This is a genomic window from Streptomyces pinistramenti, from assembly GCF_020564935.1.
GTDB lineage: Bacteria > Actinomycetota > Actinomycetes > Streptomycetales > Streptomycetaceae > Streptomyces > Streptomyces pinistramenti.
On the sequence record NZ_JAJCXB010000009.1, the window covers coordinates 112,511 to 168,527 of the forward strand.

The following is a 56,017-nucleotide window of genomic DNA, read 5'->3' on the forward strand; positions in this document are numbered from 1 at the left end:
GTGGCGAGCCGCGGCGGCGCGTCCGCCAGCTCACCGATGGGCGTCCCTGCAAGTACCAGCGTTCCAGTCACTCCCCCATCCTCCCAGCCGCGGGCCGCGGCCCCGACCCGTCGGTACCCGCCGGGCGGCGTGCGGCGCCGTCCACAGGCCGTTTCCCTACGATGGGCCGGGTGACCAGTGACACCGCGACCGACGCCGTAGCCCGCAGCGCCGACGAGCAGGCCCGCCGGCCGCCCGCGTGGCAGCGCAGGCTGCGCCGCTTCGGGTACGCCGGGTGGCCGCAGACCGATGTGCGCACCCGGCTGGTGCCCGCGTTCCCCGAGCCGGGGACTCGGCTGTGGGAGGTGTGCGGCGCGGGGCCCGCGCTGGCCGGCCGGCTGGCCCGCTGGTCGGGCTGGGGCGGCCCGCTGCTGGTGACGCTGTTCGCCGGGCTGCTGCGCTTCTGGAACCTCGGCAGCCCGCACAAGGTGATATTCGACGAGACGTACTACCCCAAGGACGCCTGGGCGCTGCTGCAGTTCGGGTACGAGGGCACCTGGGACAAGAACGCCAACGACGCGCTGATCGGCCACCCGGCACGGATCCTGCTGAACTCCGATCCCTCGTACGTCGTGCATCCGCCGATGGGCAAGTGGCTGATCGCGGTCGGCGAGTGGGCGTTCGGGATGAACCCCTTCGGCTGGCGGTTCATGGTGGCGCTGCTCGGCACCCTGTCGGTGCTGCTGGTCTGCCGGATCGGGCGGCGGCTGCTGCGGTCGACGGCACTCGGCTGCCTGGCCGGCGGGCTGCTGGCCGTCGACGGGCTGCACTTCGTGATGAGCCGCACCGCGCTGCTGGACCTGATCGTGATGTTCTGGGCGGTGGCCGCGTTCGGGGCGCTGCTGCTGGACCGGGACCGTACCCGGGCCAGGCTCGCAGCCGCGCTGCCGGTCGACGGGGACGGCCTGGCGCGGCCCGACGGGCAGGTCGGCGACCGGCTGCGGCTCGGCCTGCGGCCGTGGCGGCTGACGGCCGGCCTCTGCCTGGGCCTGGCATCGGCCACGAAGTGGAACGGCCTGTACTTCCTCGCCGCGTTCGCCCTGATGTCGGTGCTGTGGGACGTCGGCGCGCGGCGTACGGCGGGGGCCAGGCGGCCGTTCCGGTCGGTGCTGCGGCTCGACGTGCTGCCGGCCTTCGGCTCCACCGTCGTCCTCGCCCTCGCCACGTATCTCGCGTCCTGGTCGGGCTGGATCGCCACCAAGGGCGGCTACTACCGCACCTGGGCCACCACACCGGAAGGCCGCGGCGGTTCCTGGACCTGGCTGCCGGACTGGCTGCGCAGCCTGTGGCACTACCAGACCGAGGTCTACTCCTTCCACACCGGACTGACGACCCCGCACACCTACCAGTCCAATCCGTGGAGCTGGCTGGTCCTGGGCCGCCCGGTCTCGTACTTCTACGAGGACCCCAAGGCCGGGCACGACGGCTGCACGGCGGCGGAGGGCTGCGCCCGCGAGGTGCTGGCGCTGGGCACCCCGCTGCTGTGGTGGGCGGCCTGCTTCGCGCTGCTGTACGTCCTCTACCGCTGGCTGTTCAAGCGGGACTGGCGGGCGGGCGCCATCGCCTGCGGTGTCGCGGCCGGCTATCTGCCGTGGTTCCTCTACCAGGAGCGGACCATCTTCCTCTTCTACGCCGTGGTGTTCGTGCCGTTCCTGTGCCTGGCGGTGGCGATGATGATCGGCGCGATCGTCGGCCCGCCGGGCTCGACGGAACGGCGGCGTGCCGTCGGCGCGGTGGGCGCGGGTGTCCTGGTGCTGCTGATCGTCTGGAACTTCATCTACTTCTATCCGCTCTATACGGGGCTGCCGCTGCCCAAGTCGGCGTGGCATCAGCGGATGTGGTTCGACAGCTGGGTGTAGGAGACGTCAACACCCGCTGTGTCACAGGCTGTCGACTGCGCGTCACCCGACCGTGCCCTGATCGAGACACTCCGGTCTCTCGCGTCCCATAGAGTGCGAAGCACGTTCTTGTGTGCGTATTCAGGAACGAGGATCTGGGAGGGGAACGGACGCATGCGCCGTGAGGTGAAGTACGGACTGATCGGCGGATCGGCGGCGCTGGTCGCGGGGGTGGTCGGCGGGTTCGTCCTGTTCGACGGCTCCGACGGGTCGTCGTCCCAGGGGGTGCGGGCCGCGGGCGCCGGGGAGAACCGGCCGCCGGTGAAGACGGGGCCGCTGGACGCCAAGGAAGTCCGCACCACGGCCCAGGAGTTCCTCACCGCCTGGCAGTCGGCCGACGCCGCGAAGGCCGCCGAGCTGACCGACGACCCGGGCTCCGCGAAGAGCGCGCTGGGCACCTTCGCCCAGCAGGCGCACTTCTCGAAGGTCACGCTCACACCAGGCGCCCCGGCCGGCGAGAAGGTGCCGTACACGGTCACCGCGCAGATCGCCTACAAGGGTCACCAGGCGCCGTTCTCGTACACCGGGACGCTCCGCCTCAAGCGCGACACCACGACGGGCAAGCCGCAGGTCGGCTGGGCGCCCGACGTGCTCTACCCGGGCCTGGGCAAGGGCGATTCGCTGCGTACCGGCGAGGCCGAGGCGCCGCCGATCAAGGCCGTGGACCGCAACGGCAAGGAGCTGACGGCCAAGGAGTACCCGGAGCTGACCGGCATCCTGGCGAGCCTGCGGGAGAAGTACGGCGACAAGGCGGGCGGCAAGCCAGGACTGGAGCTGGCCGTCCACCACGGCGACGGATCCCCGAAGGCCAAGCAGCCCGGCAAGACGCTCAAGGAGCTGACCAAGGGCACGCCCGGCACCCTGAAGACCACGCTGGACGCCACGCTCCAGGCGACGGCGCAGAAGTCGGTCGACGCCAAGAAGGGCGCGGCTGCGGTGGCCGTCAAGCCCAGCACCGGTGAGATCCTGGCCATCGCGCACTCCCCCGCGACGGGCTTCAACGTCGCCATCGGCGGCGCGCTCGCCCCCGGTTCGACGATGAAGATCGTCACGGCCGCGATGCTCATCGACAAGGGCATGACCTCGCCGGACAAGCCGCACCCGTGCCCCAAGTACGTGACGGTCGGCGGCTTCAAGTTCCACAACGACGCCATGAGTTCCCTCCCGCACGGCACGTTCCGGCAGTCCTTCGCCGCGTCCTGCAACAACGCCTTCATCGGGCAGGCCAAGGACCTCGGCGACGACGACCTGACGAAGGAAGCGCGGGACGTCTTCGGCATCGGCCTGAACTGGCAGACCGGCATCCCCACCTTCGACGGCGCCGTGCCGGTGCAGAGCGACGCCCAGATGGGGGCCTCGCTGATCGGCCAGGGCGGGGTGCGGATGAACCCGCTCAACGTCGCCTCGCTCGCCGCGACCGCCCAGTCCGGCAGCTTCCGGCAGCCGTACCTCGTCTCGCCCGACCTGGACCACCGGACGCTGGCCACCGCGCCGCGGAAGATGAAGCCGGACACCGCGGCCGCGATCAAGTCGCTGATGAACACGACCGCGACATCCGGCACCGCCGTCGAGCCGATGGCCGGGCTCAGCGGAGACATCGGCGCCAAGACGGGGTCGGCCGAGGTCGACAACCAGAAGAAGCCGAACGCCTGGTTCACCGCCTACCGCAACGACCTCGCGGCGGCGGCGCTCGTCCCGGCGAGCGGTCACGGAGGCTCCAACGCGGGCCCGGTGGTCCGCGCGCTGCTCTCCGCGGGCTGATCGCTGTGCTGCCGGGCGGCGCACTGCCGTCCGGCGGCCGTGTCACAACTCACTCGCGTGGCCCGTACAGCTTTCGCTAGCGTGCGGGGCATGAGCGATTCCGCGTCAGCGCCCGTCCCCGAAACCGCCGCCGACCAGGCCCACCCCCGCTTCGCCGAAGCACTGCGGGAGTTGGGCCTGAGCGTCGAGGTCCGCCGCTTCCCCGACGCCACCCGCACCGCCGCCCAGGCTGCCGCCGCCGTTGGCTGCGAGCTCGCCCAGATCGTCAAGTCCCTGGTCTTCTCGGCCGACGGCGAGCCGGTGCTCGTCCTGATGGACGGCGCCTCCCGCGTCGACGTGGAGCGGGTGCGCGCCGAGCTGGGCGCGGCGAAGGTCGGCCGCGCCGACGCCGACCTCGTACGCGAGACCACCGGATACGCCATCGGCGGCGTCCCGCCCTTCGGTCACCGCACCCGCACCCGCGTGCTGGCCGACCGCGGCCTGCTCGTCCACGGCACGGTCTGGGCCGCGGCCGGCACCCCGCACACCGTCTTCCCGCTGGATCCCAAGTCCCTTGTGGAGTACGCCCGGGGCCGCATCGTGGACGTGCGCGAGCGCACCGCATGACGCCGCTCGTCGTCGTGGCCGTGCTGATCGCCGCGGTCACCCACGCCAGTTGGAACGCCATCGCCCACGGCATACGCGACCAGCTCATCGCCTTCACGCTCGTCGGAGGCGGCGGCGCGCTCTGCGGCCTGGTCATGGCCGTCTTCACGCCGCTGCCCGCCGCGGCCGCCTGGCCGTTCCTCCTCGGGTCGGCCGTGCTGCACGTCGTCTACCAGGCGCTGCTGATGCAGTCGTTCCGGCTGGGCGAGTTCGGGCAGATGTATCCGATCGCGCGCGGCACCGCGCCGCTGGTCGTCACCGTCCTCGCCGCCGTCTTCGTCGGGGAGATCCCGGACCGCTGGGCGCTGGCCGGGGTCGCGCTGGCCTCGGCAGGTCTGGTCGGCGTCGCCCTCTGGGGCATCCGCGGCTCCGGCAGCCGGCCGCACTGGCCGGCGATCCTGGCGGCGCTCGCCACCGGCCTGGCCATCGCCTCGTACACCACCGTCGACGGCCTCGGCGTCCGCGCGTCCGGCACCTCGCTCGGCTACATCGCCTGGCTGATGCTCCTCGAAGGTCTGGCCATCCCCGCCTACGCGCTGGCCACCCGCCGCCGCGAACTCCTCGTCCAGCTCCGCCCGATCGCCCTGCGCGGGCTGGCCGGCGGCATCCTGTCGGTGTTCGCCTACGGCCTGGTCCTGTGGGCCCAGACGCGCGCACCGCTCGCCCCCATCGCGGCCCTGCGGGAATCGTCGATCATCGTCGGGGCGGCCATCGGGGCGCTGTTCTTCAAGGAACGCTTCGGCGCGCCGCGGATCGCCGCGGCCGGTCTGATGGTGGTGGGGATCGGGCTGATGCTGCATGCGGGCTGAGCTTGTTCTTCATGGCGCGCCGTCCATCGCTCCGCGCCCGCGCCGGTGCCCAGCCGTCAGCGTGTGAGGTCCACCGGTGTGGTCACCGGGCCGTCCGCGCACAGCAGCACGTCGGTCAGCTCGGACAGCGCGTCCCGCGCACGGTCAGGCAGTCGAAGAGGTCGTCCCGGAAGTGGGGCGCCACCGCGAACGCTTCCGGCCGGCCGCCAGGTTGCCGCAGATTCCCCCACGGCCTTCGTGCTGGTCACGTGCCTCTTCGGTCGGGGCACAGGATCAGACGAAGGCCGTGTTCACGTACCCGGAATCCTCGTACGAGCGATCACGTTCGGGAATCGTTCGAGGTCAGGCCGTGAGGAACAGGCTCAGCGCATCCACTCCGAGTAGAAGTTGGGGAGGCCGGGCTGGGGGTCGCTGACGCAGGTGGCCTCGTGGTACTGGGGGCTCAGCGGCAGGTCACTCTGCATCTGGTCGTAGCAGGCCTGCCAGGAGTCGAACGACTCGCCACCGACCGGCTGCCAGCCGTCACCGGGCGGAGGGCCGGCGGCGAAAGCGGCCGAGGCGGTCAGCGGCACGGTGACCACGGCGGCACCCACGGCGAGACCGAGAGCGATACGAGTGCGCCAGGACTTCATGAACTCCTCCATCGGATATCTTCACGTCTTTCTCCGCACAGCTCTCCTGGAGAGGCGCCGCGGCCAAAAGCCGCCAACTCTGTGCGTCGTTCACCAGGTTGGACGCGCGCACCGGGCCGGATAGTTCTACCGGGTGGCGAGTTCTTCGGGCCGGTCTGCCCGGGGCCGGGGAGGAGGCGCCGGCAGACTCATTCCCCCGGCCTTCGTGCTGGTCAAGCGCCTCTTCGGCCGGAGCACAGGATCAGACGGAAGCCGTTTTCACGTTCGGGGAATCGTTCGAGGTCAGATCGTGAAGAACGAGCTGAGAGCCGGTGCCGGATCCCGGACACCGGCTCCGAGGCGTCGGGCCCGTGGGTGGGGTGGGTCGGAGCGGCCGTCGGCGGGCCGTCCTCAATTCCTCAACTGCCTTGCGCCTGCGGCCCGTTGGCCTCGCCCGTTGTGCGACATGGACGTGCGGGGCCGATCGCCGGTGGGGGTGAGGGTCGAAGTGCGAGGCCGGTGTCAGGTTCCGGGGGGTCAGGGCGTCGGAAGGGACTTCACCAGGGACTGGGCTCGGGGGTCGGCGGTGATGCCGCGTTGCATGCCGTTGGTGATGTAGGCGAAGGCCAGGCCGGATTCGGGGTCGGCGAAGGCCAGGGCGCCGCCGCGGCCGGGGTGTCCGAAGGAGCCGGGGGCCAGGAGGGGGGAGGCGGCGCTGTGCAGCATGAAGCCCAGGCCGAAGCGGGTGTTGACGACGAGGGTGCGGTCGGGGCCTGCGGATTCCTCGGTGCGGGCGAGGGTGAGGGTGGCGGGGGCGAAGAGGCGGGGGTGGCCGTCGACCGGGCCGGTGAGGGCGGCGTAGCAGCGGGCCAGGGAGCGGGCGGTGGCGATGCCCGCCGAGGCCGGGAGTGGGGCGGCGCGGTAGGCGGGGGCGTTCTCGTCCGGGGGCGGGGTGATGGCCCCGAAGGCGCGGCTGGTGAGGGATTCCGGGTCGCCGTACGCGTCGGCGACCGAGCGCTTGGGGCGTACCCGCAGGCCGCCGGATGCGGGCTGGGGCGGCGTTTCCACGGCGCTCAGGCGGCCTGCGCGGGACTGCTGGTCCTGCGGGAGGCCGAGCCACAGGTCGAGGTCCAGGGGGGTGGCGATTTCCTCGGCGATCCAGTCGCCGATGGTGCGGCCGGTGACCCGCAGGACGAGTTCGGCGAGCAGCCAGCTGTAGGTCTGGGCGTGGTAGCCGTGGTCGGTGCCGGGGGTCCAGGCGGGGGCCTGGGCGGCGAGTGCGGCCGGGCCGCTGACGCCGTCGATGGCCTGGGCGGGGGTGAGCGGGGTGTCCAGGACGGGCAGGCCCGCGCGGTGCGACAGGAGGTGGCGGACCAGGACGCGGTCCTTGCCCGCGGCCTTGAACTCCGGCCAGTACGTGCCGACCGGCGCGTCCAGGTCGAGCAGTCCGCGCTGGTGGAGGAGGAGCGGGACGAGCGCGGCGATGCCCTTGGTGGCGGAGCGGATGACCTGCGCGGTGTCCGCCTGCCAGGGGGTGTCGGGGCGGCCTGCGTCGCGGGGGCCGAGGTCGTCGCCGCCGTCGCCGTGCTTGGTGCCGGCCCACAGGTCGACGACCTTGCGGCCGTGGCGGTAGACGGCTACGGCGGCGCCGCGCTCGCCGCGGCGGGTGAAGTTGGCCGTGAATGCGTCCCGGACCGGCTCGAAGCCGTCCTCGACCGTGCCCTGGACGTCCACCACTGTTTCCCGCTTCCCACTGTTCCGTCGCTTTGGTGACCCATCAATGGTGCAACGCGCAGATCAGTGCTGATGACCAGGGCGGCATCCCGTGGGCTTCGTCACAACGGATTCAGCGGGCCGGTTCGGTCGCCGAACGGGGGTCGGATCCGAAGGGCGGTTCGAGGCGGTGGGTGTGCGTCAGGACCGTGTCGCGGAGCAGGTCGTGCGGCCCGCCCGTGCGGTGCCTCCCGCGAAGCGGCCGCGAGGGCGCCCGTGACGTGGAACGGGGCGGCGGCCGTCGCGGTGGCGGGCCGCGCGGGGACCGCGGCCGGAAGCGTGCGGCGGGGTGCGGGCCGAGTTGCCGCGCCCCGCCCGCGCCGAAACGATGGGTGGGTGAGCGACGCACGCGAGGCCGTCGGGCCGCACTCGGAGCCGAATCCCGCGAGACCTCCCGGACGGCTGCGCAGAATGCCCGCGCCACCGGGCCCGCCGCCCCCGTCGTATCTGCGGTATCCGCATCTGCACGGCGACATGGTCTGTTTCGCCGCCGAGGACGACCTGTGGGTGGCGCCGGTCGCGGCGGACGGCGCGCGGCCGGAGCGGGCCTGGCGGCTGACCGTGGACCGTACCCGGGTCGGCCACCCGCGCTTCTCGCCCGACGGCCGGCACATCGCGTTCACCACCTGGCGCAGCCTCGACCCCGAGGTGCATCTGGCGCCGGTCGACGGCGGTCCTGCGCGGCGGCTGACGTACTGGGGCAGCACGGACACCAGGGTGTGCGGCTGGACGCCGCCCGACGAGGACGGCAATGCACAGATCCTGGCGGTCTCCTCGCACGGTCAGCCGTTCTCGTACTACTCGTGGGCGTACAGCCTGCCGCCGGACGGCAGTCCTGGCGGGCGGCTGCCGTGGGGCCCGGTGTCCGACATCGCCGTCGCGGACTTCGACGGGGAGCGGCGCACGCTGCTGCTGAGCGGCAAGCCGCCGCACGAGCCGGCCGCATGGAAGCGATACCGGGGCGGCGCGATGGGCCGGATGTGGCTGCACGGCACCCGGCTGATGCCGGATCTGCGGGGGCATCTCGACGCGGTGATGTTCGTCGGCGGCCGGATCGCCTTCCTCTCCGACCACGAGGGTGTCGGCAACGTCTACTCCTGCCTGCCGGACAGCACGGACCTGCGGCGGCACACCGACCACGGCGACTTCTACGCCCGGCACGCCTCGACCGACGGCGCGCGCATCGTCTACCAGTGCGCGGGCGACCTCTGGCTGATCGACGACCTGGGCCCGCAGGCGCTGCCGCGGAAGCTGGCGGTGCGGCTCGGCGGCCCGCGCGCCGGGCGCCGTACATACCAGGTGCCGGCCGCCTCGCACGTCACCTCGCTCGCGGTGGACACGACCGGGCGGGCCAGCGCGGTCGGGGTCCGCGGCAGCCTGTACTGGCTCACGCACCGCGACGGCCCGGCCCGCGCCCTGTACGACGTGCCCGGTGTCCGGGTCAGGCTGCCGGAGATGCTGGGGTCCAGCGGCCGGATCGCGTACGTCACCGACGCGGAGGGCGACGACGCGATCGAGATCGCCGGGCTGCCCCGGGCCAGCGGGGTGGGTGAGCCGCGCAGGCTGGCGGCCGGGGAGCTGGGCCGGGTCCAGGAGATGGTCGCGTCGCCGGACGGCGAGCGGGTCGCGGTGGCCTCGCACGACGGCAGGCTGCTGCTGGTGGACGTGACGCGGCCGGAGGACCGGGAGGAGGGCGCCGGGGCGGGCGCTGCGGAGGAGGCCGGTGCGGGTGTCGGTGAGGAGGCGGGCGAGGAGGTCGGCGAGCTGGTCCGGTCCACGAACGGGCCGGTGCGCGATCTGGCGTTCTCGCCGGACTCGCGGTGGCTGACCTGGTCGCATCCGGGCATCGGCAGGTCGCTGCGGCAGATCAGGATGGCGAAGCTGTCGGACCGGACGATCGTGGACGTCACCAACGGGCGCTTCGAGGACGAGCAGCCGGTCTTCACCCGCGACGGCCGCTATCTGGCGTTCCTGTCCTGGCGGGGGTTCGACCCGGTCTACGACGTGCACACCGGCGACCTGTCGTTCCCGCTGGGCTGCCGCCCGTACCTGGTGCCGCTGTCGTCGGCGACGCCCTCGCCGTTCGCGCTGTCGCCGGAGGGCCGGCCTGCCGCCGGCGGCCTGGATCCGGCGGAGAACCCGCCGGTGGGTGAGGGGCAGGTGCTGGTCGAGGTGGAGGGGCTGCCCGAGCGGGTCACGCCCTTTCCGGTCGCCGCGTCCAAGTACTCCTCGCTCTGCCCGGTCAGCGGCGGCGGCCTGGTGTGGCTGCGCTGGCCGATCTCCGGGGCGCTGGGCGAGACGTTCGCCAACCCGGACAACACCTCGGGCCAGCCGACCCTGGAGCACTTCGACCTGACGAAGGCCCGGCGCACCGAACTCACCAGCTCCCTGGACTCGTTCGCGCTCAGCGGCGACGGTTCCCGGCTGGTCGTCAACGACGAGGGCGAGCTGCGTGCGGTGCCCGCGACCGAGCCGCCGGACAGTGACACGACGGTCTACCTGGACCCGCGGCGGATCCTGCACGAGGTGCATCCCGAGGCGGAGTGGCGGCAGGCGTTCGAGGAGGCGGGCCGGATCGTCCGGGCGTACTTCTGGGATCCGAAGATGTGCGGGATCGACTGGGACGCGGTGCTGACGCAGTACCGTCCGCTGCTCGAACGGGTCGCGTCGCCGGACGAGTTCGCGGATCTGCTGCGGGAGGTCCTGGGCGAGCTGGGCACCTCGCACGCGTACGTGGTCGGCGCCCGGCGCAACGAGGGGCCGCCGCACTACCAGCGCGCCATGGGCCTGCTCGGCGCCAACCTCGTGCCACGGGACGGGCGTTGGGTGGTCAAGCGGATCCTGCCCGGTGACTCGTCGGACTCCAAGGCCCGTTCGCCGCTGGCCGGTACCGGCATCCGCGAGGGCGCCGCGCTCACGCATGTGGACGGCCGCCGGGTCGACCCGGTGAGCGGCCCGTATCCGCTGCTGGCGGCGACCGGCGGCACCACCGTCGAGCTGACCTTCACCCCCGCCGAGGGCTCGGGCCCGCCGCGCCGGGTCGCGGTGGTGCCGCTGGTCGACGAGCGGCCGCTGCGCTACCAGGACTGGGTGGCCAAACGGCGGGAAGTGGTACGGGAGTTGAGCGGCGGAAAATGCGGCTATCTGCACATCCCCGACATGGGCGGCTCGGGCTGGGCGCAGTTCAACCGCGACCTGCGGATGGAGATGTCGCGGCCCGCGCTGATCGTGGACGTACGGGGCAACGCGGGCGGCAACATCTCCGAGCTGGTCATCGAGAAGCTGACCCGGACCATCATGGGCTGGGATCTGACCCGCGACGCCCAGCCGGTGTCGTACACCAGCAACGCGCCGCGCGGCCCGGTCGTCGCGGTCGCCGACGAAATGACCTCGTCCGACGGTGACATGATCACCGCGGCGTTCAAGCTCCAGGGCATCGGCCCGGTGGTCGGGATGCGCACCTGGGGCGGGGTGGTCGGGATGACCGGCAGGCACCGGCTCGGGGACGGCACCGCGATCACGGTGCCGATGAACGCCGCCTGGTTCAAGGTGTTCGGCTGGGGCGTGGAGAACCACGGTGTCGAGGTGGACATCGAGGCGCTGCGCTCGCCGCTGCACTGGGCCGAGGGCCGGCACCCGCAGCTCGGCGTCGCGGTCCGCACCGCGCTCGACCTGCTGGAGCGGCATCCCGCCGCGTCCCCGCCCGACCTCGCGGACGTGCCCGACCTGCGGCGGCCCGAACTCCCGCCGCGCCGTGCCGACATGACGTAGGACGCGCCGGGAAGGGCGCGCCCGGTTGCGCTCGGGCACGCCCTTCCGTCCCCCCTTACCGGTCCGCGCGTGCCTTCTCGTCGGCCTCGCCGCCCGCGCCGACCAGGCCGATCCGCATCCCGTCGACCCGGTCGCCGAAGCGCCGCATCTCGCGCTGCCCGGCCGTCCCGATGACCGTCGGCAGATACCCGCGGACCGACTGCATCCCGCGCAGCCACCACTGCCCGTAGACGTGCGCGGAGCGCCGCGCGATGCCGTCCACGATCCGGTCGACGGCCGGGCCCAGCGGGTACGTCTTGTTGGAGGGCCAGGGCAGCCGGGAGCGCAGTTCGCGCATGACGTCGTCCTGGTCGGCGCCGCGCACCATGTCGGTGTCGGTCCAGCTCAGGTAGCCGACGCCGACCCGTACACCCTTGTGGCCGACCTCGGCGCGCAGGCTGTGCGCGAAGGCTTCGACTCCCGACTTGGACGCGCAGTACGCGGTCATCATCGGGGCCGGGGTGATCGCGGCGAGCGAGGCGATCTGGAGGAAGTAGCCGCGGGACTCCATCAGGACGGGCAGGAAGGCCCGCCCGGTGACCGCGCCGCCGATGAGGTTGACCTCGATGACCCGCCTCCAGGCGACCGGGTCGGAGTCCACGAACGGTCCGCCGGTGGCCACTCCGGCGTTGGCGACGACCGCGTCAACCTTCCCGAAGCGCGCCTTGACCTGGCTCGCGACCTGCGCCATCGCCTCGTGGTCGGTGACGTCGGCGTACCAGTGGTGGGCCGGGCCGTGCAGCGAGGCGGCGACCTCGCGCAGCGCGTCCGGCTCCAGGCCGACCAGCGCCAGGGTGGCGCCGCGCGCGGACAGTTTGCGGGCCAGCAGTTCGCCGACCCCGCGCGCGGCTCCGGTGACGACGACGACCTGGCCTTCCAGGTTCCTGCGTGCGCTCATGCCGCCTTCTCCTTCTTCTGACGCTTCTGCTGCGACGGTGGCCGGTCGGCGGCGGACTGTGCCGTCAGGTGGCCCGCGACGAGTTCCCGCAGCCGCCCGGACACCGCTCCGGCGTCCTCCAGGGGCACCATGTGGCCGAGCCCCGGCAGCTCGGTCACGCCGCGGCAGTCGGGCAGCACGGAGGCGAGCCGGCGGGCGTGCACGAGCGGGGTGAGCCGGTCGGCGGTGCCGATGACGACGGCGGTGGGCAGCTCCAACCGGGCGGCGCCGCCGGTCAGTTCGAGGCCGTACAGGACGCGGCCCCAGCGGGAGCGCACGGCGGGCGGGCAGGCGTGCACGATGCGGGCGCACGCCTCGATCTGCTCGGCTGACGCGCCGGCGCCCATCGTGGCGTAGCGCAGGGTCCGCCTGGTGAGCGCGCTGACGGGCCCGAGAGGGGCGCGGGAGGCCAGCATCAGCTTGTGGGCGCGGCGGCGGCCCGCGGGGGTGCGCAGCGGGATCACCCGGGACTCGGCGGGCAGGTCGGCGCTGCCGGTGCTGCACAGCAGGGCGGCGGCGGCCCGCTCGCGGAACACGGACCGGTCGGCGGCGGCCATGATCGTCATGCCGCCCATGGAGTGCCCGCCGACGACGGCGCGTTCGCCTGGCTCCAGCGTGGCGTCGAGGACGGCGGCGAGGTCGTCGGCGAGCGCGCGGGTGCCGTAGCCGCCGGGGCCGACGGCGGGGGTGCGGCCGTGGCCGCGCAGGTCGTACAGGATCACCTTGTGGTCGTCGGCGAGGTCACGGACGACCGGTGCCCAGAAGGCGGTGGAGCAGGTCCAGCCGTGTACGAGGACGACGGCGGGGGCGTCGTCGGGCCCGTGGATCTCGGTGTGCAGCCGGGCTCCGTCGGAGGAGGGCACGGTCAGCGTGCGGCGCGGGGCGGGCGGGGCGTACGGTCCGCCGGTGGCGTGTCCGGGGCGGCTCATGCGGCGACCTCCTCGGTCGTTGCGGGGGTGCGCCGCCCGGCCGGGGGACGCAGCAGTTCGTACTCGGCGAGGTCGACCTGCCGGGTGACCTTCTTGAACTCGGCCGTGGTGCCGGGCCAGGCGGTGGTGTTGCGTCCGTTGGCGTCGAGGTACCAGCTGTCGCAGCCGCCGGTGTTCCACACCGTGCGCTCCATCCGCTTCTGTATGCGGCGGGTCCAGTCGGCGACGGCTTCGGGGCGGGCGTCGAGCGCGATCCGGCCGCCGAGTACGTCGAGTTGGCGGAGGTAGTCGGCCATGTAGGTCAGCTGGGCCTCGATCATGAGGATCATCGAGCTGTTCCCGAGGCCGGTGTTGGGGCCGATGATGGTGAGGAAGTTGGGGAAGCCGGCCGCGCTGGCACCGCGCAGCGCCTCCATGCCGTCCTTCCACTCCTCGGCGAGTGTGGTGCCGCGGGCGCCGGTGACGCGGTGTCCGATCGGCATGTCCGTGACGTGGAAGCCGGTGCCGAAGATGATCGCGTCGGCCTCCGTCCGGCTCCCGTCCGAGCCGATCAGGGTGTTGCCCCGCACCTCCTTCAGACCGGCCGCGATCACGTCCACATTCGGCTGGGCGAGCGCCGGGTAGTACGTGTTGGAGAGCAGGATGCGCTTGCAGCCGATGCGGTAGTCCGGGCTGAGCTTGGCGCGCAGCTCGGGGTCCTTGACGGCCTTCTTCATGTGGGCGCGGCCCAGCACTTCGATCAGGCCCAGTTCGTCGGGCCGCTTGGTGAAGGCGCTGACCTGGAGTTCCCTGATGCCCCAGAGCAGGCCGCGGCGGGCCGCGCGGGTGGCGGGGATCCTGGTGTGCAGCCACTGCTCGGCCGCGGTGATCTTGCGGTCGGCGCGCGGCAGGACCCAGGCGGGGGTGCGCTGGAAGAGGCTGAGGCGGCCCACGTCGGGCTGGATGGCGGGCACGATCTGGATGGCCGACGCGCCGGTGCCGATCATCGCGACCCGCTTGCCGCGCAGGTCGTGGTCGTGGTCCCAGCGCGCGGAGTGGAAGACCTTGCCGGGGAACGTGTCGATGCCGGGGATGTCCGGGATCTTCGGGTCGGACAGCGGCCCGGTCGCCGAGACGACCACATCGGCCACCAGCGGCCCGCTCGCCGTCCCGATCTCCCACCACAGGTCCTCGTTGCTCCACCGCAGGCTCTGCACCTCGGAGTGGAAGCGCAGGTGCGGGCGGAGCCCGAAGGTGTCGGTGACGTGCTCCAGGTACGCGCGGATGTGCGGCTGCCCGGAGAAGTTCCGTGGCCACCGGGGGTTGGGCGCGAAGGAGAACGAGTACAGATGCGAGGGCACGTCGCAGGCGCACCCCGGATAGCTGTTGTCCCGCCAGGTTCCGCCCACCGATCCGGCCCGTTCCAGGACCACGAAGTCGGTGATTCCCTGGCGCCGCAGCCGGACGGCCGCCCCCAGACCGCCGAATCCCGATCCGATCACCGCCACACGCACATGCTCCCGCTCGCGCTCGGCCATGCCGCCGCCTCCCGAGGTCGCTCCGTGTCCGTCCCCATCGCGCCAGCAATCACTGGCACGATTGGAGAGTAGGGCAGCGCCGTACTGAGCGGTAGGGGTCGCGGGGTGGGAAGTTACCGCCGGTTGCACTCGGATCGGCCGAACGTCACCCGCATAGGGTGAACGCGTGGCTGCGAACGAGAACCCGCACGAAGTGCCCAAGGACCGCGAATTCCGGATGGCCGAACTGGCCGACGAAGCCGGCATCACCGTCCGTACGCTGCGCTTCTACCGCGAGCGCAAGCTCATCCCCGCCCCGCGCCGCGAGGGCCGCATCGCCTGGTACAACGAGCACCACCTCGCCCGCCTGCGCACCATCGCCGCCCTCCTCGACCGCGGCCACACCCTCGGCGGCATCGCCGAACTCCTCTCCGCCTTCGAGAGCGGCCGGGACGTCGGCGAACTCCTCGGCCTGGAGCAGACCTTCGTCTCCCCCTGGTCCGACGAGACCCCGGTCCGCCTCACCCCCGAGGCCCTGGCCGACCACTTCCGCGACGACGTCACCGCCGAAAACCTCGCCGCCTCCCTCGACATCGGCTACATAGCCGTCGACGGCGACGAGTTCGTCCACATCAGCCGCCGCCTGCTGGACGCCTCCACCGCCCTCGTCGCCAAGGGCGTCCCCCTGGCCGACGTCCTGGAAGCGGGCCGCGCCGTCCGCACCCATGCCGACGCCATCGCCGGCATCTTCACCACCCTCATCCGCACCTACCTCCTCACCGACCCCCCGAACCCCACCGCCCAAGCCCCCCTCACCCCCCACGACACCGACCGCATCACCCACACCATCGAAGAACTCCGCCCCGTCTCCGAGGCCGTGGTCGACGCAGAACTCGCCATGGCCATGGACCGTCGCATCCGCGCAGAACTGGAGGCTTGGGTAGGCGGCGACGGCGGGCGGGAGGGAGCGCCGTAGGCCGGGCCTCACAACGGCCACGCACGGCCCGGATCGTCCAGCCACGCCGCCTCGCCACCGCCGGACACCGTCAGCCCGAACCGGTCGTGCCCAGGCCGCCCGTTCTCCGTCCACCAGCGGAACGCGGCCTCCGCCTCGTCCCACAGCCGCCGCGGCCCGTGCTGCCAGACCCGGGCGGTGCCGCCGTCCCGGAACATGCAGCATGCCCAGGAGCGGTCGGCAAGGCCGTAGAACCACACCGGCCGGGCGCCCTCGCGCTTCTCGGCCAGGACGCGCAGGCAATCCGGTACGCGCAGGCCCAGCGCGAACTGCTGGGGGCCGGACCGCTCCCCGATGAACTCCGCTTCCGTGAGGCGCGCGGAGGTCTCGGCACCGTCGGCCACGCTGCCGGTGACGTACGCGGAATGCACCACGGGCGGCAGGCGCTGAGCACGCAGCTTCATGAATTCCACCGGCCCGGTGAACCGCCCCGAAGCGCTCAGCCCGTCCTCCGCGACCCGCAGCCGGGCCACCGCGTCACCGTTGCCGAAGTGCGTCCCCCACGGAGCGACGACGAGCCCGCCCGGACGGCACTGCTCGATCCAGGCCCACGGGACGCGCCGGATGCCGCACGTGGCCACGACGCGATGGAAGGGCGCGCCCGGCGGATACCCCTCGGCCCCGTCACCGTGCACGACCGACGCACCACAGCCGAACGCCGCCAGCCTCGCCCGCGCCGCCCCGGCCACCGCCCCGTCCACCTCCACCGTGACGACCCGGCCCCGCCCGGCCCTGCGGCTCAGGAGGGCGGCGTTCCACCCCGTGCCCGTACCGATCTCCAGCACCTTGTGCCCCGGCCGCAGGTCCAGGTCCTGAAGCATCCGGAAGACCACGCTGGGCATGGACGCGGAACTGGTGGGCACCTCGCCCGGCCCCGGGCCGTCATGCGCGCCGTCGTCCCACTGAACGGTGACGGGGCAGTCGGAATCCACGTACGCCTGCCACACCTCCGGGTCGTCCGTACGGGAGACGGCCACGCTGCGGCCGCCCGCCATGTCGTAGGGCCAGATGCGATCGGGCAGAAACGCACCCCGCGGCACCGCCGCGTACGCACCCGCCCAGTCAGGAGACAGCGCGCCGCCCGCCATCAGCGCACGCCCCCACTCCGTACGCCCGAAGGCGCCTTCCCTGCACACGCTGCCACTCATGGCGAAACGCCCTCCTCCACCGGCCCCTGTCGGCCTTGACCGGCCTTCGCCAGCCTTCTCCGCTCTTCGCGTTCTTACGTGCCCGGCCGCCCCGCTGTCCGCCCGCGATCCCCCAACTCCCCCTAATGAGCTACCAGTTCCACCACTCCGAACCCCCTCTACGGCCCACCCGGCACCGGCATGTGCGGCGGCCAGACATTGACGGCGTTGGTGATCAGCCGGGCGGTCGCCGCGCTGAAGGGCCGGTGGATGCGGACGCACGGCATCCGCCCGTCCGGCTCGGCTGCCCAGACGTTGACCGCATACCCGTGCGCCGCCAGCGCGCCCGCCAACTCCCGCGCCGCAAAGGCACCTTGCCGGTAGCCGGGCGATCCGGACCCCCGCACGTCCGGGGCTGCGGCGCGGCACATCCGGCGCGAATGACCGCGGCGAGACGACGAGCGGCAGCGGCATGCACCGCCCCCAGCGGCAGCCAGCCGGTGGGCAGCGGCATCACGACGGCACCGATGCCCGGCCAGTCCAGACGCGCATCATCGGCCGCCTGAAGCAGTTCACGAAGGGCGTCGGATGCGGGGACCTGATCCACCGAATCAGCCATGGGCAGCATCACGCTCCCGCCACACTCCGGCACCCGGTACCACCCCGTGATCACACCGGGCGATCTCGACATTCCTGTCCACGGCCGCCGACAGATCGCCCCGCCCGCGCGCCTCGTCCCGTAACCGAACGCGAGCCAGGCAAGGGCCACAACTCCCGTCCACCACCGGGTCCTTGAGCGGAAACGGATCACCGGTCGGCTCGAAAGGCAACCCCTGCCTCCGCTCCCCCGCGCCCGTCACGCCACCACCCCGCCCGTCGCCTCCGCACCCCGGACACCGGCCGCTTCCCTCTCGGCCCGCGTCGCCAGCCGCAGCGCGACGGGATCGGCCTCCCACTCCGTACCGCCACCCGGCCCCCGCAGTGCGACCCGTTGACCGAATTCGCCCATCACCTGACCGAGCCGCCCGCTGACGCTGTCGATCACCCATGTGCCTTCGCGATAGGTCATCGCACCTCCCTCGCTCCCTGTGCTGCACCTGCTTGTGCACAAGTAACGAGACGAACCCGGGCACCGGAAAGGGGAATCGGCACCCGACCTGCGCTTTGGGTGTTCTGGCATATGCGTACACATGTGACCGTGCGAAACATTTCCACCACAGTGAGTGACCAGTTCGATGGTCAGGGGGCAAAATGAGTGACCAGCACGACGCGCCGGGGAGCGCGGAGGCCGTGGAGGACCCGCGCCGGGTGTTCGCCGAAGAGTGCCGCAACGACCGGGAGTTGTACCCGGAGCGGCGCCTGAACCAGACCCAGCTGGCAAAGATGGCGCGAGTCTCCAAGAGCACGATCTCCCGAGTGGAAGCAGGCACCAGCCCGATCCCACCGGAACTGCCCGCACTCCTGGACCAGGTGTTCAAGACGGATGGGAAGTACAAGCGGCTGTACGCGGACATCACGGCGCAATCGTTCGCGATGCACTCACGGAGGCGGATCGAGCTGGAGCCGAAGGCCCTGAGCATCACGGAGTGGTCGCCGACGGTCGTGCCCGGACTCTTGCAGACCCCCGGCTACGCGCGAGCCGTTCTCCGCGGTGGTAATCCCCGGGCCAGCGAGAAGGAGCTGGCAGAGAAGGTGAACAGCCGAATCGCCCGGCAGAGGATCCTGGAGGGAAGCGCGCCGCCCGACTTCTCCGTCGTCCTGTGCGAGTCGGTCATCCGGCGGACGGTCGGAGGCAATGAGGTGATGCGGGAGCAGTTGGCAGCCCTCCTGGCCCAAGGCTCTCGCCCGACGATAGTGCTCCAGGTGCTTCCCCTCGACGCGGGCGCACACGGTCTGGTGGACGGCTCCATGTCGATCCTGACCACCACGGAAGGCCCGCCCATCGCGTACGCGGAAGGCGTTCGCTCGGGCGCCGTCATCGAGGAATCGGCAGAGCTGCGGCAGCTTTCGTGGTTCTACAATGTCCTTACCGCATCAGCACTTTCGCGCGACGCGTCAGCCCAGATGATCCGCAAGTCCATGGAGGCACTGTGACCCCGCCCGTGAACTACTCCTGGATCAAGTCCAGCTACAGCAGCGCGGACAACGGCAACTGCCTGGAATGGGCTCCCACTTCCATTTCCGCCACCGGCGCGGTCCCGATCCGGGTCCGGGACAGCAAGACCCCCGACGGCCCCACCCTCTCCTTCCCCGCCGCCTCCTTCGCGGGCTTCATCGCCGGCGTCAAGGCGGGCGAGTTCCCCGCGTAAGCAGCACGGCACCCAGCCATTAGCCCCGTGTTAGCGACGCAACAGCGGTGACCGACAGGCTTACTCCTGTTCGCACCGATCACCCGGCGCCGACCGGCCGGGTGGCACTCGCCAAAGGGGAACGTCCATGTACCGCTCCACCGCACGCCGGGCCGGCCGCCTCGCCACCGCTTCGCTGCTCGCCGTCGCCGCCGTCGGACTGACCGCCGCCGTCAGCAACGCCGCCACCGCCCCGGCCACGCCCGCCGCGCACACCTCGGCCGTCGCCCACGGCGTCAGTGGCACCTGGCACGGCACCCTGAAGTACCTCGCCCCGGGCAAGATGACGGTCGCCCCGAAGTCCGGTGCCGAGCAGGGCTTCTACGTCGGCCCGCACACCAAGGTGCTGGGCGCCGCGGCGATCTGCTCGTCCGACGGAAGCGTCACCATCGACAAGCAGGGCTACGGCACCTCGAAGTGCACCGAGGCGCAGCTGACGAAGGCCGCGAAGACAAACAGCGTCCGGATCCGCGTCACGGTCAAGAACGGCGTGGCCACCACGGTCGCCGAGCACTACCACCCCTGATCGGGCAGGGGCCGGGGGCGGCCCTGATCCGATGCACGGGGGCGGAGGAGCGCAACGGCACGCGGCACCGTGGTGGGTGAAGCCGCGTGCCGTTGCCAGGGGCGGCACAGCACGAAAGCCTCTGAGAATTCCGAAAGCCCTTGTGGATACCGACCGTTCGCCCGTGGGGTCCGCACCGGGCGAGAGGCGAGAACGGCGGCGCCCGGGTCACCTCGCGTCCCGGACTTCCCGAGTTCCGTCATGGACCGTACCCAGGGGTTGTCACTCGGGTCGGGCGGCATGGGCTTCCCGGCCAGGAACGCCTCGAACTCTCCCCGTTCCTCTTCCACGTCGTGGACGCTGAGAGTCTCCAGCCGAAAGGCGGTGTGCCGGAAGGTTCCGAAGATCCGGCCGAACGCTTCACCGTCGAGCATGGAAGTACTCCTCCAGGACAGCTGCGGGAACCATTACAGCCGTCTCCCCCTCGGGCAGGTCGAGTTGTTCCAGTCGCGCCACGTCGGTGATGACATGCCCCTGGGCCACGTAATGATCGGAGTCCTCGGTACCCCATAAGGTCGGGCACGTACCGTTCTTGCAGTCCGGTTCACCGGAGAGTTTCCGAAGCATCCTCACCCCTCGTCGCCTCGTCTGTCGCGTTCGATGCCGGCGACACAGCGGCTACGGGTTCAAGGACTACGGCTTTCCGGAACGGGAAAGGGCAGCTGCCCCCTCCACCTCAGATCTCGTAAACCACCGTAACCGGCGCATGTTCGCTCCACCGCTCCTCGTGTCCGCCACAGCCCTTCAACGGCACACCAGGTGTGGCCACATGGAGACCCCCACCGGCAGGGAAGGGGAACCGGTGGGGCTCTGCTCTGCTCGACCCCATTCGCGGGCTGAGCTTTCAGGACGCTGCTCCACCCGGCACGCCGAGGTGTTGTCGCTCGGCGCCCTCAGCCGGCCCGGAACACGGCTCAGGCAGCCATCTCGCTCCGTATCTGCTCCAGAGACTGCGAGGCCGCGGCATGCAGAGCGGGCAGCCGGGTTCCCGCGGTACGCGTGATCCGTTGGAGCTGATGGGGCAGGCGCTGCGTGGCCGCCTCTCGGATCGCGCTGCCCAGCGACTCGGCGGCGCCGCCGCGGTCGTCGGCAAGCAGCTGGACGTGAGCGACGGTGATCAGCTCGATGACACGCCACTGCGGGGCCACGCCCGTCGTAGGCGCCGGGCTCTGCTCCACCAGCCGCATGGCCACGTCCGTTCGTCCTGTGGAGACGAGACCGCGCAGACGGATCTCGTGGAGCGAGAAGGGGTTGAACAGGCTGGTGTGGTCGACGCGGGAGAGCAGGTCGTCGGTCTCCCGCATCACGCGGTCGAAGAGCCGGCCGTTGCGCAATGCGCCGGCCGCACGGGCGAGGAGTGGCAGAGCGGCGGCTCGGGCGGTGTCGTTGGGCGCGGTGGCCGCGGCGCGGCACAGTCGCTGGACGGCCGCTCCCCGCAGGCTGGCCTTGCGCAGCTCGTTACCGTGCATGCGCAGCGCGTACGAGGTCATGCCCGGGTCCTGGAAGTACTCGGCAATGTTCAGGCTCTTGGCCGTCCAGTGGGCGCCGTGGCGAGACGCTCCTCGGGCAGCACGTTTCCCAGGGCGACGCCGAGGCCCACACGAGCCCGGGCGAGTAGGTACAGCACGTCTCGCTCGGTGTGGCCGTCATCGATGCGGGCTTCGAGCCGGGCGACGAGCGGCCACAGTTCGGCGACAGCCTCGGAGGCGTGGCCGGACTGGCGGGCGATCTCGGCGAGCCGGACGGTGGACTCCCCGAACTGCAGCATCGCCTGGTGGTCCGTATCGGCGGGGTCGGTGATCCCCAGGACGTGCGGCGGCAGTTGCAGAGCTGCGCAGATGCGGCGGCGGGAGCCGACGTCGTCGAGGGCGCGCTTCCCCAGTTCGAGGGCGGAGATGTAGGTCTTGTCGTAACCGAGGAGGTCGCCGAGGGAGGTCTGGTTGATGCCGTGCACCCGCCGGTAGAACCGCATGATGGCAGCCAGATCCCGCGTGGCGAGGATGAGTTGGGCCTGCGGGGTCGCCCAGTGCCACTGGGCGTGTCGGGCTGAGGGCCGGGGCGTCGGGGTCCGGCTCGTTTCCGTTCGCTGCACGATCTCGCCCCCGGCCGTCGTCGACTACATCCGCTCGGAGTCGTCCAGGTCTGACGGGTCCGCGTGCCTGCGGCCGAACCAGGCGGCGATGGCCTGTTTGTAGCCGTCGGGCATGTTCAGCCCGGACACCTCGTCGGCGGCGAACATGCCGAGCTGCTTGTGCTCGTGGCTGACGACCGGCGGCCGGTCGGGGGTCAGCACGGCGCAGCCGTAGGTGACGATCAGCACTCTCCGCCCGGGGATCGGCTGGTAGATCCACGTCCCACCACCGATCAGCGGGCCGGCCTCCACCTCCCAGCCGGTCTCCTCCTGGATCTCCCGTTCCAGCGCGGCCTCGGGACTGGCGTCCGTCGGTACGGCGCCGTCCGCACTGCCGATCTCCAGGCGGCCGCCGGGCAGCTCCCATTCGTCGCGCTCGTTCTTCAGCAGCAGTACGCGGTCCCGCCCGTCGAGCGCGACGCCCTTCACGGAGACGGGCCAGAGCGGCGGCATGTAGGTCATGTCGGTCCTCGTGTCCTGCGGTATGCGGCCCGGGCTTTCGGAACGTAGCACGCATCACCCAACCCGCCTCCGCCGCGAGCGATTTGCCCGAGTCGACAATCAGTCGCTTTACCCCGAGAGCCCCGGATCCCCACCCTGATCACACCTGCCCCGATCGAAGGAGTACGGCGATGCGCGATGCCACAACAGGCTGCGAGACGTTCTTCGCTGACCACTACGTCACCATCCGTGCCCCGCACGCCGACGACGTGCTCGCCGCCCAGCTTCGCGAGACCGGCCTCGTCACCGTCGACGGACTCCGGACCCGGAACGAGGTCCTGATGTTCGCCACACGGCTGATGGCCGTCACACCGCACCCGCACAGCGCACCGGATGGTCTGACCCTGATCCGCGACACGGGCAGCCATGCCCACCGTGCGGGCTTCGCCGGACTCGGCAGCGGCGAACTGCCGGCGCACACAGAACGATCCGGCGTCCCCAAGCCGCCACGCCTGATGCTCCTGGTGTGCCTGCGCCCCGCGCCCAGGGGCGGTGACGTCCTCCTCGCCGACGGGCGCGATGTCCACGACCTGCTCGTGGGCAGGTGCCGAGAAGCAGCCGTCATGTTGGCCCAGCCCCGTACCGCGCACTTCGGGGCCGGGGCCGGCCACACCACCCAGGTCCTCACCGCCCACGCCGACGGACGGATCTCCATACGGCTGCGCCAGGACGGACTGGCCCGGTGGAGTCCCCTCGCCCGGCCGTACCTCGCCCGCCTGCGCGGCGCCGTCGCCGACAGCCGGCGCCGCATCACCCTCCGGGCCGGGCAGGGTTATCTGCTCGACAACCATCGCTGGCTCCATGCCCGCACCCCCTTCTCCGGAGACCGGCAACTGCTACGCGCACTTGGTGAGCCGCACTTCGCCCTCCCCGAGGGGTTCGCCCCGCATCCACACTCCCCGGCCACCCCGTCGCCCCTGTTGGCGAGGGTAATGAGCGTGACCGACACCAGGCCATGGGCTGTCCTGCGGCAGAGCGCAAGGCATCGCGCCCGGCCGAACCGCCCCCTGCCGCAGAGCGTACGACCGCCGCCGGTTGCTTGGACGAACGCAGCCGGAGGCGCCAGGGCGACATCGAAAGTTCGTCAGCACCACTCGAATCAACAAGAGGAGCACGAAATGAGCACCACACAGACCCCGGAACGCGTCGAACTGGCCAAATTCTTCACGGTGAGCGCCCAGCAGTTGGAGACCGGCCGCCCCGCGCCACAGATGTTCTGCCCCGTCATCGACGCCGAATGGCACCGCCTGCTGCACACCGCCGAGTACGCCGAGTTCAGCGCCCGGCACGCCGGGCAGATGCTCGGGCACATGAGCAGCCACGGGAACGGCCGGATCTCCTGGACCTCTGGGTACGAGGAGAGGTACGGATCGCTGCCGGAGATCTGGTTCACCGGCAGTGACGGCCAGGTCGACGAGAACCGACTCACCCACTACCGGGAGACCGGTGAAGTGGTCGCCGAATGGGACTGTTCCCCCGCCCCTGGCGATGGCGGCGATGGTGTCCCGAAGCGGCGCAAGGTCACCGCGTCGTGACCGCCCTGCACGCCGACGGAGCGCTCCGGCCTACGGCTGGGGCGCTCCGCCTCATCGAGGAACGCGCCGTCAGGCCGAAGACGGTGGACGTCGCCGGCTACGTTCGCGCGGTGTCGGCACACTGTCCGTATCTGGCGCCGTCGATGGCGCGGGGGCTGACGGGGTGGACGGTGTACGAAATCGCTGGAGATGCGGAGTCGGCCGAGGCCGAGGTGTTCCACGCCGGTGTGCAAGCCGCGGAATGGGTACGGCCGTTGACGACCCGGTCGCACGGCGCGCTTGTGTGCGAGAACATCGTTCTCCTCGGCGGTGACGGGGTCGGCCCTGGCGAGCTGATGGCCTGGCCACACTGGGCGTTGAAGAACCTGTACGGGCCGGTTGGGCTGATGTTCGGAAAATTCTGGGCGGGCGAGCAGGGCAGCAACCGCTACGGCCGCAGTATCCCGGCACCCCCGTTTTCGTTCCTCCCCGTGCGGGTGGCTGTACGCCCTCGCGATCCGCGACGATTTCTGAGCCGGACACCGGAGCTTGCCGTCGCCGTGGCGCGTGCGGTGGACGATGGACGCGAGGTGTTCAGGGACCTCTCGCAGGACTGGAAGGTGGTACGCCCATGGGCGAAACAGCTCCTGACCTGACGGCGCCTCCACACGAGGCAACAGACCTTCTGTCCGAACGGTTCGGCTCTCCTGTCACCGCTGATCTGCTCAGCGACCGGCGCGGTTCCAGGGCCTGGAAGGTGACCACACCGGCCATGCGTCTGGCGCTCAAGGCCAACGCACCCGGCAGCGACGATGCCCGGGACAAGGCCGCGGGAAGGGACCAGGAAAACCGCCACCTCATCCGCCTGACGCAGGCGGGCGCCATCGACTCCGCCTACCGGATCGACGCCGGCCCGTGGGAAAGCGGCCGATGGCTTGCCGTGCGATGGATCGAAGGCGTCCCACTGTGGCGCGCCCTGGCCCTCACCCGCGGCCCGGAGGGAAACCGCCCCTCCGTGCGTCCCTGGCTGCTGGGCATCACCCGGACCTGGGCCCGGCGTCTGGACGCCCTGCACGCTGCCGGATGGGCACACGCCGACGTGCAGCCCACCAATACCCTCGTCACCCTCGTCGATTCAGGCGAAGTGCACCTGATCGACTACGCGCTGGCGTGCGGCCCCGAAGAAGCCGAACGACTGCCGTACCGGGGCGCGCTCACCCACACCACCGCCCCCGAAGTCGCCGAAGCCCTCTTGTCCACCAGCGATGACACGCACGTCCGCGTCCAGCCACCGGCCGATATCTGGGGCCTGGGAGCCTCGTTGTTCTGGTGCTGGACCGGGCGTCGCCCCGTGGCGTACGAGGGGGAAGCAGACCGCACGGCCAAGCTCCAGGCCATCGCGCAAGGCCACACCGTCCCGCTCGAAGACGCCCGGCCGTGGCCCTTCCCCACGTTCGAGAACCTCATCGCCGCATGCCTGGCCCCTGACCCCGACCGGCGACCTTCCGCCACCGAGGTGGCTGCCCTGCTTACGGAGGCCTGACCTTGATCGAACTGCGAGACCTCACCCCGGGCGACGCTCCGGCCGTCCAACGGATCTACAGCGGCGCCTCGGTGACCTTCACCCGCACTCACGGAATGACCGCTGAAGAGGCCGCGGACTACGTGGAAAACGCCCTTGCCCACGCCCGCACGACTCCTCGTGAACGATGGTGCTTCGCCATCACGGTCGGCGATGACGTCGTCGGATTGGTGAAGTTCCGCAACCGCGGGCACAGACACGCCGCCGCCAGCTACATCCTGCGCGAGAACACCTGGGGCAACGGCTACGCAACGGAAGCCCTCAAACAGGCCGTTGGCTACGCCTTCACCCATGCGGGGATCATCCGTCTCAGCGCCAAACACCATCCCGACAACCCGGCATCCGGCCGCGTCCTGATCAAGGCCGGATTCATCCGGACCGGCACTGTGCCCACCGGCCCCGCACTCGGCCGACCCGGGGTCGACTTCCTGGTGTACGAAATCCGCCGGCGCGACAACCAGACATAGCCGCGTACGGACTCGGGCATGGGGCAACGAACGAGATCACCGGAGGAGTGGTCACCCTGAACGACGACGGATCCACCAGCGGTCCGGTAGACGGTGGGGCAGTCGTCGTTGTTGCCGTTGCCGGTAAGCCGGGTCGGTTGCTCACGCGCCATGCTGAAACCCTCTTGTGGACGGGCCTTGTTGGGCCTGTCGAGCATGACCGTACGAGGCTCGGGAAGCGCCGTCCGTGCACGAACGCGGCTATGCGCGATGCCGGGTGAACCAGAGCCCCCGCCGACGGCACGGCCTCACAGTGCGGACGCTCGTCACACGTCGAAGGTCACCGTAACCGGCGCATGATCGCTCCACCGTTCCTCGTGTGAGGCGGCCCGTTCCACGGATGCCTTCAGTGCGCGCCGTGCCAGGCCCGGCGTCGCCATGGCGTAGTCGATGCGCCAGCCCGCGTCGTTGTCGAAGGCCCGGCCGCGGTACGACCACCATGAGTACGGGCCCTCGGTGTCCGGGTGCAGGGCGCGGACGACGTCGACGTATCCGCCGGACGACTCCGTGAGGACGTCGGTCAGCCAGGCGCGCTCCTCGGGGAGGAAGCCGGCCTTCTTGCGGTTGGCCTTCCAGTTCTTCAGGTCGGCCTCCTGGTGGGCGATGTTCCAGTCGCCGCAGACCACGACCTCGCGGCCGTCGGCGGCCGAGCGGGTGCGCAGGTCGACGAGGTAGGGGAGGAATTCCGCCAGGAAGCGTTCCTTCTCGTCCTGGCGGTCGGTGCCGACCTCGCCGGATGGCAGGTAGAGGGAGGCCACGGTCACGCCGGGCAGGTCCGCCTCGACGTACCGCCCGCTCCCGTCGAACTCCGCCGAGCCGAATCCCACCTGGACCCGGTCCGGCTCCCGACGTGTGTAGAGGGACACACCGGCCCGCCCCTTGGCCGCGGCCGGTGCGTGCACGACGTGCCAGCCGGCGGGCTCGCGTACCTCGTCGGGCAGCTGGCCGGGCTCGGCCCGTACTTCCTGGAGACACAGCACGTCAGCGCCGGTCTCCGCGAGCCACGGCACGAAGCCCTTCTTGGCGGCGGCGCGCAGCCCATTCACATTCACGGTCGTCACGGTGAGCATCCCGGCACGATACCGAGCCGCCGCCGCGGACCGGGCATCGCGCCGGGTGCCTCCCGCTCCCGCTCGTACACCCGTACGCTTTCCGGAATGGAGATAGTCCCCGTTCGTTACGACCACCCCGACGCGGTCACACTCGATGCCCTGGTGCAGCAGGAGTACGTGCGGCGCTACGGCGAGGGTGACATCACGCCGCTGGATGCGGCGATGTTCGTGCCGCCGCGCGGCGCCTACCTGCTGGCGTACGACGGCGGGCGCCCGCTGGCCACCGGCGGCTGGCGGGTCCAGGAGGACGCGGCCGAGGGGTACGCGCCGGGGGACGCCGAGATCAAGCGGATGTTCGTGGTCGACCGGGCCCGTGGGCGCGGGCTCGCGCGGCGCATCCTGGCGGCGCTGGAGACGGACGCGCGGGCGGCCGGACGCACGCGGATGGTGCTGGAGACCGGCACCGAGCAGCCCGAGGCCCTCGCCCTGTACGCGTCGTGCGGGTACCGGATGGTCCCGAAGGCGGAGAAGTTCGGGCTGTTCCGGGCGTACGAGGACAGCCGCTGCATGACCAAGGATCTGACGACCGCCTGCTGACCGGGTGTCCGGCGCCCCGGCCTGCGCCCTCCTCCGTGCGTTGTTTGACAGGGCTCCGGGCCGCTCCCCATACTCATTCCACTAATCAACTAGCTAAAGGGGGGATCCAGGTGAGCGACCCGAGCCCATGGGCGATCGAGGCCGAAGGTCTGGGGAAGAAGTACCGCCGCGGCTGGGCGCTGCGGGACTGCTCGTTCCGTCTCGGCGCCGGCCACATCTGCGCGTTGGTCGGCCCCAACGGCGCGGGCAAGAGCACCTTTCTCGGCTCCGCGACCCGGCTCGTGCAGCCGACGACCGGCAGCCTGCGGCTCTTCGGCGTGCCGGTGTCCGATCCGGCCGTTCTCGAACGGGTCGCCTTCCTCGCGCAGGACAAGCCGCTCTACCCCCGCTTCACGGTGGCCGAGACGCTGCGCCTGGGCCGCGAGCTGAACCCGCGCTGGGACCAGGCCCTGGCCGAGCGGATCGTGCGGGCGGGCAACGTCCCCCTCACCGCCCGGATCGGCACCCTCTCCGGCGGCCAGCGCACCCGCGTCGCCTTCGCGCTGGCCTTCGGCAAACGCCCCGATCTGCTGCTGCTCGACGAGCCGATGTCCGACCTCGACCCGCTGGCCCGGCACGAGATGTCCGGCCTGCTGATGGCCGAGGCCGCCGAGCACGGCACGACCGTGCTGATGTCGTCCCACATGCTCTCCGAGATGGAGGACATGTGTGACTACCTCCTCGTCCTCGCCGAGGGCCGGCTGCGGATGGCGGGCGGGACCGACGAACTGGTGCCCGCGCACACCCTGGTGACCGGCGTGGCCGCCGGTGACGGCGTGCCGGAGGAACTGACCCGGCGGCACACCGTCGTCGAATCCCGGGTCACCGGGCGGCAGTTCACCGCACTCATCCGGCCCGGCGGCCCGCTCTCCGACAGCTGGGAGGCGCAGTCGCCCAGCATGGAAGAGGTGCTGCTGGCCTACCTGCGGTCGCCCGAAGCGCCCACGATGATCGCGGACGAGGCGCGGCTCGACGGCCCCCGTGCGGCCGCGGCATGAGCGGCACCACACAGGCGGCGAGCCCGTCGCGTACGGAGCGGGCCGTGGCGCCGGACGGCGGTTCCGCGGCGTCCGGCGCCCGGCGCGAGCTGCTGCACAAGCTCCCCTGGCTGGTCTGGCGGCGACACCGCGCAGCCCTCCGCCTCGGCCTGCTGATCACCGTCGTGGCCTGCGCGGTCTTCGCGTACCAGCGCATGGGGATCATGGACTTCCTCGGCGGCAGGAGCGCCCCCGACCTGGACGGGCAGCAGGCCGAAGAGTTCCAGAACCGGTTCAACTCGACGTTCAAGTTCGACCTCGCGTTCCTGACCTTCCTGCCCGGCATCGTCGGCGTCTTCCTCGGCGCCCCGCTGATCGCCGGCGAGCAGGAGCACGGCACGCTCAAGCTGGTCACCACGCAGTCCGCGAGCCGCGCCCGGTGGATCACCGCCACCCTCGTGCTGCCGCTGGCCGTCGTGGTGGTGTGCACCACCCTGCTGTCGGTCGTCTTCCACTGGATGTGGGCACCCGCCCACGAAATCGCCGCCTTCGGCGACTGGCTGGACAGCGGCATCTTCGAGAGCACAGGGCCGGTCCTGCCCGCGCGGACCCTGCTCTTCACGGTCTGCGGCATCGCCATCGGCATGCTGGCGAAGCGGGTCGTGACGGCGATGGCCGTCACCGCCGTCTTCGCCGCGGTCTTCAGCGTCATCTGGGCGGCGAAGGTGCGCCACCAGCTCGGCACGCTCCGCGACTCCGTCTACCCGTACGACGGCGACGGCCCCGACCTGCCGCCCGGATCCATCCGGATCGACGACTGGCTCTCCACCGCGGGCGGCGACCTCTTCGGCATCAGCACCTGCAACGACGACGAAACCGGTGCCTGCCGGGCAAAGCTGGGCATCGTCAACCGCGTGACCCAGTACTTCGACTACGGACAGATGACGGGGATGCAGTGGCTGGGCGCGGGGATCCTGCTGGCACTGACCGTGGCGGCCCTGGCGTTCGTCATCTGGCGGGCCCGCCGGCGGCCGCTCTGAGACCCGGCCGGGACGGCGCTTTGACACCCGGTACGGGCACACCGATCATCAAGCGGTCGGACAGCACGGCCCGTCCGGCGCGGAGTGCACGCGCCGCGCGGGCGGACGAGGTGGAGAGGTGGTGAGCGTGGTCGAGTTCCGTATCGACCGCCGCAGCGGCGTCGCCACCTACCTCCAGATCGTCCAGCAGGTCCAGCAGGCGCTGCGGCTGGGCATCCTGGTGGAGGGCGACAGGCTGCCGACGGCCGCACAGGTCGCCGCCACCACCAAGGTCAATCCGAACACCACCCTGAAGGCGTACCGGGAGCTGGAGCGGGAGGGCCTGGTCGAGCCGCGGCCCGGCCTTGGCACCTTCGTCAGCCGCACGCTCGCCCGGCCCAAGTCGGCCGCGGACGCGCTGCTGCGCGAGGAGTTGCGTTCCTGGATGGACCGCGCCCACGAGGAGGGCCTCGCCCGCGAGGACGTACAGGCGCTGCTGAACTCGGTGCTGGAGGACAGGTACCCGGGGGCGTGAGGGGACCGGAAGGCTGCGGGGCGGGGCGGGGCGGCGGGTGCGCCCCGCCCCGCAGCGCGTCCGGCGCCCCCGGCCCCGGCGTTCCATGCCCGTCCCCCGGCACCCTGGTTGACCCTCCCCCCACGTCAGGCCGCAGTCTGAGCCCCGAGCAGGTGACGGGCCGGGACGGCCCCAGACGAAAGGCGCTGCCGCGATGAGTTACCCGGTCGGCCAGGTATCCGGATTCGCCGGTATCACGGTGCGCACGCTGCACCACTACGACAAGGCCGGCCTGCTCTCCCCCAGCGACCGCAGCCCGGCCGGCTACCGCCTCTACAGCGAGTCCGATCTCGTCAGGCTGCAACAGATCCTGTTCTACCGGGAGTTGGGCTTCCCGCTCGACGAGATCGCCACGATCATCGCCGACCCGCAGGCCGACGTACTCGACCACCTGCGCGCCCGCCACCGCCTCCTCAACGAACAGATCGCCAAGCTGCAACGGCTGGTCGAGGTCGCCGAACAGGCCATGGAGGTCCAGCAGACCGGGGTGCGGCTGACGCCCGAGGAGCGCTTCGAGGTGTTCGGCGAGGTCGCCTTCGACCTCAGCTACGCCACCGACGCCCACCGGAAGAAGCAGCACAGCGAGGGCTACCGGCGGTCGATGGCGCGGGCCGGTACACACTCCAAGGAGGACTGGGCACGGATCATGGCCGAGGCCACGCAGTGGCGACAGCGCCTCCTGGCGGCCTTCGACGCCGGCGAACCACCGGAAGGGCCGACGGCGATGGACCTCGCCGAAGACCACCGCAGTCACCTCACCCGCTGGTTCACCCCCTGCCCCACCGACATGCACGGCCGGATCGCCGACGACTTCGCCGCCGACCCCCGCGCCTTCGCCCTGATCGTCCCGCCGTCCGAACAGCGCCCCGGCCTCGCCGGATACCTCAGCACCGCCGTGCACGCCAACGCGGTACGCCAGGCGGAAGCGCCCGAGGCCGCACCGGAACCGCCCGCCGACGACACCACCCCCCGGGACGCACGATGAAGATCCTGATCACGGCCGCCGGCTCGTACGGCGACATCGCCCCCTACACCGGCGTCGGCGCCGCCCTCACCGCGGCGGGCCACGAGGTCACACTCGCCACCCACGACACCTTCGCCCCACTGGTACGTGCCGCGGGCCTGGAATTCCGCCGGCTGCCCGCCGACCCGCGCGCCCGCCGCCCCGAGACCGGCCCGGACGCCCAGGCAACACCCCCGCCGAACCTCGCATCCGGCAGCAAGCGGGCCCTGATGCGCACCGCCGCCGCCTTCCTCCAGGAACTGGGCACCGGCATCGCCGACGCCGTCACCCCCGGCACGGAACTCCTGCTGCTGTCCACCACCACCGCACCGCTCGGCCGCGACCTGTGCGAGGCGCACGGCATCCCCGCACTCGACCTCCCCCTCCAACCCACCGCGCCCACCGGCGACTTCGCCCCGGTCATGGCCGGCGGCCGCTCCCTGGGCCGCCTCGGCAACCGCGCCGCGGGCCGCTTCTCGCTCCGCATCGTCGACCGCCTCTACGCCGACGCCTCCCGCGACCTGCGCGCCCGCCTCGGCCTGCCGCCCGCCACACCCGGCGCGGTACGCCGCCGCACCGAGACGGCCGGGCAGCCGGCCCTGCACGGATTCAGCGAGGTCCTGGTGCAGCGGCCCGCCGACTGGCGCCCCGGCCTCGACATCGTCGGCAACTGGTGGCCCTGGCACGACCGGGACACCCAACTCCCCGCCGCCCTTGAGGACTTCCTCGCCGCCGGCCCGCCGCCGGTCTTCATCAGCTTCGGCAGCATGGCGGCGGGCCAGGGCGAACGGCTCGGCGCACTCGCCGTACGGGCGCTGCGCCGCGCCAAGATCCGCGGCATCCTCCAGTCCGGCTGGGCCGGCCTCACCGCAGATGCCCGCCCCGCGCACTCCCCCGACATCCTCACCATCGGCGAGGTCCCGCACGCGCTCCTCTTCCCCCGCACCGCCGCCGTCGTCCACCACGCGGGCGCGGGCACCGCAGCGGCCGGGCTACGGGCCGGCGTGCCCGCCGTCCCGGTCCCGGTCACCGCCGATCAGCCCTTCTGGGCCGCCCGGTTGGCGTCCGTGGGCGCCGCGACCGCGCCGATCCCCTTCGCCGACCTGTCCGACGAAGCGGCCGCCGACCGGCTGGCCGACGCCCTCGTCCGCGCCACCACGGACCCCGCCCTGCGCACCCGCACCACCGAAGCCGCCCGCCGCATGGCCACCGAACACGGTACGCAGGCGGTCGTCCGCGCCGTGGAGCACCGCACGCCCTGACGCACCGCCCCTCCCCTTCCGGCCCCCTGACCGGTTCCCGCCACCCGGCCCCCGTGACTCTGGTAGTCCTTTTCACCGGGGGACGGGCCTGCGCCCGTCGCAGCGACCTCTGGGGCGCCGCAAGGGAGGGGATGGACATGAGCACCACCACGCGCGACGAGATCATCGCCATCGAGCAGAAGGCGGTGGACCGCGCCTACGACTGCTACAGAGCGCGGCTGGACGAACTGGAGGGAAACCCCGTCGCGTTGGCGTCGGCGAGCGGCAAGGACAGCGTCGCCAACCGGCTCGGCGCCCAGGAACGGGCGGCCGCGTACGACGGCCTCGGCAACGAATCGCTGGTCATCAGCCGCGTCGACGTGAAGGCGGAGCCCACGCCTTTCTACGTCGGCAGGCGCGCCGTCTCCGACGTCCGCACCCGCGACACCGTCGTCGTGCTGTGGACCAGCAAGCTCGCGAAACAGTGGTCCGACGCGCTGCCCGAAGCCCCCGGCGAGGTGCTGCTGCGGCGGCAACTGCGGTGCGACCGGCACGTGGTCCAGGACTACTTCGACGAGATCGCCGTCGCCGCCCCCGTCCCGGCACCGCGGCCGCCCGCCGAAGACCGCACCGGCGCCGAACGCCCGACACCCCCCGAAGCCGCGCCGGTACCCGAAACGCCCGCCCCCGCGGCCGTCCCCCGCAAGCGACGCCCCAAGCCCCAGCAGCCCGACGACTTCCTCCTGCGCGAACTCCAGCGCTCCCGCAGCGGCCGGATGCGCGACATCGTCGAGACGATCCGCCGCGACCAGATGGCCCTGGTCACGGAGTCGCCCACCGACGTCCTCGTCATCCAGGGCGGCCCCGGCACCGGCAAGTCGGCCGTCGGCCTGCACCGCGTCACCTGGCTCGTCGACAACGGCCACTTCCACGCCCAGGACATCCTCGTCGTCGGCCCGCACCAGCGGTTTCTGGACTACGTCGGCCACGTCCTGCCCACCCTCGGCACCCGCAACGTCAACGCCGTCCAGCTGACCCGGCTGTGGGACGGCGAAATCCTGGGCACCGACACCCCGCAGACCCGCGAGGTGAAGTCGGACGAACGGATGGCGGCCGTCCTCCGGCGCCGCGTCGAACACGCCTGCCGCCCCGAAGCCCTCGACACCCTCACCGCGCCCCCCGCCTACGAGGGCGACGAACCGGCGTTCACCGTCACCGCGGGAAGCACCACCCTGCGGATCCCGCGCTCCGCGGTCCTCGCCCTCCTCGACGAGGCCCGCGGCGGCAGCGGCGCCTACCGCGAACGCCGCGACCGCTTCCGCAGCCTGCTCGTCGACCGGCTCCTGCAGGAACTCGTCCTGGCCGCCCCGCGCCGCAGCCGCGACGGCACCATCCGCCGCGACCTGGAACGCAACCGCCGCGTCGGACAGCTCATCGACCGCGTCTGGCCGTCACCGGGTGCCAGGGAAGCCCTGCGCAGCCTCTACGACTCGCCCGATCTCGTCCGCACCTGCGCCGCCGGCCTCCTCGACGCCACCGAACAGGCGGCCCTGCACCGCCCCCGGGGAGCCTCCGCCGACGACGACCCCTGGACCCTCGACGACCACGTCTGCCTCGAAGAACTCCGCTACCTCATCGCCGGCGAAGTCCCGCAGCGCTACGGCCACATCGTCGTCGACGAGGCACAGGACCTCACCCCCATGCAGGCCCGCGCACTGCGCCGCCGCTGCGCGGCCAACGGCTCGATGACGGTACTCGGCGACCTCGCCCAGGCCACCGGCCCCCACACCCCCACCAGTTGGGACCGCCTCGGCACGCTGCTCTCCGACCACGGCGACTGGCGGATCGCCGAACTGCACACCAGCTACCGCGTACCGGCCGAAATCATGGCGTTCGTCGCACCCCTGGCCCGCGCCGTCGCCCCCGCACTGCCCTACCCCCAGGCCGTCCGCAACGCGGGCGACGACGCGGTACGGACCCTGGCCACCGAACCGTGGAAGCTCCTCGACGACACCGTCACCCAGGCCATCCGCCTGGTGGGCACCAGCGACGGGCGCACCCTGCGCTCGGTCGCCGTCATCGTCCCCGACGACTCGGGCTGGCTCGACGAGATCGGCCGCCACCTCGACGAGAGCGCCGACCTCACCCGGCAGGGCCGCGAGGCGGTGTCCGTCCTGGCCGCCGCGCAGGCCAAGGGCATGGAGTACGACCACGTCCTCGTCGTCGAACCGGCCACCATCGCCGACCGCGGCCCGGCCGGCCTGCGCCAGCTCTACGTCGCCCTCACCCGCAGCACCCAGAGCCTGACCGTGCTGCACACCGCCCCGCTCCCGGAAGCCCTCACCACCACCGACAACGCCACCGTCCCGCCGCCCACCGCGCCCGGCCCCGGCCCCGGCCCCGCGCAGGAAGACCTCCCCGAGATCGGCGCCGACCTCCGCGTCCAGGTCATCGGCCCGCGCCCCGGCGGCCGCTACAAGGTCAAGGCCCTCTCCCCGGAGATGGACCGCCCCCTGGTCCTGGCCGTCCGGCACGGCTCGGTCCCCCCGCGCGCGGGCGACGAACTGACCTGCTGGGTCTTCGCCAACGAGACGAACCACAGCGTCCTCACCACCGACCAGCGCGGCCGCCGCCCCATCTCCCCCAAAATGGCGGAACGCTACGCAGCGGCCCTCGGCGTCCTCGACGAGCTGCTGACCGACGGCAGCACCACAGAAAACCCCCGCGCCCGCCTCTCCGAACTCCAGGGCATGGCCCACCGCGTCCTCCGCCGCGACCAGGCGGACTGGGTGGCAGTACGGCGCCTGCTCGGCTCCCCCGACCGGCAACGCCTGGGCGCCCTGCGCGACCTCGCCGCAAGCACCCACCGCGCACTCAAGGACGACGCACTGGACACCGGCCGCCTACGGGACGAACTGACGGCATCCGGCTGGGCCCCGGCCCTGGCCGCAGCACGGGCAACCCTCGCCACCCGCCTCGCCGCCGCGCCCGAACCCGCCCCCGCACCCCAGCCCGACCAGAAGGAAACCGCACCCGTGCCCACCGTCGAAGAAGCCCCCGCCGCACCGGCCGTGACCACGAAGGAGGCTTTCCACCGCGCCCTGGAAACCGCGGCCGCCGCCGACCGCACCAGCAAGAAGCACGAGGCCGTACGCCACGCCCTGAAGTCGGCCCTGCTCTGGGCCGACCTCCAGCCCACCGACTCCCCCGTCATCGACGTCAGCTGCGCCACCTCCGACGGCCTGTACCTCTACGAAGTCCTGGGCTCCGGCTGCTCCACCTACCCGGACCTCCGCGCCGGAGCCACCCGCCTCCTCGAAATCAACCACACCCTCCCCACCCCGGCCGACAGCCTCTACCTGGTCCTCTGCGAACCCCCCGCCGAGAACTGGTCGGCCGACACCGTCCACGACGTCTTCGGCATCCACGTCCTGTGGCGCACCCAGGAAAGCTGGGGCGGCCGCCACACCCATTCCGCCCTGTGCCTGGAGCCGCAATAAACCTCCGCACGTGCGGCCCCTGCCGTACTGCACGTCAAAGCCCCCACCGGGTAATCCCGGTGGGGGCTTTGCGTGCGGTGGACCTGAGGGGATTCGAACCCCTGACCCCCTCGTTGCGAACGAGGTGCGCTACCAGCTGCGCCACAGGCCCTTGCGACGAGTGAAACTCTAGCATCTCGTCGGCGGTGCTCGGAAATCGCTTCCGGTGCTGGTCAGCGGATGGCTACTCGTTCGCGGCGCGCGGCCGGTCGAGGTCGTCGGGGTATCCGGAGTCGCGGTCGGCGGCCGGCGACGGGTTCGCGTACTGGTCGAAGAGCGGGGTACGGCCCCGGGTGCGGCGACCGGGTCCTGCCGGGCGGCGGGTGGCATCGTCGGGGCGGTCCTGCTGCGGGGTGCCGGGGCGGTCGGCGGCGGCGCTGGAGCGGGCGGAGCTCCAGGCGTCGTCGGCTTCCAGGTCGACATGGCTGGTGGCGCGCGGGGCGACCGGGGCGGTGACGTAGGTGGGAAGCGGGACCGGAACCGGCTCCCAGGTGCCGGAGACCGGACGCGGGCGTTCGCGTTCGCGCTGCTGATCGACCCACTCGGCGTGGTCGGTCTCCTCGACGAGGGCACGGCGGCCCGCGGCCTGGGCGGGCTCGGGGCGCGGCTCAGGGGCGGGCTCGGCGGGAGCGTCAGCGCGGTGGGCGGCTGGGCGGTCGTCGGCGGGCGGCTCGTCGGCCGCCCGCTGAGGGTGGGGCCTGCCCTCCCGCAGTCGCTTGGCTGCCGCCTCCGCCTTGCGCTGGTCCATGGTGAAGGTGAAGCGGCGGCGCTCCTGGGTGCGCAGGTAAATGATGTACGCGCTCAGGAGGAGGGCGGGCAGGGCGGGCGCCCAGAGGAAGGCGATACCGCCGACAGCGGCCACGACGGCGCCGATGGTGAAGGCCAGGAAGAGGATCGTGATGGTGCGCCGGCGCCGGGCCAGGACCTTGGCGCGCTTGGTGCGTTCGGCGACGGAGGGGTGCGGCGGGGCGGCGACCCGGGCGCGGGATTCGGTCGCGGGGTCGTCGAAGGCCCGGAGGTCGGCCTCTTCGGCCGCGTAGTCCGGGTCCTGCTCGTCGGCGGCATCGTCGGAGGGACACTCTTCCTGCCCCTTGTCGTAACGCCGCTGCATGGCCGCGCGTCCCGACAGGAGTCGGATGGCAGTGCTGAAGCGCTCGGTGGGACGCGCCTCGTTCAGTTCGTCCTGCCTACGGAGCCACATCGGCACCAAATAGGCAGCCCAGGCCCCGACGATGACTGCGTAGATGAGGCCGCTGCTTCTCACAACTCACACGGTAGAGGGGTTTGCGCGGGGCCATCCGCCAATTGAGCCGGTGTGTCGCACGATCTGGCTGATATCTCGAACTTTTTTTGTGATTGTTGAGATCAGCACTCTTCGAATGTGGCCGAAACGGCGATAAATTCGAACATCTATTTTATTTGTGGGGTGCGCTGGGTTTCTGCCGGCGCCAGCGGTGGAGCATCCCCTCGGGCACCTCTTCCGCGGTCAGTGCGAATACCGCGTGGTCGCGCCAGCCGCCGTCGATGTGGAGATAGCGCGGCCGCAGGCCCTCCTCGCGAAAGCCGAGCTTTTCCACGACGCGGCGGCTGGGGATGTTCTCCGGCCGAATGCACACCTCGATGCGGTGCAGTCCCACGGAGCGGAAGCAGTGGTCGACGGCGAGTGCGACGGCGGTCGGAATGACACCGCGGCCGGCGACTCCCCGGTCCACCCAGTAACCGATGTGGCCCGAGCACATGGATCCCCAGGTGATGCCGGCGACGGTCAGTTGGCCGACGAGCCGGCCCTCGTATTCGACGACGAACGGCAGCATGCGGCCGGCATACGCCTCGGACCGCAGATGGCGGACCATCTGACGGTAAGTGGGTCGGTGCGGGGCGGGGATTCCCGGAGGGGGCGGCGGGACGGTGGCTTCCCAGGGGCGCAGCCAGTCGCGGTTGCGGCGGTTGACCTCGCGCCAGTCACGCTGGTCGCGCAGCTTTATCGGCCGGAGGGTGACCTCTCCGTCGGTCAGGACGACCGGCCAGGGCGCGTTCAGTGCCGGCTCCGCGGGGGTCTGGGGTGGTCGCCGCCGCGGATCTGGTCCACGGCGTGCGGGAGGAGGTCGGCGAGTACGGTGAGGCCGTCGCGTACACCGCCGGTCGAGCCGGGGAGGTTGACGATCAGGGTGTGGCCGGCGAGGCCGGCGAGGCCGCGGGAGAGGGCCGCGGTGGGGACCTTCGTACGGCCTGCGGCGCGGATCGCCTCGGGGATGCCGGGGATGTCGTGGTCCAGGACCCGGCGGGTGGCTTCGGGGGTGCGGTCGGTGGGCGAGAGGCCGGTGCCGCCGGTGGTGAGGACGACGTCGTAGCCGTCGGCGACGGCCGCGCGCAGGGCGGCCTCCACGGGGTCGCCGTCCGGGACGACCTGCGGCCCGTCGACCGTGAAGCCCATGGCGGCCAGGCCCTCGGCGAGCAGCGGGCCGCCCTTGTCGGCGTAGACGCCGGCGGCCGCGCGGTGGGAGGCGGTGACGACCAGGGCGCGCGGGGCGGGGCTCATGCCCGGCTCCAGTCGCCGGACTTGCCGCCGGTCTTCGTCTCGACGCGGATGTCGGAGATGACCGCGGCCTTGTCGACGGCCTTGATCATGTCGACGACGGTGAGCGCGGCGACGGAGACGGCGGTGAGGGCTTCCATCTCGACGCCGGTGCGGTCGGTGGTCTTGACCGTGGCGGCGATCTCGACGGCGTCGTCGGCGACCGAGAGGTCCACCTGCACGCCCGAGACGGCGAGGGGGTGGCACAGCGGGATCAGGTCGGGGGTGCGTTTGGCGCCCATGATGCCGGCGATCCTGGCGGTGGCCAGCGCATCGCCCTTGGGGACGCCTTCACCCCGCAGCAACTCGATGACCTGCGGCGATACCAGGACGCGGCCGCGGGCCACGGCGGTGCGGGCGGTGACGTCCTTGGCGGAGACGTCGACCATACGGGCCGCGCCCGCCGCGTCGAGATGGGTGAGGTGTTGCTGGCCGCTGCTCATCGTTCTCCTGGTCCGGACTGCCGCCTGTGCGACGACACCGTACCCCCGGCCCGACCCGGAGGAGAGGCCCTACCCGAGCAGGACGACGTCGACGGTGCCGCCCGCGGCGACCTCGGTGGTGTCCTCGGGGATGACGATCAGCGCATTGGCGTGGGCGAGTGCCTTGATGAGGTGGGAGCCGGGGCCGCCGACGGGGGTGACCGTGCCGGCGGCCGGGTCGTACGCGCCGCGCAGGAACTGGCGGCGGCCCTCGGGCGAGGAGGTGAGGGCATCGGTGCACGTCGCCGGGGTGGTGGGGCGGTGCACGTCGGGCAGGCCCATCAGGGCGCGGATGGCGGGGCGGACGAACAGTTCGAAGGAGACGTAGGAGCTGACGGGGTTGCCGGGCAGGGCCAGCAGCGGGATGCGGTCGGGGCCGATGAGGCCGAAGCCCTGGGGCTTGCCCGGCTGCATGGCGAGCTTGCGGAACTCGACCGTGCCCTCCTCGGCGGAGAGGTCGGTGAGCGTCTCCTTGACCACGTCGTACGCGCCGACGCTGACGCCGCCGCTGGTGACGAGGATGTCGGCCCGGATGAGCTGGTCCTCCAGGGTGGCGCGGAGGGTGTCGGCGTCGTCGGCGACCGCGCCGACGCGGTAGGCGATGGCTCCGGCGTCCCGGGCGGCCGCGGTGAGCTGGAAGCTGTTGGAGTCGTGGATCTGGCCGGGGCCCAACGGCTCGCCGGGCTGGACCAGTTCGCTGCCGGTCGACATGACGACGACGCGGGGGCGGGGGCGTACCCGCACCGTGCCGCGGCCGATGGCGGCGAGCAGGCCGATCTGGGACGGACCGAGCACGGTGCCGGCGCGCAGCGCGGATTCGCCTGCGCTGACGTCGCTGCCCCGGGCCCGGATGTGGGCGCGGGCGGCGACCGGGCGGTGCACGCGGACCTCGCCCGACGCGCCCTCGGGGGCCGCGCTGTGCGCCCGCATGCCGTCGGCGGGGCCCCGGCCGCTGCCGCCGTCGGTCCATTCGACGGGGACGACGGCCTCGGCGCCGGGCGGGAGGGGCGCGCCGGTCATGATGCGGGCCGCCTCGCCGGGGCCGACGGCCGGGAGATCGCCGCTGCCCGCCGCGACGTCACCGATGACGGTGAGCGCGGCGGGGAACTCCTCGGTGGCGCCCGCCACATCGGCGACGCGGACCGCGTAGCCGTCCATGGAGCTGTTGTCGAAGGGCGGCAGGGCCACCGGGACGGTGACGTCCTCCACCAGGACGCAGCCCTGGGCGTCGAGGAGTTGCAGCTCGATCGGCTCCAGGGGATGGATCTTGGAGAGGACGTCGTCGAGGTGGTCGGCCACCGACCAGACGCGGTGCTGGTGGCTGGTCCGGTCGGTGGTGCCGCTCAAAGCCCTACAACTCCTCGGTGACGTAACTCCGCAGCCAGGTCCGGAACTCCGGGCCCAGGTCCTCACGTTCGCATGCCAGTCTGACAATGGCACGGAGGTAATCGCTACGGTCGCCGGTGTCATAGCGGCGGCCCTTGAAGACGACGCCGTGCACGGGCCCGCCCAGGGACGGGTCGGCGGCCAGTGCCTGGAGCGCGTCGGTCAGCTGGATCTCGCCGCCGCGGCCGGGGTCGGTCGTACGCAGCACGTCGAAGACGGCCGGGTCCAGGACGTAGCGGCCGATGATGGCGAGGTTGGAGGGGGCTTCGGAGACGGCGGGCTTCTCGACCAGGTCGGAGACCACGACCAGGTCGTCGTCGCCGGTGGGGGTCGCGGCGGCGCAGCCGTAGAGATGGATCTGCGCCGGGTCGACCTCCATGAGGGCGATGACGGAGCCGCCGTGCTCTTCCTGCACCTCGACCATGCGCTGGAGCAGCGGGTCGCGCGGGTCGATGAGGTCGTCGCCGAGGAGCACGGCGAAGGGCTGGTCGCCGACGTGCGGGGCGGCGCACAGGACGGCGTGGCCGAGGCCCCTGGGGTCGCCCTGCCTGACGTAGTGCATGGTGGCGAGGTCGCTGGATTCCTGGACCTTGGCGAGGCGGGACTCGTCGCCCTTGCGGTGCAGGGCCTCTTCCAGTTCGTAGTTGCGGTCGAAGTGGTCTTCCAGCGGGCGCTTGTTGCGGCCGGTGACCATGAGGACGTCGGAGAGTCCGGCGGCGGCCGCCTCTTCCACCACGTACTGGATGGCGGGCTTGTCGACGACCGGCAGCATCTCCTTGGGTGTGGCCTTGGTGGCAGGGAGAAAGCGGGTGCCGAGGCCGGCTGCCGGGATGACAGCCTTGCTGATCCGAGTATGCGATGGAGTCATGCGCAGAACGATAACCGGCTCATTGGTAAAGACCATCAGTGTCCGGTGAATACTGCCTGAGAGCGGGAGCAAGGCCACACGGTGAGCACAGACCACGATAGGAAACACAGGTTGCGGCGGCGTCTCCTGGAGGTGAGGGGCGCATTGCCGGACGATGGCGCGGCGGTGGCAGGTGCCGGGCTCGCGGACCGCGCGCTGGGCCTGCCGGAGCTGGCGGGCGCGGGCACGGTCGCCGCGTATGTGTCGGTGGGGCGCGAGCCGTCCACCCGCGCGCTGCTCGACCGGCTGCGGGACGCCGGGAGGCGGGTGCTGCTGCCGGTCCTGCTGCCCGACAACGATCTGGACTGGGCCGTGTACGAGGGGGCGGCCGGTCTGGTGAAGGCCGGGCGGGGGCTGCTGGAGCCGGCCGGTCCGCGGCTCGGCCCGGCGGCGGTGACCGAGGCGGACGTGGTGCTGCTGCCGGGCCTGGCGGTGGACCGGCACGGGATGCGTCTCGGGCGCGGGGGCGGCTCGTACGACCGGGTGCTGGAGCGGCTGGAGCGGGCCGCGGTGCATCCGGTCCGGGTGGTGCTGCTGTACGGCGGCGAGGTGCTGGACGAGGTCCCGGCGGAGCCGCACGACCGGCCGGTGGACGCGGCGGTGACGCCGACGGATGTGTACCGGTTCATGACGTAGGGGCGCACCGGTTCATGGCGTAGCTGCGTCCGGGGGCGGTACACGACCGGCGCGGTGCGGCGGTCGTTGCGGGGCGCTTCGTCGATACGCCGCGTGACGACGGATCGGCGAACCGGCGGCGAGATTGGCCGGAATCCGATGGCCGGAAAACGGCCCGGCCTCCCTCCGTCGCAGGGACGGAGGGAGGCCGGGCGGGGCCGCTACGGGGTCACGGCGTCAGCGTCAGGGTGTCCTTCGCGCCCTTCTTGACGGCGTCCTCGCCGAAGGCCCAGGGGAGCAGTTCACCCTTGGCCCACTTGTCGGTCTGGTCGTAGTAGTGGGCGTCGTAGGCGTGGCCGGAGGCGCCGGTGAGGTTGATCCAGCGGGACTTGTCGAGGTCGGCGAGGTTGACGACCATCCGCATGGAGGGCACCCAGGTGACGCCGTAGCCGCCGGCCGCGTTCCAGCCGGTGGCGTTGACCGCCGCCTCGCCGCCGCCGACGTTCCACGGGCCGCGGTTGAACAGGCCCTGGAGGATGCCGGGTCCGTCGGTGCCGAGGGTCTGGTTGTTCAGGAACATCTGGTGGAGGCGGCCCCAGCTCCAGTTGTCGATGTTCTTGCCGAGCTTGGCGGTCAGCTCGTAGCGGGCGTCCTTCATGGCGTGCGCGAGGAGCTGGTCGCGGTTCTTGTCGCCGGGGTGCCCCGGGCGGTCCTCGGTCTTCCACCAGGCGTTGGTGGGGTCGTCGAGGATCTTGCGGACCACCTCGTACCAGCGGTCGCCGCCGTCGGGCTGGGCGGTGTCACGGGCGCGCTCGCCGCATTCGCGCACCAGCTTTTCGCGGTCGTCGGCGGGGCCGGTCTCGTTCGCCGGGCGGACGTTGAGGCACTGGCCTTCGACGCGCAGTTCCTTGGGCATCTTGTTGCCGAAGGCGAGCTTGAGGAGGTTGCGCCAGACGCCGTTGAAGTAGGCGGCGGCCGCGGAGTCGGGCTCCTGGGTGAAGTCCCAGCCGTCCAGCAGCTGCTGGGCGTCGCGGACGTACTTGTCCTTGATGTCGATCTTCGTCAGGTAGGGCGTCAGCAGCCGGGCGATCTCGCTGCTGTTGTCCTGCTGGAAGCTCTGCATGTCGTCCGTGGAGACCTTGCCGCCGTCCTTGGTCTTCGACTGGATGAGGTCGTTGATCCGCTGGCTGCGGGCGCCGTAGCCCCAGTCCTTGGTGAGGAGGTAGGGGTACTTGTCCTGGTCGACGACGGCCTGGTTGGCGGTGACGATGTAGCCGCGGTCGGGGTTGTACTCCCAGGGCAGGGCCTTCTGCGGGATGTAGCCGGTCCAGAGGTACTTCTTGTCCCAGCCGGGCGCCGGGTAGGTGCCGTCACCCGCGCCGCGCACCGGGATTTTGCCGGGCGCCTGGTAGCCGATGTTGCCCTTGGTGTCGGCGTAGATGAGGTTCTGGGACGGGACCTCGAAGTCGGCCGCGGCCTTGCGGAAGTCCGTCCAGTCCTTGGCGCGGTTCAGCTCGAAGACGGCGTCCATGGACTTGCCGGCATCGAGGGCGGTCCAGCGCAGCGAGATGGCGTAGCCGTCGCCGCGGTCGGGTGCGGCGTTGCCGACGGGCGCCGCCTTTCCGACGGTGGCCAGCTCGTCGTTGCGGTCGGAGACTATCGGCCCGTTGTTGGTGGAGCGGACGGTGATCTCGTGGCTCGCCCCGTCGGCGACCTTGATGGTCTCCTTGCGGGTGAGGAACGGCCGCTGCCTGCCGTCGAAGAGGTAGCCGTCGGCGTTGATCTTCTCCAGGTAGAGGTCGGAGACGTCGGCGCCGAGGTTGGTCATGCCCCAGGAGATGTCCTGGTTGTGGCCGATGACGACGCCGGGCATCCCGGAGAAGGTGTAGCCGGAGACGTCGTAGCCGCACTTGGGTCCAACGGTGCGGCAGTGCAGGCCCATCTGGTACCAGAGCGAGGGCATCTGGGGGGCGAGGTGCGGGTCGTTGGCGAGCAGCGGCTTGCCGGTGGTGGTGTGGTCACCGGAGACGACCCAGGAGTTGGAGCCGATGCCGCTGCCGTTGGGGCCGAGCAGGGCCGGGATCTCGTCGAGGCTCTTGGAGAGCGAGGAGAGCTGGGACCGGAGGCCCTGGGTGGCGCCGGTGCCGCCGCCGTTCTGGGTGGCGGGGGTGCTGCCCTTGGGGTCGAACTTCTTGGTGACCGGGTCGACCGCGCCGTCCTGGACTATCGGCTTGTTCCGCTTGTACGGGTATGCCGGGTACAGCTCGGCGATCTGCTTCTCGGTGAAGCGGCTGGTCATCAGGGAGCGGTCGATCTCTTCCTGCATGTTGCCGCGCAGGTCCCAGGCCATGGCCTTGAGCCAGGCCACCGAGTCGACAGGGGTCCACTTCTCCGGCGTGTAGTCGTTCTGGAAGTCCAGTGCCGCGTACTCCAGGGACAGCGCCGAACCCTTGTGGTCCTTGAGGTAGGAGTTGACACCGGCCGAGTACGCCTGGAGGTACTTCTTCGTGCTCGGCGACAGCTTGGTGTCGTATTCCTTCTGCGCGACCTCGTGCCACCCCAGGGTGCGCAGGAACGAGTCGGTCCTGACCTGGTCCTTGCCGAACATCTCGGAGAGCCGGCCGGACGTCATGTGCCGCCGGACGTCCATCTCCCAGAAGCGGTCCTGGGCCTGGACGTATCCCTGGGCGCGGAAGAGGTCCTCGTCGGTGTCGGCGTAGATCTGCGGAATGCCGTTGGCGTCGCGCTTGACCTCGACCGGGTCGGTCAGGCCCGCGAGTTTGAGCGAACCGGTGGTCTGCGGGAGCGAGGCGCGCACGGTGCTCACGCCCCAGAACGCGCCGAAGGCAACGCCCGCCACGAGCAGCAGCACGACCGTGATCGCGACGAGGCGGCCGCGCCGCCCCTTCTTCTTTTTGGGGGCCGGACCGGACTTGTTGGCGGGCATCTCTGTCCTTCGAGGGGCAGGGTGGCAGTGCTGGAGCAACCATAGGCGCACGGCTCCGGCGACCCCTACGCGGAGTCACCACCGGCGCATCCGACATTCAAGCAATGGTAAATTGTTAGTCTCAGTAACTAGATACGGTAAGGAAAAGCCCTCACCCCGGCTCCGGCACGCGCGCGGAAGGACCAGCTCCTGACTGTCGACCATCTCAATCAACTCCTGCTGATCTGCTCGCTCGTACTGCTCGTCGCGGTCGCCGCGGTACGGCTCTCCTCGCGCAGCGGACTCCCCAGCCTGCTCATCTATCTGGGAATAGGCGTCGCCATAGGGCAGGACGGCCTCGGCGGCGTCGTCTTCGACAACGCCGAACTGACCCAACTCCTCGGCTACGCCGCCCTGGTCGTGATCCTGGCCGAGGGCGGCCTCGGCACGAAATGGAAAGAGATCAGACCGGCGCTGCCCCGGGCGGCGCTGCTCTCGACGTTCGGCGTCGCGGTGAGCGTGGGGGTCACCGCGGCCGGAGCGCACTATCTCGCCGGTCTCGAATGGCGCCAGGCGCTGCTGATCGGCGCCGTGGTCTCCTCCACGGACGCCGCCGCGGTCTTCTCCGTGCTGCGCTCCGTGCCGCTGCCGGCCCGCCTGACCGGCGTCCTGGAAGCCGAATCCGGCTTCAACGACGCTCCGGTGGTCATCCTCGTCGTGGCGTTCTCCACGGCGGGACCGGTGGAGCACTGGTACGTCCTGCTCGGCGAGATCGCCCTGGAGCTGGCGATCGGCGCCGCCATCGGCCTGGCGGTCGGCTGGCTCGGCTCGTACGGCATGAAGCACGTGGCGCTGCCGGCGTCCGGCCTGTATCCGATCGCCGTGATGGCCATCGCGGTCGCGGCGTACGCGGCCGGTGCCCTGGCGCACGGCTCCGGCTTCCTCGCGGTCTATCTGGCCGCGGTGATCCTGGGCAACGCCAAGCTGCCGCACTCCGCGGCGACCCGGGGCTTCGCCGAAGGGCTCGGCTGGATAGGTCAGATCGGCATGTTCGTGCTGCTCGGCCTGCTGGTGACGCCGCACAACCTGCTCGACGACATCGTGCCGGCGCTGGTGATCGGCATGATCCTGACGCTCGTGGCCCGGCCGACATCGGTGTTCCTGAGCCTGCTGCCGTTCCGGGTGCCCTGGCAGGAGAAGACGCTGCTGTCCTGGGCCGGGCTGCGCGGCGCGGTGCCCATCGTCCTGGCCACCATCCCTATGGTGGGCAAGGTCCCGGGCAGCGAACGCGTCTTCAACATCGTCTTCGTCCTCGTCGTCGTCTACACCCTCATCCAGGGCCCGACGCTGCCCTGGCTGGCCAGGCGGCTGCGGCTGGGCGACGACGAAGAGGCCGCCGACCTCGGGATCGAATCGGCGCCCCTGGAACGGCTGCGCGGCCATCTGCTGTCCACCTCGATCGGCCCGTCGTCCCGGATGCACGGCGTCGAGGTCGGCGAACTGCGGATGCCGGCCGGCGCCGCCGTCACCCTGGTCGTACGGGACGGTGCGAGCTTCGTGCCCGCGCCGGCGACGGTGCTGCGGCACGGCGACGAGCTGCTGGTGGTGGCCACGGACCCGGTGCGGGACACCGCGGAGAAGCGGCTGCAGGCGGTGTCGCAGGGCGGCAAGCTGGCCGGCTGGCTGGGCACCGGCGGGGCGGAACCCGCGGGCGTCCGGGCCCGCGCGTCCCGGAATGCCCGACGCCGCACGGCCCCCCGGGATGTGCGGTAAATCTCCATCGGTCCCAAGGAAAACCCGCGTGAAGCCCTGGTCACCCCCAGGGCTTCACGTATGTGGGCCTGTATCCTTCACATGGCACATCTACGAACCCACTCTGCCTGAAGCAGAGCTGGCGCGACCGCTCGGCGGCCGCGGTCCCCTGCCCAGCGCAGCCACCCTCCCGGTGCGGACCACGCGGTATCACTCGGTCCCGCGCGAGAGGACAGCTCTCGGCGCGTTACCCGTGACGACCTCGCGGCTGCGCGCTACCAGGCAGCGGAAAGGCCCGGCCGTGGCATCCGCGGTCCAGGACTCCCGTCCCGGTTACGGACAACTGCTGCGCACCCCCGGTGCGTGGACCTTCCTCCTGCCCGGCTTTCTGGCCAGGCAGCCCTTCGCGATGCTGACCATCGGCATCGTGCTGCTCGTCGAGCACACCACCGGCTCCTACGGCACCGCGGGCGCGGTGTCCGCCACGACCGGTGTCGCCATGGCCCTGTTCGCCCCGCAGAGCGGCAAGCTCGCCGACCGGTTCGGCCAGCGCGCGGTGCTGCTGCCCGGCGTCCTGGTGCATGTGGCCGGCGTCAGCGCGCTGATCAGCCTCGCGCTCGCGCACGCGCCCCTGTGGGCGCTGCTCGCCGTCGCCGTCCCCACGGGTGCGTCGACCCCGCAGGTCGGCCCGATGGTGCGGGCCCGCTGGGCGTCGCGGCTGGGCGGCAGCCCGCTGATGCCGACGGCCGCCGCCTTCGAGTCGGTCACCGACGAGTTCACCTTCGTCGTCGGCCCGGTGCTGGCCACCGCCCTGTGCACCGGGGTGCACCCGGCGGCCGGGCTGATCGCCGAGGCCGCCCTGACACTGGCCGGCGGCCTGCTCTTCGCCTCCCAGCGGCGCAGCCAGCCGCCGGTGCACCGGGCGCACGCCGACGGCGCACGGCCCGTCTCCGCGCTCTCGGTCCCCGGTGTCCGCGTCCTGATCGTGGCGTTCCTGGGCATCGGCGCCGTCTTCGGCGGCATGCAGGTCACGCTGACCGCCTTCACCCAGGACATCGGCCGCCCCGGCATCAACGGCGTCCTCTACGGCATCTTCGCGGCCGGCAACATGCTGGCCGGCATCGCCTGCGGCGCCATCGCCTGGAAGGTCGGCCCGCGCCGCCGGCTGCTGGTCGCCTACGGGCTGCTGGCGCTGGCCACCACCCCGCTGTGGGCGGTCACGGCGGTGCCGCTGCTCGGCGCCGTCGGCCTGGTCGTCGGGCTCTGCATCGCCCCGGCGCTGATCACCGGCTACACGCTCGTCGAGTCGCTGGTGCCCGCGGGCGCCCGCACCGAGGCGTTCACCTGGCTGACCGGTGCGGTCGCGCTGGGCCAGGCCGCCGCGGCCACCGCCGCGGGCCAGCTGGCCGACCGCTACGCGCCGAGCACCGGCTTCCTGGTGCCGCTGGCCGGGACCGTGCTGGCGCTGACCGTGCTGCTGGTGCTCCGTGCCCACCTGCTGCCGCGTTCCACCGGCCGGATCGTGGCGCCCGCCACCGGGGAACCCGCTGCGGACGGCGGCCTCCGGGCGGCGGCAGGCGACGGTCCGTCCGAGGACGGCGCGGAGCGTGGGGTCGGTCACCGTACGACGGTCACAGTGGACTGACGCGCCGGAATACTGCACTATGGATCGTCGTTAGCACTCATCGAGTGAGAGTGCCAGGAGGAAGTCACAGTGCCGACCTACCAGTACCAGTGCACCGAGTGCGGCGAGGGCCACGAGGCGGTGCAGAAGTTCACCGACGACGCGCTCACCGAGTGCCCCAGCTGCAACGGACGCCTCAAGAAGGTGTTCTCCGCGGTCGGCATCGTCTTCAAGGGATCCGGGTTCTACCGCAACGACAGCCGCGGCTCGTCGTCCAGCAGCAGCCCCGCGAAGTCCGGCTCCGCGACGGGCACTTCGGACGCGTCGTCGTCCTCGTCGGGTTCCGACGCGAAGTCGACGTCCTCGTCGTCCGACGCCAAGCCCGCGTCCTCCTCGACGTCCTCCAGCAGCACATCGGGCTCCAAGAGCAGCAGCTCGGCCGCCTGACCCAGACACCTCCCGGACCCCGCCGTCGCAGCCGACGGCGGGGTCCGGCGCGTCCGCCGGAGTGACCGCCCCGATAGTGTGAACGGCATGGCTGACGCGGAGATTGGCGTTATCGGCGGATCGGGTTTCTACTCGTTCCTCGACGACGTGACCGAGATCACGGTGGACACTCCTTACGGGCGCCCCAGCGATTCGCTGTTCCTCGGGGAAGTGGCGGGCCGCCAGGTCGCGTTCCTGCCGCGGCACGGCCGCGGACACCACCTCCCGCCGCACCGCATCAACTACCGCGCCAACCTGTGGGCCCTGCGGTCGGTCGGCGTCCGCCAGGTACTCGGCCCGTGCGCCGTGGGCGGACTGCGCCCCGCATACGGGCCGGGCACGCTGCTCGTCCCTGACCAGTTGGTCGACCGCACCAAGGCCCGCGCCCAGACGTACTTCGACGGTGAGCCGCTGCCCGACGGCAGCGTCCCGAACGTCGTCCACCCGACCTTCGCCGACCCGTACTGCCCCGTCGGGCGCGCGGCGGCGCTCGCGGCGGCGCACGGCCGGGACTGGGCGGCGGTCGACGGCGGCACCCTGGTCGTCATCGAGGGCCCGCGCTTCTCGACCCGCGCGGAGTCGAAGTGGCACGCCGCCCAGGGCTGGTCCGTGGTCGGCATGACGGGCCACCCCGAGGCCGTGCTCGCCCGCGAACTGGGCCTCTGCTACACATCGTTGACGCTGGTCACGGACCTGGACGCGGGCACCGAGACCGGCGAGGGCGTCTCCCACCACGACGTCCTGGAGGTCTTCGGCCGGAACGTCGGGCGCCTGCGTGAGGTCCTCTTCGACGCGGTCGCCGGCCTCCCTGACTCCGCCGGCCGCGACTGCCTGTGCACCCGCGCCCTCGACGGCTGGGACCTGGGTATCGAGCTCCCGTAGGACGCGCTGCCCGGGGGCGCCTCCTGATGGCGGGCACCCCGATCCCCTCGCACGGGTGACGGAGTTGTCCACACCCTGCGGGGCCGTCCACAGGCCGGCACGGCCGCGGGGAAAAGCAGGCACGGTGGTGATCGCCGGGTCCTTTTCCTCCACCGCAGGCGGTGATCACCGTGTCCGTCCCCGCGCCCCGACCGTCCCACCCACTCCCCTTACCCTCACCGCTGTCCCCGGCCGCGCCCGTCGCCGACCTTCCCACCCCCACCCCGTGTGACGTCCCGCACTTCGCACCGCTGCGGATCGGCGGCGCGCGGCACCGGGGGCGGCGGTCCCGGCAGCGGCGCCTGCTGGCCGCCGGGCTGGCGATGGCCGCCGCAGCCTGGGCCGGGGGCGCGTTCCAGGACGCCGACCGTGCCGCACCCGCGGTCGGCTGCCGGGCGACGACGGACTCCGGGGAGCGATAACCCATGACGCAAGATCGAGTTGTGTCCGCTTCGTCTGCACGCGTAACTTTTGGGGTCGGCGGGATTGTTGCCGCATCGTTCCGAGGGCGCTCGCCCTCCGTCGCCGGCATCGCCGCATCGATCCGCACTGACGCTCTGGTCGATCGCTGGTTCGTGTTGCGCGACTGGACACCTCTCCCCCGCCCTGACGTAAGTTGCGGTGCTGATTGTTGGTGCACCGCCCGTACCGAACGTGGAAAGAGGCTGACTGGTGAGCGACGAGAACAAGGGCGTCCTGCAGGGATTCAAGGAATTCCTGATGCGCGGAAACGTCATCGAACTCGCGGTCGCGGTGGTCGTCGGTGCGGCGTTCACGAACATCGTGAACTCCGTGGTCAAGGGCGTGATCAACCCGATCATCGGCGCCCTGGGTTCGCAGAACCTCGACAACTACAAGGCGTGCCTGACCACGTGCACCGTCGACAGGAAGTCGGGCGAGTTCACCGACGGGATCTACATCCTGTGGGGCTCGGTGCTCAGCGCCGCGCTGACCTTCCTCATCACCGCAGCGGTGGTCTACTTCCTCATGATCCTTCCGATGAACAAGTGGAAGCAGCGCCAGGAAGCCAAGAAGCCGGTGGACGACACCCTGGCCGCACCGACCGAGGTCGAACTGCTGGCGGAGATCCGCGACGCCCTGATCGCGCAGCGCAACGGCTCCTCGTCGGCGACCGGCACGGTCATCACGCAGAAGCAGCCGCAGTAGCGGGACCGCAGCAGCGTCCTACGCCGCCCCACTGCCTCGCTCAGAGGTGGTGGGGCGGTTTTTCGTCGAGGAAGCGGGCGAGGTCGGCGGCGCCGCCGGAGGGCGCGGGGCGGTCACCCCAGCCTCGGTCGGTGTCGTCCGACGACTGCTGGTTCAGCGGGTCGTCGAAGATCAGAGCCGCCTTGCGGCGCGCGGCGGGAGGGGGCGCTGCGGCGGCGGTGGTCCGGGGCGCGGGCCGGGCCGTGGCCTGGCTCGCCGGGGTGGTCTCCTCGGGGGCCTCCGGGGGGCCGGCCTCCGGGGCGCCTGACGCGGGGGCTTCGGCCTCGGGGGCGCCGGTGGTTCCGGTCCCGGGGCCTGCGGGGGCGGGGGCGGCCGGGTCGGGTGCGGGGGTGTTGCTCACCTCTTCAGGGTACGGCCGCGGGAACGGCCGCCCTCCGGCTGCGGCCGGTCCGGCCGGATCGGGCCGGGCGGCGGGCGGTGACGGGCCAGGCGGTGTTGCGCATACGGACGGTCGCGCCTGCCCTGTTGATCTCTTGCGGCCGGGTGCTCGTGGGCCTCGCCGTGACCCGCCCGGACGCCCCGCTCCGGGTGCGCAGGACGCTGGAGGGCGGCGCCCCGGGTTCGCGGCGGTCAGGAGTCCGTCACCCGCTGCCTGGATGCCGAGTGGCGCCGCGGTCGGCCGGCGGAGCACAGCGACACGGCCGTTACGGGAGTCCCGGGCCCGCGCAGCGGATGTCGGTGGTGGGCGTGGTTCCGTCGATCAGGTAGTCGGCGACCGTGTCGTCCACGCAGGGGTTGCCGCGGCTGGCGAAGACGCCGTGCGAGTAGTCGTTGTCGAGGGTGATCAGACGCGAGCCGGGGAGGGTGCGGCGCAGTGCGCGGGCGCCGGCGGCCGGGGTGACCGGGTCGTGGGCGGAGGCGACGAGGAGGACAGGGGGTGCCTGGGGGCTGCCCAGCGGGGTGCGGTGGGTGGGCTTGTGGTGCCAGTAGGCGCAGGTGGTGGCTTCGAGGCCGGTGAGGAGGGGCAGCGGGTCGGTGCGGCGCAGTGCGCGGATGTCGGCGAGCACGGTGTGCGGGTCGGGCCCGGGTCCGTCGGCGCATGTGACGGTGCGATTGGCGGCTTCGTAGGTGCGGGAGGCGGGCGCGGCGAAGTCGTCGGCGGGCCGGAGTCCGTCGGCGGTGCCCTCGTGGAGGTATCGGCGCAGGCCGTCGCCGAGCGGGGCCCAGCGTTCGGTGCGGCCCAGCGCGCGGTAGACGGCGCGATCGAAGGCGGCCGGGCCGAAGCCGTGGTCGGGGTGTGCGGCGAGGGCTGCGCGGGCGCGGGTGTAGAAGGCGCGTACGGCGCGCGGGGTGGCGCCGAGCCGGTAGCGGGCGGGGTCGCGGGCGAGCCAGGCGAAGAGGGTGTCGCGTTGCCGGAGCAGGGCACGGGCCTGGCGGACGTCGAACTCGTGCCAGTCCCAGGGGCCGACGACGCTGTCGAGGACCATGCGGTCGATGCGGTGGGGATGGGCGGCGGCGTAGGCGGCACCGAGGTAACTGCCGTAGCTGACGCCGAGGTAGCTGAGGGCGGGTTCGCCGAGGGCGGCGCGCAGGTCGTCCATGTCCTCGGCGGTCTCTTCGGTGGAGAGGTGGGGCAGCGCGGCCCCTACGCCGCGGGCGCAGTCGTCGGCCAGGGCCTTGAGGCCGCGCAGATGGGCGCGTTCGGCGGGGCGGTCGCGGGGCACCGGGTCGACGCCCGGGGCGTCGAAGAGGCCGCCCATGGGGCCGCAGTCGGCGGGGTCGCTCGCGCCGGTGCCGCGGGGGTCGAAGCCGATGATGTCGTAGGCGCGGCGCACCTGTTCGGGGAGTTTGGCGCGTTTGGTGACGGCGTAGGGGAGGCCGGAGCCGCCGGGCCCTCCGGGGTTGACGAGGAGGATGCCGCGGCGTTCGGCGGGGGTGCCGGTGGCACGGACCCGGGAGACGGCGATGCGTAGGTGCGGGCCGTCGGGGCGGGTGTGGTCGAGGGGGACGGCGAGTGAACCGCAACCGACCCGGGCCGGCGGGTCCGGCTCCGGCACGGAGTCGGGGCAGGCGCTGAAGGCGATCCGGGCGACGGGGCGGGCGGCAACGGGACGGGCGTCGGCGGGACGGGTACCGGTGGAACGGCCGTCGATGGGGCGGCCGTCGCTGGGGCGGCCGTCGGCCGGGACAACGGAGGCCGGGACAACGGAGGCCGGGTGCGCGTCGGCGGGACGGGCCCCGGAGGGACGGCCAACAGCCGTGACAGCAAAGGCCGGACCACCCCCAGCCGCACCGGCACCAGCCATGGCACCCGACGCCGAACGGCCCTCGGCCGTCACCAAACCCACCGCCGCACCACCCCCACCAGCCACCAACCCCACCGCCACCCCGCTCCCCCGAGCCGTCGGCCCCATAGGTGCGCCCGCCTCGCCCGGTCCGCTCGCCGTCGGGCCGACCCCCGTGGCGATCAGGAAGCAGCCGACTCCGGCCCCGATGGCTGTGGTTCGGCGGCGGGTGGGGCGAGGGGACGGCAGCGGGTGGGGGTGACGGGGGATGGGCATGGGGCGCTCCAGATGGGCAGACTGAACATGACAATGAAAATGATTATCGATACCGTGGGGGTTCGGTCAACACGGGTCCGCGGCCCCGGGGGGCTTCCCTCGGCCTGCCCGGACCCCCGGCACGGCAGCGATGGGGAGTCATGGGGCATCTGTTGATGGTCGAGAGCTGGGTCGGTGCGATGAGCCGGCTGCTGCCACGTGCAATCACCGAGGCCGGGCACACGTTCACGTTCCTCACCCGCGATCTGCACCACTACCTGCGGTCGGCACCCGAGGGAGTCGCCCATCCGCTGCTCGGCGCCCGCAATCTCGTCACCGCCGACACCAACGACCTCGCAGCGCTGCTCCCGCAGGCCGAACGGCTGCACGGGGCGCTGCACTTCGACGGGGTGCTCAGCTCCTGCGACTACTACCTGCCGACGGTGGCGGCCGTCGCCGGGCACCTGGGGCTGCCGGGCCCCGCGCCGCAGGCCGTCACCGCCGCCTGCCGCAAGGACGAGACCCGGCGCACCCTGCGGGCCGCCGGTGTACCGGGGCCGCGCTTCGCGGTCTGCGACGGGTTCGCCGCCGCGGCGGTCGCGGCCCGGGAGATCGGCTACCCGCTGGTGTTCAAGCCGGTGGACCTGTGCGCGGGGATGTTCGTACGGCGCGTCGACGACGAGCGGGAGCTGGCCGTCGCGCACCGCGCGCTGGACGCCTTTCCCATCAATGCGCGCGGCCAACTGCGGTCGCCAACCGTCCTGTTGGAGGAGTTGCTGGAGGGGCCCGAGGTCAGCGTCGAGACCGTGTCGTGCGGCGGGCGGGCCCGGGTCGTCGGGGTCACCGACAAGAGCGTGGGCGGCGCGCCGGGGTTCGTCGAGACCGGCCACATGTTCCCCGCGGGGCTGGCCGCCGAGGACACGGAGGCGGCGGCGCGCACCGCGGTGGACGCGCTGGCGGCGCTCGGTCTCGATCAGGTCGTGGCGCACACCGAGATCAAGCTCACGGCGTCGGGCCCCCGGGTCGTCGAGGTCAATCCGCGGCCCGCGGGCAACCGCATCACCGAACTCGTGCGGCACGTCACCGGCATCGATCTGGCCGCCGCCTGCGTGGACCTGGCGCTGGGCCGGCAGCCGGATCTTGCGCCGCGCGAGACCGGCGTCCCGAGCGCGGCGATCGGCTTTCTGCTGCCTGCGACCGACGGCGTGCTCACCGGGTACGACCTGGCGGGGGACGACGGCGCTTCCCCTCCGGACGAAGTGCCGGATGTGACGGCCGAGTTGGAGGGCGCTCCCGGGGTCCTGGAAGTACGGCTGGCCGAGCCGGGCACGCGGGTGCGGGCCGCCGCCGACAACAACGGCTACCTGGGCCATCTCATGGCGACCGGTTCCGGTCCTGGCGATGCCCGTACGCGCGTCGCGTCGCTGCTCGCCGCGGTCCGGCCGCGCGTGGTGGCGGGCCGATGAGCACCCCGTCCGCGACCGCAACGGCCGCCACCGCCGACGACCGGGAAACCCTCGCCCCACTCACCGGCTGGCCGAGCCTCGACGTGCTCCAGCAGGCCGTCCTCGACACCGAGTTCGGGCCCGACCCACGGCAGCTGCGGATCTCCACGGCCTTCGCGACCACCCAGGCCGTACGGCACGACGGGCGGGCCGGCGGCTACCGCAATGAAGTGCTCAGCCTGCGGCTCGGCGCGGTCGTCGGGTCGTGCGCGGCCGAACCCGGAGCGCTGCCGGATGCGGCCGTGGCGGACGCCGTCGGCGCGGACGTGGCGACGCTGCTCGGCCACCGGCTGCCTGTGGTGCGGATCGCCGCGCTCGACGCGTACCTGATGCACTGCGCGCCGCACGTCCCGGAGCACGGGGCGCGGCCGGTGCCGCTGCCCGCCGGATCCTCGCTGGAGAAGTCCCTGGCCAGGGCGCGGGCCGTTGTGGAGCTGCTGGCGCCCGCCGTGCCCGCCGGGGGCCGGGTGCTGGTCGTCGGGGTCGTCAACTCGCTGCTGGAAGCGCTGCGTTCGTGCGGGCTGCGGTATGTGCCGTGTGACCTGAAGGGCGGCGTGACGGAGTGGGGCGAGCCGGTGGTGACCGATGCCCTGGCCGCCGCCGCGGGCTGCGACGCGGTGCTCGCGTCGGGGATGACCCTCGGCAACGGGAGTTTCGGCCCACTGCGCGCGCTCGCCGCCGAACGCGGGCTGCCGCTGGTGCTGTTCGCGCAGACCGGCAGCGCGGTGCTGCCCCGCTTCCTGGGCGCGGGGGTGCACGCCGTGTGCGCCGAGCCGTATCCGTTCTTCTGGCTCGACGGCGGCCCGGGAAGCATCCACCGCTACGGGGGGAACCGATGAACGCCACGACAACCACCCCGCCGTGTACCGGGCCCGCCGATGGCGGCGCGGCGGCGAACGGCGGGCCCGGCGCCGGTGCGCACCTGCTGGGGCTCGTCGGCCGGACGCCGCTGGCGCGGATCGGCGGCGAACTGCCGGGGCCGCACCCCGGGTTCTGGGCGAAGCTGGAGGGCCACGGCGTGGGCGGCATGAAGGCCCGTGCGGCGGTGTCGATGCTGCTGGGCGCGCGGGAGCGGGGCGAACTGCTGCCGGGC

The 56,017-nt window shown here is 72.0% G+C and carries 54 protein-coding genes, 1 tRNA gene and 2 pseudogenes (2 of these 57 cut by a window edge); 30 read left to right on the forward strand and 27 right to left on the reverse strand.

Annotated features, from left to right (window positions below):
- A protein-coding gene (gene rsmI, locus LIU39_RS09410; protein ID WP_227046147.1) for a 16S rRNA (cytidine(1402)-2'-O)-methyltransferase crosses the window boundary here: on the reverse strand, positions 1–71 show its beginning. 799 nt of this gene lie to the left of the window's left edge; 71 of the gene's 870 nt are visible here — the first part of the coding sequence; it begins with the start codon at positions 69–71; its stop codon lies off the left edge, out of view.
- A gap of 90 nt (positions 72–161) precedes the next feature.
- Here rsmI and LIU39_RS09415 point away from each other — a divergent pair, with 90 nt between their 5' ends.
- The 4 genes from LIU39_RS09415 to LIU39_RS09430 all read left to right on the forward strand — a co-directional run bounded on the left by LIU39_RS09415 (position 162) and on the right by LIU39_RS09430 (position 5,152).
- The gene (locus tag LIU39_RS09415) at positions 162–1,898 is read left to right on the forward strand and encodes a dolichyl-phosphate-mannose--protein mannosyltransferase (RefSeq protein ID WP_227046148.1); all 1,737 of its coding nucleotides are present in this window, start codon (positions 162–164) and stop codon (positions 1,896–1,898) included.
- Between the two features lie 153 nt (positions 1,899–2,051).
- Positions 2,052–3,698 (forward strand): penicillin-binding transpeptidase domain-containing protein, encoded by a 1,647-nt coding sequence (locus LIU39_RS09420; protein ID WP_227046150.1) that lies wholly within the window; start codon positions 2,052–2,054, stop codon positions 3,696–3,698.
- A gap of 90 nt (positions 3,699–3,788) precedes the next feature.
- The gene (locus tag LIU39_RS09425; RefSeq protein WP_227046151.1) at positions 3,789–4,304 is read left to right on the forward strand and encodes a YbaK/EbsC family protein; all 516 of its coding nucleotides are present in this window, start codon (positions 3,789–3,791) and stop codon (positions 4,302–4,304) included.
- Positions 4,301–5,152 (forward strand): EamA family transporter, encoded by an 852-nt coding sequence (locus LIU39_RS09430; RefSeq protein ID WP_227046152.1) that lies wholly within the window; start codon positions 4,301–4,303, stop codon positions 5,150–5,152. The genes LIU39_RS09425 and LIU39_RS09430 overlap by 4 nt, the downstream gene beginning before the upstream one ends.
- A 24-nt stretch (positions 5,153–5,176) precedes the next feature.
- Here LIU39_RS09430 and LIU39_RS35225 read toward each other — a convergent pair.
- From LIU39_RS35225 to LIU39_RS09440, 3 genes and pseudogenes are all read right to left on the reverse strand, one after another.
- Positions 5,177–5,372: pseudogene (locus LIU39_RS35225) on the reverse strand (NF041680 family putative transposase); the annotation flags it as partial.
- A 142-nt stretch (positions 5,373–5,514) separates the two neighbouring features.
- Positions 5,515–5,784 (reverse strand): hypothetical protein, encoded by a 270-nt coding sequence (locus LIU39_RS09435; protein ID WP_227046153.1) that lies wholly within the window; start codon positions 5,782–5,784, stop codon positions 5,515–5,517.
- Between the two features lie 516 nt (positions 5,785–6,300).
- Positions 6,301–7,500: a serine hydrolase domain-containing protein gene (locus tag LIU39_RS09440; protein WP_227046154.1), complete on the reverse strand. Its 1,200-nt coding sequence runs from the start codon at positions 7,498–7,500 to the stop codon at positions 6,301–6,303.
- A gap of 447 nt (positions 7,501–7,947) precedes the next feature.
- Between LIU39_RS09440 and LIU39_RS09445 the strand changes: the two genes are divergently transcribed.
- Positions 7,948–11,307: a S41 family peptidase gene (locus tag LIU39_RS09445; RefSeq protein ID WP_227046224.1), complete on the forward strand. Its 3,360-nt coding sequence runs from the start codon at positions 7,948–7,950 to the stop codon at positions 11,305–11,307.
- A 55-nt stretch (positions 11,308–11,362) separates the two neighbouring features.
- Here the strand turns inward: LIU39_RS09445 and LIU39_RS09450 are convergent, their stop codons facing one another.
- From LIU39_RS09450 to LIU39_RS09460, 3 genes are read right to left on the reverse strand one after another with little or no spacing between them, the layout of a single operon-like run.
- Positions 11,363–12,244: an SDR family oxidoreductase gene (locus LIU39_RS09450; protein WP_227046156.1), complete on the reverse strand. Its 882-nt coding sequence runs from the start codon at positions 12,242–12,244 to the stop codon at positions 11,363–11,365.
- Positions 12,241–13,212, reverse strand: a complete 972-nt coding sequence (locus LIU39_RS09455; protein ID WP_227046157.1) for an alpha/beta fold hydrolase — start codon at positions 13,210–13,212, stop codon at positions 12,241–12,243. The genes LIU39_RS09450 and LIU39_RS09455 overlap by 4 nt, the downstream gene beginning before the upstream one ends.
- On the reverse strand, positions 13,209–14,729 hold the full coding sequence (locus tag LIU39_RS09460) for a flavin-containing monooxygenase (protein WP_227046158.1): 1,521 nt from the start codon (positions 14,727–14,729) through the stop codon (positions 13,209–13,211). Before LIU39_RS09460 ends, LIU39_RS09455 begins: the two co-directional genes overlap by 4 nt.
- Before the next feature lie 217 nt (positions 14,730–14,946).
- Between LIU39_RS09460 and LIU39_RS09465 the strand changes: the two genes are divergently transcribed.
- Positions 14,947–15,684, forward strand: a complete 738-nt coding sequence (locus LIU39_RS09465) for a MerR family transcriptional regulator (RefSeq protein WP_227046225.1) — start codon at positions 14,947–14,949, stop codon at positions 15,682–15,684.
- A gap of 8 nt (positions 15,685–15,692) precedes the next feature.
- On the opposite strand, the gene LIU39_RS09470 is transcribed toward LIU39_RS09465, so the two are convergent.
- From LIU39_RS09470 to LIU39_RS09480, 3 genes are all read right to left on the reverse strand, one after another.
- On the reverse strand, positions 15,693–16,871 hold the full coding sequence (locus LIU39_RS09470; protein WP_227046159.1) for a methyltransferase domain-containing protein: 1,179 nt from the start codon (positions 16,869–16,871) through the stop codon (positions 15,693–15,695).
- Between the two features lie 158 nt (positions 16,872–17,029).
- Positions 17,030–17,281: a hypothetical protein gene (locus LIU39_RS09475; protein WP_227046161.1), complete on the reverse strand. Its 252-nt coding sequence runs from the start codon at positions 17,279–17,281 to the stop codon at positions 17,030–17,032.
- 425 nt (positions 17,282–17,706) lie between these two features.
- Positions 17,707–17,919, reverse strand: a complete 213-nt coding sequence (locus tag LIU39_RS09480; protein ID WP_227046163.1) for a hypothetical protein — start codon at positions 17,917–17,919, stop codon at positions 17,707–17,709.
- A 221-nt stretch (positions 17,920–18,140) separates the two neighbouring features.
- Between LIU39_RS09480 and LIU39_RS09485 the strand changes: the two genes are divergently transcribed.
- The 3 genes from LIU39_RS09485 to LIU39_RS09495 all read left to right on the forward strand — a co-directional run bounded on the left by LIU39_RS09485 (position 18,141) and on the right by LIU39_RS09495 (position 19,724).
- Positions 18,141–18,944, forward strand: coding sequence for a helix-turn-helix domain-containing protein (locus LIU39_RS09485; protein WP_227046165.1), 804 nt, complete (start codon positions 18,141–18,143; stop codon positions 18,942–18,944).
- The gene (locus LIU39_RS09490; protein ID WP_227046166.1) at positions 18,941–19,159 is read left to right on the forward strand and encodes a DUF397 domain-containing protein; all 219 of its coding nucleotides are present in this window, start codon (positions 18,941–18,943) and stop codon (positions 19,157–19,159) included. The genes LIU39_RS09485 and LIU39_RS09490 overlap by 4 nt, the downstream gene beginning before the upstream one ends.
- A 127-nt stretch (positions 19,160–19,286) precedes the next feature.
- Positions 19,287–19,724 (forward strand): hypothetical protein, encoded by a 438-nt coding sequence (locus LIU39_RS09495; RefSeq protein WP_227046167.1) that lies wholly within the window; start codon positions 19,287–19,289, stop codon positions 19,722–19,724.
- On the opposite strand, the gene LIU39_RS35510 is transcribed toward LIU39_RS09495, so the two are convergent.
- The 6 genes and pseudogenes from LIU39_RS35510 to LIU39_RS09510 all read right to left on the reverse strand — a co-directional run bounded on the left by LIU39_RS35510 (position 19,712) and on the right by LIU39_RS09510 (position 22,356).
- Positions 19,712–20,137 carry a DUF6879 family protein gene (locus tag LIU39_RS35510; protein ID WP_372463832.1) on the reverse strand — a complete coding sequence of 142 codons (426 nt, stop codon included), beginning with the start codon at positions 20,135–20,137 and terminating at the stop codon, positions 19,712–19,714. The two genes, LIU39_RS09495 and LIU39_RS35510, sit on opposite strands and share 13 nt — an antisense overlap.
- Positions 20,124–20,246: a hypothetical protein gene (locus tag LIU39_RS34865; RefSeq protein ID WP_264482574.1), complete on the reverse strand. Its 123-nt coding sequence runs from the start codon at positions 20,244–20,246 to the stop codon at positions 20,124–20,126. Before LIU39_RS34865 ends, LIU39_RS35510 begins: the two co-directional genes overlap by 14 nt.
- 193 nt (positions 20,247–20,439) lie before the next feature.
- Positions 20,440–20,538 (reverse strand): annotated as a pseudogene (locus tag LIU39_RS35515) (exodeoxyribonuclease III); the annotation flags it as partial.
- A gap of 139 nt (positions 20,539–20,677) precedes the next feature.
- Positions 20,678–21,253 (reverse strand): hypothetical protein, encoded by a 576-nt coding sequence (locus tag LIU39_RS09500; RefSeq protein WP_227046168.1) that lies wholly within the window; start codon positions 21,251–21,253, stop codon positions 20,678–20,680.
- 29 nt (positions 21,254–21,282) lie between these two features.
- Positions 21,283–21,735, reverse strand: coding sequence for a helix-turn-helix domain-containing protein (locus LIU39_RS09505; RefSeq protein WP_227046170.1), 453 nt, complete (start codon positions 21,733–21,735; stop codon positions 21,283–21,285).
- A gap of 144 nt (positions 21,736–21,879) precedes the next feature.
- Positions 21,880–22,356, reverse strand: coding sequence for an NUDIX hydrolase (locus LIU39_RS09510; protein WP_227046173.1), 477 nt, complete (start codon positions 22,354–22,356; stop codon positions 21,880–21,882).
- A gap of 170 nt (positions 22,357–22,526) precedes the next feature.
- Here LIU39_RS09510 and LIU39_RS09515 point away from each other — a divergent pair, with 170 nt between their 5' ends.
- From LIU39_RS09515 to LIU39_RS09530, 4 genes are read left to right on the forward strand one after another with little or no spacing between them, the layout of a single operon-like run.
- Positions 22,527–23,930, forward strand: a complete 1,404-nt coding sequence (locus tag LIU39_RS09515; protein ID WP_227046175.1) for a TauD/TfdA family dioxygenase — start codon at positions 22,527–22,529, stop codon at positions 23,928–23,930.
- Complete coding sequence (locus tag LIU39_RS09520; protein ID WP_227046176.1) at positions 23,927–24,565, forward strand: hypothetical protein; 639 nt, start codon at positions 23,927–23,929, stop codon at positions 24,563–24,565. The genes LIU39_RS09515 and LIU39_RS09520 overlap by 4 nt, the downstream gene beginning before the upstream one ends.
- On the forward strand, positions 24,541–25,452 hold the full coding sequence (locus tag LIU39_RS09525; RefSeq protein ID WP_227046177.1) for a protein kinase domain-containing protein: 912 nt from the start codon (positions 24,541–24,543) through the stop codon (positions 25,450–25,452). The genes LIU39_RS09520 and LIU39_RS09525 overlap by 25 nt, the downstream gene beginning before the upstream one ends.
- 2 nt (positions 25,453–25,454) lie before the next feature.
- Positions 25,455–25,958, forward strand: a complete 504-nt coding sequence (locus tag LIU39_RS09530) for a GNAT family N-acetyltransferase (protein ID WP_227046178.1) — start codon at positions 25,455–25,457, stop codon at positions 25,956–25,958.
- 305 nt (positions 25,959–26,263) lie between these two features.
- Here the strand turns inward: LIU39_RS09530 and LIU39_RS09535 are convergent, their stop codons facing one another.
- Positions 26,264–27,067: an exodeoxyribonuclease III gene (locus LIU39_RS09535; protein WP_227046179.1), complete on the reverse strand. Its 804-nt coding sequence runs from the start codon at positions 27,065–27,067 to the stop codon at positions 26,264–26,266.
- An 87-nt stretch (positions 27,068–27,154) separates the two neighbouring features.
- Here LIU39_RS09535 and LIU39_RS09540 point away from each other — a divergent pair, with 87 nt between their 5' ends.
- The 7 genes from LIU39_RS09540 to LIU39_RS09570 all read left to right on the forward strand — a co-directional run bounded on the left by LIU39_RS09540 (position 27,155) and on the right by LIU39_RS09570 (position 35,999).
- Positions 27,155–27,646 (forward strand): GNAT family N-acetyltransferase, encoded by a 492-nt coding sequence (locus LIU39_RS09540; RefSeq protein WP_227046180.1) that lies wholly within the window; start codon positions 27,155–27,157, stop codon positions 27,644–27,646.
- Positions 27,647–27,756: 110 nt separating this feature from the next.
- Positions 27,757–28,683, forward strand: coding sequence for an ABC transporter ATP-binding protein (locus LIU39_RS09545; protein ID WP_227046181.1), 927 nt, complete (start codon positions 27,757–27,759; stop codon positions 28,681–28,683).
- Positions 28,680–29,702, forward strand: coding sequence for an ABC-2 membrane transporter-related protein (locus LIU39_RS09550; RefSeq protein ID WP_227046182.1), 1,023 nt, complete (start codon positions 28,680–28,682; stop codon positions 29,700–29,702). Before LIU39_RS09545 ends, LIU39_RS09550 begins: the two co-directional genes overlap by 4 nt.
- 118 nt (positions 29,703–29,820) lie before the next feature.
- The gene (locus LIU39_RS09555) at positions 29,821–30,216 is read left to right on the forward strand and encodes a GntR family transcriptional regulator (RefSeq protein ID WP_227046183.1); all 396 of its coding nucleotides are present in this window, start codon (positions 29,821–29,823) and stop codon (positions 30,214–30,216) included.
- Positions 30,217–30,409: 193 nt separating this feature from the next.
- Positions 30,410–31,240, forward strand: a complete 831-nt coding sequence (locus LIU39_RS09560; RefSeq protein ID WP_227046184.1) for a MerR family transcriptional regulator — start codon at positions 30,410–30,412, stop codon at positions 31,238–31,240.
- The gene (locus LIU39_RS09565) at positions 31,237–32,520 is read left to right on the forward strand and encodes a glycosyltransferase (RefSeq protein WP_227046185.1); all 1,284 of its coding nucleotides are present in this window, start codon (positions 31,237–31,239) and stop codon (positions 32,518–32,520) included. Before LIU39_RS09560 ends, LIU39_RS09565 begins: the two co-directional genes overlap by 4 nt.
- Positions 32,521–32,657: 137 nt before the next feature.
- Entirely contained in the window at positions 32,658–35,999 is a 3,342-nt protein-coding gene (locus LIU39_RS09570; RefSeq protein WP_227046186.1) for a HelD family protein, read from the forward strand.
- Between the two features lie 78 nt (positions 36,000–36,077).
- Here LIU39_RS09570 and LIU39_RS09575 read toward each other — a convergent pair.
- From LIU39_RS09575 to galU, 7 genes are all read right to left on the reverse strand, one after another.
- Positions 36,078–36,150: transfer RNA gene (locus LIU39_RS09575), tRNA-Ala, on the reverse strand.
- A 72-nt stretch (positions 36,151–36,222) separates the two neighbouring features.
- A complete protein-coding gene (sepX, locus tag LIU39_RS09580) occupies positions 36,223–37,302 on the reverse strand; it encodes a divisome protein SepX/GlpR (protein ID WP_227046187.1) in 1,080 nt (359 codons plus the stop codon).
- Between the two features lie 151 nt (positions 37,303–37,453).
- On the reverse strand, positions 37,454–38,077 hold the full coding sequence (locus LIU39_RS09585; RefSeq protein ID WP_227046226.1) for a GNAT family N-acetyltransferase: 624 nt from the start codon (positions 38,075–38,077) through the stop codon (positions 37,454–37,456).
- A complete protein-coding gene (locus LIU39_RS09590; RefSeq protein WP_227046188.1) occupies positions 38,074–38,577 on the reverse strand; it encodes a MogA/MoaB family molybdenum cofactor biosynthesis protein in 504 nt (167 codons plus the stop codon). The genes LIU39_RS09585 and LIU39_RS09590 overlap by 4 nt, the downstream gene beginning before the upstream one ends.
- Positions 38,574–39,056: a cyclic pyranopterin monophosphate synthase MoaC gene (moaC, locus tag LIU39_RS09595; protein ID WP_227046189.1), complete on the reverse strand. Its 483-nt coding sequence runs from the start codon at positions 39,054–39,056 to the stop codon at positions 38,574–38,576. Before moaC ends, LIU39_RS09590 begins: the two co-directional genes overlap by 4 nt.
- A 69-nt stretch (positions 39,057–39,125) precedes the next feature.
- Complete coding sequence (gene glp, locus LIU39_RS09600; RefSeq protein ID WP_227046190.1) at positions 39,126–40,442, reverse strand: molybdotransferase-like divisome protein Glp; 1,317 nt, start codon at positions 40,440–40,442, stop codon at positions 39,126–39,128.
- A gap of 4 nt (positions 40,443–40,446) precedes the next feature.
- A complete protein-coding gene (galU, locus tag LIU39_RS09605; RefSeq protein ID WP_227046191.1) occupies positions 40,447–41,349 on the reverse strand; it encodes a UTP--glucose-1-phosphate uridylyltransferase GalU in 903 nt (300 codons plus the stop codon).
- An 81-nt stretch (positions 41,350–41,430) separates the two neighbouring features.
- Between galU and LIU39_RS09610 the strand changes: the two genes are divergently transcribed.
- The gene (locus tag LIU39_RS09610; RefSeq protein WP_227046192.1) at positions 41,431–42,024 is read left to right on the forward strand and encodes a 5-formyltetrahydrofolate cyclo-ligase; all 594 of its coding nucleotides are present in this window, start codon (positions 41,431–41,433) and stop codon (positions 42,022–42,024) included.
- 208 nt (positions 42,025–42,232) lie between these two features.
- On the opposite strand, the gene LIU39_RS09615 is transcribed toward LIU39_RS09610, so the two are convergent.
- Positions 42,233–44,950 (reverse strand): penicillin acylase family protein, encoded by a 2,718-nt coding sequence (locus tag LIU39_RS09615; protein ID WP_227046193.1) that lies wholly within the window; start codon positions 44,948–44,950, stop codon positions 42,233–42,235.
- 189 nt (positions 44,951–45,139) lie between these two features.
- On the opposite strand from LIU39_RS09615, the gene LIU39_RS09620 reads away from it, so the two are divergent.
- From LIU39_RS09620 to mscL, 6 genes are all read left to right on the forward strand, one after another.
- Positions 45,140–46,702 (forward strand): potassium/proton antiporter, encoded by a 1,563-nt coding sequence (locus tag LIU39_RS09620; protein WP_227046227.1) that lies wholly within the window; start codon positions 45,140–45,142, stop codon positions 46,700–46,702.
- 280 nt (positions 46,703–46,982) lie between these two features.
- Complete coding sequence (locus LIU39_RS09625) at positions 46,983–48,326, forward strand: MFS transporter (RefSeq protein ID WP_227046194.1); 1,344 nt, start codon at positions 46,983–46,985, stop codon at positions 48,324–48,326.
- A gap of 69 nt (positions 48,327–48,395) precedes the next feature.
- The gene (locus tag LIU39_RS09630; RefSeq protein ID WP_227046195.1) at positions 48,396–48,752 is read left to right on the forward strand and encodes an FmdB family zinc ribbon protein; all 357 of its coding nucleotides are present in this window, start codon (positions 48,396–48,398) and stop codon (positions 48,750–48,752) included.
- A gap of 87 nt (positions 48,753–48,839) precedes the next feature.
- The gene (locus LIU39_RS09635; RefSeq protein ID WP_227046196.1) at positions 48,840–49,673 is read left to right on the forward strand and encodes an S-methyl-5'-thioadenosine phosphorylase; all 834 of its coding nucleotides are present in this window, start codon (positions 48,840–48,842) and stop codon (positions 49,671–49,673) included.
- A gap of 161 nt (positions 49,674–49,834) precedes the next feature.
- Positions 49,835–50,134 carry a hypothetical protein gene (locus LIU39_RS09640; RefSeq protein WP_227046197.1) on the forward strand — a complete coding sequence of 100 codons (300 nt, stop codon included), beginning with the start codon at positions 49,835–49,837 and terminating at the stop codon, positions 50,132–50,134.
- Between the two features lie 250 nt (positions 50,135–50,384).
- Entirely contained in the window at positions 50,385–50,879 is a 495-nt protein-coding gene (gene mscL / locus LIU39_RS09645) for a large conductance mechanosensitive channel protein MscL (protein ID WP_227046198.1), read from the forward strand.
- Between the two features lie 40 nt (positions 50,880–50,919).
- Here mscL and LIU39_RS09650 read toward each other — a convergent pair whose 3' ends face one another.
- Together LIU39_RS09650 and LIU39_RS09655 are read right to left on the reverse strand one after the other, a co-directional pair.
- Positions 50,920–51,279, reverse strand: a complete 360-nt coding sequence (locus LIU39_RS09650) for a hypothetical protein (RefSeq protein WP_227046199.1) — start codon at positions 51,277–51,279, stop codon at positions 50,920–50,922.
- A 304-nt stretch (positions 51,280–51,583) separates the two neighbouring features.
- Positions 51,584–52,936: an alpha/beta hydrolase gene (locus tag LIU39_RS09655; RefSeq protein ID WP_227046200.1), complete on the reverse strand. Its 1,353-nt coding sequence runs from the start codon at positions 52,934–52,936 to the stop codon at positions 51,584–51,586.
- A 644-nt stretch (positions 52,937–53,580) separates the two neighbouring features.
- Here LIU39_RS09655 and LIU39_RS09660 point away from each other — a divergent pair.
- The 3 genes in view from LIU39_RS09660 to LIU39_RS09670 are tightly spaced (each overlapping or abutting the next) and all read left to right on the forward strand, a layout consistent with a single transcriptional unit that may run on beyond the window.
- Positions 53,581–54,885 (forward strand): ATP-grasp domain-containing protein, encoded by a 1,305-nt coding sequence (locus tag LIU39_RS09660; RefSeq protein ID WP_227046201.1) that lies wholly within the window; start codon positions 53,581–53,583, stop codon positions 54,883–54,885.
- On the forward strand, positions 54,882–55,763 hold the full coding sequence (locus LIU39_RS09665) for a hypothetical protein (protein WP_227046202.1): 882 nt from the start codon (positions 54,882–54,884) through the stop codon (positions 55,761–55,763). The genes LIU39_RS09660 and LIU39_RS09665 overlap by 4 nt, the downstream gene beginning before the upstream one ends.
- Positions 55,760–56,017: the beginning of a PLP-dependent cysteine synthase family protein gene (locus LIU39_RS09670; protein ID WP_227046203.1), read on the forward strand. Its footprint extends 927 nt past the window's final position; only the first 258 of its 1,185 coding nucleotides appear in the window; the start codon lies at positions 55,760–55,762; its stop codon lies off the right edge, out of view. The genes LIU39_RS09665 and LIU39_RS09670 overlap by 4 nt, the downstream gene beginning before the upstream one ends.

Coding starts and splice junctions, on each gene's coding strand:
- LIU39_RS09430 (WP_227046152.1), top strand. CDS start 4,301: ATGACGCCGCTCGTCGTCGTGGCCGTGCTGATCGCCGCGGTCACCCAC.
- LIU39_RS09515 (WP_227046175.1), top strand. CDS start 22,527: ATGCGCGATGCCACAACAGGCTGCGAGACGTTCTTCGCTGACCACTAC.
- LIU39_RS09665 (WP_227046202.1), top strand. CDS start 54,882: ATGAGCACCCCGTCCGCGACCGCAACGGCCGCCACCGCCGACGACCGG.
- LIU39_RS09570 (WP_227046186.1), top strand. CDS start 32,658: ATGAGCACCACCACGCGCGACGAGATCATCGCCATCGAGCAGAAGGCG.
- LIU39_RS09615 (WP_227046193.1), bottom strand. CDS start 44,950: ATGCCCGCCAACAAGTCCGGTCCGGCCCCCAAAAAGAAGAAGGGGCGG.
- LIU39_RS09525 (WP_227046177.1), top strand. CDS start 24,541: ATGGGCGAAACAGCTCCTGACCTGACGGCGCCTCCACACGAGGCAACA.
- LIU39_RS09510 (WP_227046173.1), bottom strand. CDS start 22,356: ATGACCTACATGCCGCCGCTCTGGCCCGTCTCCGTGAAGGGCGTCGCG.
- LIU39_RS09475 (WP_227046161.1), bottom strand. CDS start 17,281: ATGTGCCGCGCCGCAGCCCCGGACGTGCGGGGGTCCGGATCGCCCGGC.
- LIU39_RS09420 (WP_227046150.1), top strand. CDS start 2,052: ATGCGCCGTGAGGTGAAGTACGGACTGATCGGCGGATCGGCGGCGCTG.
- moaC (WP_227046189.1), bottom strand. CDS start 39,056: ATGAGCAGCGGCCAGCAACACCTCACCCATCTCGACGCGGCGGGCGCG.
- LIU39_RS09535 (WP_227046179.1), bottom strand. CDS start 27,067: ATGCTCACCGTGACGACCGTGAATGTGAATGGGCTGCGCGCCGCCGCC.
- LIU39_RS09450 (WP_227046156.1), bottom strand. CDS start 12,244: ATGAGCGCACGCAGGAACCTGGAAGGCCAGGTCGTCGTCGTCACCGGA.
- LIU39_RS09590 (WP_227046188.1), bottom strand. CDS start 38,577: ATGAGCCCCGCCCCGCGCGCCCTGGTCGTCACCGCCTCCCACCGCGCG.
- LIU39_RS09500 (WP_227046168.1), bottom strand. CDS start 21,253: ATGACCTCGTACGCGCTGCGCATGCACGGTAACGAGCTGCGCAAGGCC.
- LIU39_RS09660 (WP_227046201.1), top strand. CDS start 53,581: ATGGGGCATCTGTTGATGGTCGAGAGCTGGGTCGGTGCGATGAGCCGG.
- LIU39_RS09550 (WP_227046182.1), top strand. CDS start 28,680: ATGAGCGGCACCACACAGGCGGCGAGCCCGTCGCGTACGGAGCGGGCC.
- LIU39_RS09565 (WP_227046185.1), top strand. CDS start 31,237: ATGAAGATCCTGATCACGGCCGCCGGCTCGTACGGCGACATCGCCCCC.
- LIU39_RS09445 (WP_227046224.1), top strand. CDS start 7,948: ATGCCCGCGCCACCGGGCCCGCCGCCCCCGTCGTATCTGCGGTATCCG.
- LIU39_RS09480 (WP_227046163.1), bottom strand. CDS start 17,919: ATGACCTATCGCGAAGGCACATGGGTGATCGACAGCGTCAGCGGGCGG.
- LIU39_RS09465 (WP_227046225.1), top strand. CDS start 14,947: ATGGCCGAACTGGCCGACGAAGCCGGCATCACCGTCCGTACGCTGCGC.
- LIU39_RS09415 (WP_227046148.1), top strand. CDS start 162: ATGGGCCGGGTGACCAGTGACACCGCGACCGACGCCGTAGCCCGCAGC.
- LIU39_RS09635 (WP_227046196.1), top strand. CDS start 48,840: ATGGCTGACGCGGAGATTGGCGTTATCGGCGGATCGGGTTTCTACTCG.
- LIU39_RS09495 (WP_227046167.1), top strand. CDS start 19,287: ATGTACCGCTCCACCGCACGCCGGGCCGGCCGCCTCGCCACCGCTTCG.
- LIU39_RS09425 (WP_227046151.1), top strand. CDS start 3,789: ATGAGCGATTCCGCGTCAGCGCCCGTCCCCGAAACCGCCGCCGACCAG.
- LIU39_RS09505 (WP_227046170.1), bottom strand. CDS start 21,735: ATGCGGTTCTACCGGCGGGTGCACGGCATCAACCAGACCTCCCTCGGC.
- LIU39_RS09540 (WP_227046180.1), top strand. CDS start 27,155: ATGGAGATAGTCCCCGTTCGTTACGACCACCCCGACGCGGTCACACTC.
- LIU39_RS09455 (WP_227046157.1), bottom strand. CDS start 13,212: ATGAGCCGCCCCGGACACGCCACCGGCGGACCGTACGCCCCGCCCGCC.
- galU (WP_227046191.1), bottom strand. CDS start 41,349: ATGACTCCATCGCATACTCGGATCAGCAAGGCTGTCATCCCGGCAGCC.
- LIU39_RS09470 (WP_227046159.1), bottom strand. CDS start 16,871: ATGAGTGGCAGCGTGTGCAGGGAAGGCGCCTTCGGGCGTACGGAGTGG.
- LIU39_RS35510 (WP_372463832.1), bottom strand. CDS start 20,137: ATGCTCGACGGTGAAGCGTTCGGCCGGATCTTCGGAACCTTCCGGCAC.
- LIU39_RS09560 (WP_227046184.1), top strand. CDS start 30,410: ATGAGTTACCCGGTCGGCCAGGTATCCGGATTCGCCGGTATCACGGTG.
- LIU39_RS09435 (WP_227046153.1), bottom strand. CDS start 5,784: ATGAAGTCCTGGCGCACTCGTATCGCTCTCGGTCTCGCCGTGGGTGCC.
- LIU39_RS09460 (WP_227046158.1), bottom strand. CDS start 14,729: ATGGCCGAGCGCGAGCGGGAGCATGTGCGTGTGGCGGTGATCGGATCG.